Annotated in this window: 33 protein-coding genes (1 of these 33 cut by a window edge); 12 read left to right on the forward strand and 21 right to left on the reverse strand. The window is 72.8% G+C overall.

What is annotated here, in order from left to right:
* The 3 genes from P3T35_RS29490 to P3T35_RS29500 form a co-directional block, all read left to right on the forward strand.
* On the forward strand, positions 1–3,434 hold the 3' portion of the coding sequence (locus P3T35_RS29490) for a hypothetical protein (protein ID WP_101379118.1). The gene continues 1,120 nt to the left of window position 1, outside the view; only the last 3,434 of its 4,554 coding nucleotides appear in the window; its start codon lies beyond the left edge, outside the window; its stop codon occupies positions 3,432–3,434.
* Between the two features lie 128 nt (positions 3,435–3,562).
* On the forward strand, positions 3,563–4,228 hold the full coding sequence (locus P3T35_RS29495) for a TMEM175 family protein (RefSeq protein ID WP_101379117.1): 666 nt from the start codon (positions 3,563–3,565) through the stop codon (positions 4,226–4,228).
* A gap of 56 nt (positions 4,229–4,284) precedes the next feature.
* A complete protein-coding gene (locus P3T35_RS29500) occupies positions 4,285–4,884 on the forward strand; it encodes a cadmium resistance transporter (protein WP_101379116.1) in 600 nt (199 codons plus the stop codon).
* Here P3T35_RS29500 and P3T35_RS29505 read toward each other — a convergent pair.
* The 3 genes from P3T35_RS29505 to P3T35_RS29515 form a co-directional block, all read right to left on the reverse strand.
* Positions 4,874–6,640 carry a DUF1003 domain-containing protein gene (locus tag P3T35_RS29505; RefSeq protein WP_180356332.1) on the reverse strand — a complete coding sequence of 589 codons (1,767 nt, stop codon included), beginning with the start codon at positions 6,638–6,640 and terminating at the stop codon, positions 4,874–4,876. The two genes, P3T35_RS29500 and P3T35_RS29505, sit on opposite strands and share 11 nt — an antisense overlap.
* 196 nt (positions 6,641–6,836) lie before the next feature.
* Positions 6,837–8,030, reverse strand: a complete 1,194-nt coding sequence (locus P3T35_RS29510) for an NAD(P)/FAD-dependent oxidoreductase (protein ID WP_101379114.1) — start codon at positions 8,028–8,030, stop codon at positions 6,837–6,839.
* A gap of 29 nt (positions 8,031–8,059) precedes the next feature.
* Positions 8,060–8,509, reverse strand: a complete 450-nt coding sequence (locus P3T35_RS29515; RefSeq protein WP_101379113.1) for a hypothetical protein — start codon at positions 8,507–8,509, stop codon at positions 8,060–8,062.
* A gap of 104 nt (positions 8,510–8,613) precedes the next feature.
* Between P3T35_RS29515 and P3T35_RS29520 the strand changes: the two genes are divergently transcribed.
* The 3 genes from P3T35_RS29520 (at position 8,614) to P3T35_RS29530 (ending at position 11,743) form a co-directional block, all read left to right on the forward strand.
* The gene (locus P3T35_RS29520) at positions 8,614–9,243 is read left to right on the forward strand and encodes a PadR family transcriptional regulator (RefSeq protein ID WP_101379112.1); all 630 of its coding nucleotides are present in this window, start codon (positions 8,614–8,616) and stop codon (positions 9,241–9,243) included.
* 89 nt (positions 9,244–9,332) lie between these two features.
* The gene (locus P3T35_RS29525; RefSeq protein ID WP_101379111.1) at positions 9,333–10,646 is read left to right on the forward strand and encodes an ATP-binding protein; all 1,314 of its coding nucleotides are present in this window, start codon (positions 9,333–9,335) and stop codon (positions 10,644–10,646) included.
* Positions 10,643–11,743: a tetratricopeptide repeat protein gene (locus P3T35_RS29530; protein WP_280708444.1), complete on the forward strand. Its 1,101-nt coding sequence runs from the start codon at positions 10,643–10,645 to the stop codon at positions 11,741–11,743. The genes P3T35_RS29525 and P3T35_RS29530 overlap by 4 nt, the downstream gene beginning before the upstream one ends.
* A 211-nt stretch (positions 11,744–11,954) precedes the next feature.
* Here the strand turns inward: P3T35_RS29530 and P3T35_RS29535 are convergent, their stop codons facing one another.
* From P3T35_RS29535 to P3T35_RS29550, 4 genes are all read right to left on the reverse strand, one after another.
* Positions 11,955–13,259 carry a M1 family metallopeptidase gene (locus tag P3T35_RS29535; protein WP_101384844.1) on the reverse strand — a complete coding sequence of 435 codons (1,305 nt, stop codon included), beginning with the start codon at positions 13,257–13,259 and terminating at the stop codon, positions 11,955–11,957.
* 20 nt (positions 13,260–13,279) lie between these two features.
* Positions 13,280–17,206 (reverse strand): Pls/PosA family non-ribosomal peptide synthetase, encoded by a 3,927-nt coding sequence (locus P3T35_RS29540; protein ID WP_101379110.1) that lies wholly within the window; start codon positions 17,204–17,206, stop codon positions 13,280–13,282.
* Positions 17,207–17,512: 306 nt separating this feature from the next.
* Positions 17,513–17,905, reverse strand: coding sequence for an SSI family serine proteinase inhibitor (locus tag P3T35_RS29545; RefSeq protein ID WP_180356331.1), 393 nt, complete (start codon positions 17,903–17,905; stop codon positions 17,513–17,515).
* Positions 17,906–17,948: 43 nt separating this feature from the next.
* The gene (locus P3T35_RS29550) at positions 17,949–18,326 is read right to left on the reverse strand and encodes a metalloregulator ArsR/SmtB family transcription factor (RefSeq protein WP_218976634.1); all 378 of its coding nucleotides are present in this window, start codon (positions 18,324–18,326) and stop codon (positions 17,949–17,951) included.
* A gap of 136 nt (positions 18,327–18,462) precedes the next feature.
* Between P3T35_RS29550 and P3T35_RS29555 the strand changes: the two genes are divergently transcribed.
* Positions 18,463–19,569, forward strand: coding sequence for an NADH:flavin oxidoreductase/NADH oxidase (locus tag P3T35_RS29555; RefSeq protein WP_101379108.1), 1,107 nt, complete (start codon positions 18,463–18,465; stop codon positions 19,567–19,569).
* A 235-nt stretch (positions 19,570–19,804) separates the two neighbouring features.
* Here P3T35_RS29555 and P3T35_RS29560 read toward each other — a convergent pair whose 3' ends face one another.
* Together P3T35_RS29560 and P3T35_RS29565 are read right to left on the reverse strand one after the other, a co-directional pair.
* Positions 19,805–20,095 carry a hypothetical protein gene (locus P3T35_RS29560; protein ID WP_143676737.1) on the reverse strand — a complete coding sequence of 97 codons (291 nt, stop codon included), beginning with the start codon at positions 20,093–20,095 and terminating at the stop codon, positions 19,805–19,807.
* A gap of 322 nt (positions 20,096–20,417) precedes the next feature.
* Complete coding sequence (locus P3T35_RS29565) at positions 20,418–21,113, reverse strand: FCD domain-containing protein (protein ID WP_101379106.1); 696 nt, start codon at positions 21,111–21,113, stop codon at positions 20,418–20,420.
* Between the two features lie 270 nt (positions 21,114–21,383).
* On the opposite strand from P3T35_RS29565, the gene P3T35_RS29570 reads away from it, so the two are divergent.
* The 3 genes from P3T35_RS29570 (at position 21,384) to P3T35_RS29580 (ending at position 23,821) form a co-directional block, all read left to right on the forward strand.
* A complete protein-coding gene (locus P3T35_RS29570) occupies positions 21,384–21,887 on the forward strand; it encodes a gluconokinase (protein ID WP_280708464.1) in 504 nt (167 codons plus the stop codon).
* The gene (locus P3T35_RS29575) at positions 21,884–23,275 is read left to right on the forward strand and encodes a gluconate:H+ symporter (RefSeq protein ID WP_101379104.1); all 1,392 of its coding nucleotides are present in this window, start codon (positions 21,884–21,886) and stop codon (positions 23,273–23,275) included. Before P3T35_RS29570 ends, P3T35_RS29575 begins: the two co-directional genes overlap by 4 nt.
* Before the next feature lie 96 nt (positions 23,276–23,371).
* The gene (locus P3T35_RS29580) at positions 23,372–23,821 is read left to right on the forward strand and encodes a nitroreductase family deazaflavin-dependent oxidoreductase (protein WP_101379103.1); all 450 of its coding nucleotides are present in this window, start codon (positions 23,372–23,374) and stop codon (positions 23,819–23,821) included.
* Between the two features lie 42 nt (positions 23,822–23,863).
* Here the strand turns inward: P3T35_RS29580 and P3T35_RS29585 are convergent, their stop codons facing one another.
* The 8 genes from P3T35_RS29585 to mmuM form a co-directional block, all read right to left on the reverse strand.
* Positions 23,864–25,117 carry a cytochrome P450 gene (locus tag P3T35_RS29585; protein WP_101379102.1) on the reverse strand — a complete coding sequence of 418 codons (1,254 nt, stop codon included), beginning with the start codon at positions 25,115–25,117 and terminating at the stop codon, positions 23,864–23,866.
* The gene (locus P3T35_RS29590) at positions 25,110–28,184 is read right to left on the reverse strand and encodes an amino acid adenylation domain-containing protein (protein WP_101379101.1); all 3,075 of its coding nucleotides are present in this window, start codon (positions 28,182–28,184) and stop codon (positions 25,110–25,112) included. The genes P3T35_RS29585 and P3T35_RS29590 overlap by 8 nt, the downstream gene beginning before the upstream one ends.
* A 241-nt stretch (positions 28,185–28,425) precedes the next feature.
* The gene (locus tag P3T35_RS29595; RefSeq protein WP_101379100.1) at positions 28,426–29,016 is read right to left on the reverse strand and encodes a YbhB/YbcL family Raf kinase inhibitor-like protein; all 591 of its coding nucleotides are present in this window, start codon (positions 29,014–29,016) and stop codon (positions 28,426–28,428) included.
* Positions 29,017–29,075: 59 nt separating this feature from the next.
* Positions 29,076–30,671, reverse strand: coding sequence for a glycerol-3-phosphate dehydrogenase/oxidase (locus tag P3T35_RS29600; RefSeq protein WP_101379099.1), 1,596 nt, complete (start codon positions 30,669–30,671; stop codon positions 29,076–29,078).
* Between the two features lie 122 nt (positions 30,672–30,793).
* Entirely contained in the window at positions 30,794–32,311 is a 1,518-nt protein-coding gene (gene glpK / locus P3T35_RS29605; protein WP_101379098.1) for a glycerol kinase GlpK, read from the reverse strand.
* Positions 32,312–32,371: 60 nt separating this feature from the next.
* A complete protein-coding gene (locus tag P3T35_RS29610; RefSeq protein ID WP_323809130.1) occupies positions 32,372–33,091 on the reverse strand; it encodes an MIP/aquaporin family protein in 720 nt (239 codons plus the stop codon).
* Between the two features lie 417 nt (positions 33,092–33,508).
* A complete protein-coding gene (locus tag P3T35_RS29615; protein WP_101379096.1) occupies positions 33,509–34,273 on the reverse strand; it encodes an IclR family transcriptional regulator in 765 nt (254 codons plus the stop codon).
* Positions 34,274–34,421: 148 nt separating this feature from the next.
* Complete coding sequence (gene mmuM / locus P3T35_RS29620; RefSeq protein ID WP_280708454.1) at positions 34,422–35,345, reverse strand: homocysteine S-methyltransferase; 924 nt, start codon at positions 35,343–35,345, stop codon at positions 34,422–34,424.
* Positions 35,346–35,374: 29 nt separating this feature from the next.
* Between mmuM and P3T35_RS29625 the strand changes: the two genes are divergently transcribed.
* The gene (locus P3T35_RS29625; RefSeq protein WP_101379095.1) at positions 35,375–35,938 is read left to right on the forward strand and encodes an NUDIX domain-containing protein; all 564 of its coding nucleotides are present in this window, start codon (positions 35,375–35,377) and stop codon (positions 35,936–35,938) included.
* Here P3T35_RS29625 and P3T35_RS29630 read toward each other — a convergent pair.
* Entirely contained in the window at positions 35,928–36,581 is a 654-nt protein-coding gene (locus P3T35_RS29630) for a TIGR03085 family metal-binding protein (RefSeq protein ID WP_101379094.1), read from the reverse strand. The genes P3T35_RS29625 and P3T35_RS29630 overlap by 11 nt on opposite strands.
* 158 nt (positions 36,582–36,739) lie before the next feature.
* Here P3T35_RS29630 and P3T35_RS29635 point away from each other — a divergent pair, with 158 nt between their 5' ends.
* Positions 36,740–38,806, forward strand: coding sequence for an acetoacetate--CoA ligase (locus P3T35_RS29635; RefSeq protein ID WP_101379093.1), 2,067 nt, complete (start codon positions 36,740–36,742; stop codon positions 38,804–38,806).
* Positions 38,807–38,861: 55 nt separating this feature from the next.
* Here the strand turns inward: P3T35_RS29635 and ptsP are convergent, their stop codons facing one another.
* The 3 genes from ptsP to P3T35_RS29650 form a co-directional block, all read right to left on the reverse strand.
* Positions 38,862–40,532 (reverse strand): phosphoenolpyruvate--protein phosphotransferase, encoded by a 1,671-nt coding sequence (ptsP, locus tag P3T35_RS29640; RefSeq protein WP_101384841.1) that lies wholly within the window; start codon positions 40,530–40,532, stop codon positions 38,862–38,864.
* 92 nt (positions 40,533–40,624) lie between these two features.
* Positions 40,625–41,074 (reverse strand): PTS glucose transporter subunit IIA, encoded by a 450-nt coding sequence (locus P3T35_RS29645; RefSeq protein ID WP_101379092.1) that lies wholly within the window; start codon positions 41,072–41,074, stop codon positions 40,625–40,627.
* 349 nt (positions 41,075–41,423) lie between these two features.
* A partial coding sequence (locus P3T35_RS29650) for a hypothetical protein (RefSeq protein ID WP_280708458.1) occupies positions 41,424–41,629 on the reverse strand: 206 nt, incomplete at its 5' end.

The raw sequence follows: 41,629 nt of genomic DNA on the forward strand, positions 1-41,629 counted from the left end.
CCACCCTCAGCCTGGCCGCCGCCACCACCGAGGCCGCCGCGCTGCGCCGCGAACTGCTCGACGCCCGCACCCTGTACTCCGCCTGGCAGGCCGCCGAGGCGGTGCTGCGCCACCGCGCCGCCGCCGACCGCGCCGCCCGGGTGGCCACCGCGATCCGTGAGGCCGAGCTGGACGCCGCACCGGCGCTCGCTGCCCGCGCCAAGGCGGCCGGCGCCCTGGCCCACGCCCTGGAGGCCGCCGCAGCCACCGCCGAGGAGCGCGCCGAGGCCGAGGAGGCCCGCGCCGCCGACCTCCAGCAGGACGGCGCCCGGACCCAGGCCGACGGCCTGGCCGCCGCCACCGCCGGCCAGAAGGCCCGCTCCGACGCCGACCACCTGCGCCAGCGACTGGCCGAGGTGGAACAGGAGTTGAACGCCGCGGTCGCCGCCGGCTGGATCGACTCGACCGATGACGTTGACCCGGCCCGCGCCGCCCTGCACGCCGCCGACGCCGAGCAGGCTGCCACCGCCGGCCTGGAGCAGTCCCGCGCCGCCGCCGAGCAGGCGGCCGCCCGCACCCGCGAGGCCGCCGCCGCCGAGGGCCGCGCCGAACTCGCCGCCGCCCGCGCCGCCGACGCCCGCTCGGCCGCCCAGCGCGCGCTGGCCGCCGAGCAGCGCACCGCCGTCCAACTCGCCGCCGAACCGCGCCTCGCCGAACTGCTCGGGCTCGCCTCGTACCATGAGGAGGACGAGGAGAACCGCCTCACCCCCGACGTCCTCGACCGGGCCGCCGACGATCTCGCCGAGCTGCTGGACGGCGCGATCTCCAACGCCGAGCGCACCCTGTTCGAGCTGCGCACCGCCGCCGCCGACGACTCCCGGATCCTGGCCGCGCTCGGCGACGGCGGTCTGCTGCCGCCCGGCCCTGACGTGCTGGCCACCGTGGAGTACCTGGGCGAGCACGGCATCCCGGCGCTGCCCGGCTGGCGCTACCTTGCGCAGTCCGTCGACCCGCAGGACCACGACCGGATCCTGGCCGCCCGCCCCGAGCTGGTCGACGGTGTGGTGATCACCGACCCGAACTCGCTGGACCGGGCCCGCGAGGCGCTGCAGTCCGCCGCCCTGCTGCCGCGCTCCACCGTCGCGGTCGGCGCGGCCGCCGCGCTGATCGCCCCGATCACCGACAAGCCGGCCTTCTTCCTGGTGCCGCCGAACCCCGCGATGCACGACGAGAGCGCCGCCGACCAGGAGCGCCGCGAACTGCGCGAGCGGGCCGGTGCCCGCGAGGAGCGGATCCGTACGCTCGCGGCCCGGCTGGGTGGCGATCGCGCGCTGGCCGCCCGGCTCGCCTCCTGGCGCTCCTCCTGCCCGTCCGGCACCCTGGCCGAGCTGGCTGACGCCGCGTCAGAAGCCGCCGAGCAGGCCGAGATCGCCACTGCCCAGCTGGCCTCCGCCCGTGCCGCGCACAGCGAGGCCGAGCAGGAGCGGGCCACTGCCGCCGCGATCCACGAGGAGCGCCGGGAGGCCGCCCAGCAGACCCGCCGCCGCGCCGACGCCCTGGCCGGCCTCGCCTTCCGGCTGCGCGAGCGCCCGGCCTGGCACCGCTCGGTGCGTGAACTCACCGAGGACGCCGCCGAATGCGATCGCCGCCAGGCCGCCTGCGCCGAGCGCGCCCAGGCCTGCGACGAGGACCGCCGGGCCGCCCAGCGCGCCGCCGACGACGCCCGCCGCACCGCCCGCACGCTGCGCGCCGAGCGGGCCGAGCTGTCCGGCACCGAAACGGTCGCCGACGAGCTGCCCACCGCCTCGCTGCCCGCGCTGCGCGAGGCCTACCGGGCCGCCGCCCAGCTCTACGAGAAGGTCGGCGTCGGTGCCGACCTGCGCGCCGAGCAGGCCCGCGCGGAGAGCGACGAGACCGCTGCCCGAGCCGAACTCGACCGGCTCACCAACAAGGTGCGCCTTCGCGCCGAGGAGCTGCTGACCAGCCCCGACGGCGCCGACGGCCCGGCCCGGCAGGCCGCCGCGGCTCGCGCCGAAGAGCTGGTGGCGACCATCGAGACCCGCGCCCAGGCGGCCAGCGAGCTGCTCGGCCGGCTGCGCGGCGAGGTCGAGCGTTCGGCTCCGGCCAGCGGCGAGGCACACACCGAGCTGCCCGAGGAGCTGGTGCCGACCGATCCCGAGCACGCCCAGCAGCTGCTGCGCATCGCCACCGGTGAACTGGCCGAGAAGCGCGACCTGTTGGAGAACGCCCGGATCGAGCACACCGAGTTGCTGCGCACCCTGCAGGCCGCGCAGTCGGCGGCCGCGGACTTCGACGAGGCGGCGGCCCAACTGCGCGACGGTCTGCGCGACCACACCCCGGAGGAGGGCGAGGCGCCCGCCGAGCCCTACCTCGATTCGCTGACCGAGGCCCGCACCACCGCCACCGAGACCCGCCGGGCGCTGCGAGTCGCCGCCGCCGAGCTGTCGGCCGCCGACCTGGCCGTCCGGGACGCCGCCGACGCACTGGTCCGGCATGCCAACGCCGCCCGCTACGAGGCGGTGCGCACCCCGGCCCGCCAGCAGATCCGTGAACTCCCGGCCGCCCTGCTGCCCGAGCACGCGGCCGCCTGGGCCGAGGCCTTCGCGCCCCGACTGCGGGTGCTCACCGATGAGTTGGCCCAGCTGGAGCGCAACCGCGGCTCGATCGTCGACCGGTTGCGCGGGCTGGTGGAGTCCGCGCTCGCCACCCTGCGCGCCGCCCAGCGGCTCTCCCGGCTGCCCGAGGGCCTGGGGGAGTGGTCCGGCCAGGAGTTCCTGCGGATCCGCTTCGAGGACCCGGATCAGACGGTGCTCGCCGAGCGGCTCGGCGAGGTGATCGACGAGGCCACCCGGGCCGCCGTCAAGAAGAACTCCGACCTTCGGCGCGACGGCATGTCGCTGCTGCTGCGCGCGGTGGCGGCGGCGATCGGGCCCAAGGGCGTCAGCGTGGAGATCCTCAAGCCCGACGCCGTGCTGCGCGCCGAGCGGGTGAGCGTGGGGCAGATGTCCGATGTCTTCTCCGGCGGCCAGTTGCTCACCGCCGCCATCGCGCTCTACTGCACCATGGCCGCGCTGCGCGCCAACGACCGCGGCCAGTCGCAGCTGCGGCACGCCGGCACGCTCTTCCTGGACAACCCGATCGGCCGCGCCAACGCCACCTATCTGCTGGAGCTGCAGCGCGCGGTGGCCGATGCGCTCGGCGTCCAACTGATCTACACCACCGGCCTGTTCGACACCACGGCACTGGCCGAGTTCCCGTTGGTGATCCGCCTGCGCAACGACGCCGACCTGCGCGCCGGGTTGAAGTACATCTCGGTCGAGGAGCACCTGCGGCCGGGCCTGCCGCCGGAGCCGGACCCGGACGGCCCGGTGATCCACGGTGAGATCACGGCGACCCGGATGTTCAAGCGCCCGGCGGAGGTTGAGAACGCCTAGCCCGCAGGAGGGGGACGGCTGGCATGCCGGAGGGGGACGTCGGCTCGGCCGACTTCCCCCTTCTCCGTATCATCCTCCCCGTGCGGTGAACGCGATCTTCCGCACCACGCACCGGGGGAGAACCAACCATGTCCACGATCTACCACCGGGTCGCCGGCAGCAGCGTGCACCGGCTGGCCGCGATCAGCGACGGCATCTTCGCGGTGGCGATGACCCTGCTGGTGCTGGACCTGCACGTCCCGGAGCTCGGACGGCTCCGCTCCGGGCGGCCGCTCTGGGCGCCCGGCTCGCTGCACGGTGAGGGCCAACTGCTGCACGCCCTGCTGCCGTTGGCCTCTCGTCTCGGGGTCTACCTGCTGGGCTTCCTGACCCTGGGGATGTTCTGGCTGGGCCAGCAGGCCCAGTTGGACCACTTCGCCCGCAGCGACCGGCAACTCACCTGGCTGCACCTGGCGTTCCTCGGCGGCATCTCGCTGATGCCGTTCTCCACCGCGCTGCTGGCCGAGTACGAGGCCTACCGGGTGGCGCTGCTGGTGTACTGGCTGCACCTGCTGGTGCTCGGACTGCTGCTGCTCGCCAGCCTGCGGTACGCGCGGGATGCCGGGCTGGTGCGGGCCGATGCGCCGGACGGGCTGGTGGAGGCGGCTCGGCGGCGCATCGTGGTGGCACAACTGCTGTACGTGGGAGTGGTGTTGCTCGGAGTGGTGAGCACCTACCTCAGTGTGGCGCTGCTGGTGCTGCTCCAGCTGAACTCGGCGGTGGCCCCGAAGGTCCGTCCGCTGAACCGGTTCTGAACAGCTGTCCGCCACCGATAGCCTGTCCTTGAGCCACTGACGAACGGATCCCCTGGATGGCCGGCATCGCTCGGACCGCTGCCACGGCGGCGGGACTGTTCGCTGGGACCAATGTCGACGACCTCGCCGTCCTGGCGGTGCTCTTCCTTGCCAGCCGGGCCGGCGGGACCATCCGACGCCGACAGATCTGGGTGGGGCAGGCCGCCGGGTTCACGGTCCTGGTGGTGGCCTCGATGGTCGTCGCACTCGGCCTCGCCGCCGTGCCCGGCGGATGGATCGGCCTGCTCGGCCTGATTCCGTTGGCGTTGGGCGTCGTGGGCCTGGTCAGAGCCGCACGAGCCCACCGCGGCGGCGAGCATGTCCCCGTGGTTCCGGCCAGCGGCATGGCGTCGGTGATGGCCCTGACCATGGTCAACGGGGCCGACAATCTGAGCGTCTACCCGCCGGTCTTCCGCACCATCGGCACCGGAGCCGCTCTGGTCACGATCGCGGTGTTCGCCGCCGGAGTGGTGGTGTGGTGCCTGCTGGGCTCCCTGCTCGGCTCCCGCAGGAGCATCGTGAAGATGGTCGAGCGGTGGGGGCACTGGATCGTCCCCGCCGCCTTCGTCGCCATCGGAGTCGTCCTGCTGCTCGGCTCCGGGGTCCTCACCCGTTGAGCTGCCGGTCGAGTAGCGTCGCGGTTCGGACGGCCTCCATGGCTGCGGCCTCGTTGGGCACCCGGGGCCTGGCGCCCAGGCCGAAGAAGCCGCCTTCGTTGTTGGCGTCGGCGACGGTCGTGGCGATCTCCATCAGGAACGCGCGGAAGCCGGTGAGTTCCTCCGGCGCGGTCCGGGCGACGGCGGCGGTGGCCTCGCGGATCGTCTTCAACGCGGGCCCCCGGTACCCGACATAGGTAGTGTCCGGCCGCAGGCCGGTCTCGAAGGTCGACGAACCCGCGAGTTCGCGGATGAACCGCCGGGGATGGCTGACGCTGGCCTCCCGCAGCAGCTTGACCAACGCGGAGAGCTCCTCGGGATCGGCAACGCCCTCGGCGAGTGCCACCAGCACGCCCGCCGCCATCAGGGACGTCCCCAGCGTTCCCCAGTCCTCGGGGGTGAAGTCCAGCTCACCCACCCCGTCAGCGCCCGCTCCGGTCCGCAGCACCTGGAAGCCCACGTCGGCCAGCATGGCGGGAAGTCGCCGCACCATGTCCACGGCCCGCTCCCGCGCCCGATCGGACAGCAACTCCCAAGGCACCAGCCCGTCGCCCAGCGTGTCCCGCTGGCTGGGCAGCTTCGTCACGCCGCGAGCCTTGCGCTCACTCAGCCGGAGCTCGTACTCCCGCCGCGCCAGCAGCCGTGCCTCCTCCTGGTCGAAGTCGACGATCAGCGACGGGTCGTAGGTCGGAACCATCAGGCAACCGATCTCGGCCAGCAGCTCACCGAGCTTGCGCGCCTGCAGACGGTTGGCCTCCTTCAGCTCCTCCGGCAGTTCGTCCCAGGGGCGCAGTGCCGGCCGGCTGCCCTGCTGCTGTCCTTCCGCGACGGCGGCCTCAAGCCTGCTCTGATGGACGGCCCGTGCCAGTTGCCGGGTGACCTGGGTGCTGGTGTAGTCGGCCAGGCTGTCGATGACGCGGTCCTGCGCCACCAGACGCGCCTTCATCCGGCGGCACTCGTGGAGGATCGCCTCGGCATCGAGGAGGGTCTGCTCGGAACGGCGGTCGGCTGCCTTGTTCAGGACGTCCTGCCCGACCATGATCACGATCATGAAGACGAGCTGGGCCAGGGTGGACAGGAAGCTCATGAAAGCGAACGGGTACGGGTCGAACTTCTGCACGCCCAGCTCCGCCATGCCGATCCAGACCAGCTGTGTCACGGCGGCGACGTAGAAGGCCCACATGCTGCCCAGCCGCTGCGTCAGCCAGGCGGCGATCCGGCCGTTGACACCCGTGGTCTGGTCGACGGCCTGCGGTGCCGGCTGCACCCGGTGCCGCTGGATCCACGGGTGCGGGCTCGACTCCAGCAGGCTGACCCCGCGGCCGAGCGCGCGGTCGTGCCGGTCGAGATGCGCCTGCAGGTCCGTGACCCGCTCGAAGATCGCCTCGGCATTCTCGTACGTCTGGACCGCCCGGCGGTCGGCAGCCATGCCCAGCACCCGCTGACCGACCAGGATGACCAGGCAGAGCACCAACTGGACCACGTTGTCCATGAACAGCAGGAACGGGAAGGGATAGGGATCGGCGCCGCGCAGCGGCCCCAAGGTCGCCAGGGTGATCCATCCGGCGAAGACGACCAACGTGATGTAGAGGGCGGGCATCGAGCCCACCACTCGCGTTAACGCGGCCGCTACGGCACCGTTGAGACCGACCCGCTCGTCCGCGCTCGTCACTGGCTGCTGACGCGGTAGGTCGGCCGTCGTACCGGCTGTGCTCATGCTCTGCTCCCCCCACTGGATCCGAAGCCTGCTGACGCAGCCCCGACCATGGTGACACTCACCTGTCATGACCTGTTCCGCATTTCGACCACCGCTCGGCGGTTTGTCGACACGGAGTGGCGGACCGGCCGCGGCCCCCGTTGGTGGGGCGCGGCCACGGTCGCCGTCGCATGCCCGGTGGTGGGGTGAGGTTCCGTCAGGCGGCCGGTGCGGCCCAGTCGATCCGGTGGTGGAGGTGCGCCGAGAACTTCTCCTGGTTCATCAGCTTCATGCCGATCGGCATCAGCGCATCGCGCAGCACCCGCCCGACCGGGCCCGCCGCCTTGTTGCTGTTGGTGCGCTCGGCCTGCTTGATGATCCGCTCGACGCGCGGGCGGCGCAGCGCCTCATAGCGAGCGAGGGCCTCATCCAGCGGCAGGTCCCTTGCGCAGCGCGCCAGTTCGACCGAGCTCTCGATCGCCAGTGAGGCCCCCTGGCCGGAGCTGGAGGAGGGCGCGTGGGCCGCGTCCCCGACCAGCACCATCCGGCCGCGGCTCCAGCGCGGCAGCAGGGGCATGTTCTCCATCGGCCCGGTGATCAGCAGTTCGGCCGGGTCGGTGTGCCGGATCAGCTCCAGCGCCGGGGTGCGGTCCTCGGCGCAGGCCTCGGCCAGCACCTTCAGCCAGCGCTCGGCCCCGTAGGCGACGGCCTCGGCCAGCGTCAGCGGCTCCGGGTGCGGCAGGTTGACGAACCAGACGGCGTTGCCGCCCAGCACCTGCAGGCCGAAGAAGGCCCGCTTGCCGAAGGTCATGAACATCTTCCCGCCGGTGTCCGGCACCGCGCCCGCCAGCGTGCTCACCGAGCCGAAGCCCTGCAGTCCGGCATAGCGCGGCCGCGGGGCGGCCGGGTCGATCAAGTTCCGCACCGTGGACCGGATCCCGTCGGCGCCGACCAGCAACTCGCCGGTGGCGGTGGTGCCGTCGGCGAACTGCGCGGTGACCGCGCCCCTGCCCTCCTGGACCCCGACCAGCCGCTTGCCGTGCTCGATCCGGATGCCGCGGGCGCGGGCCTCGCCGTAGAGCGCCTGGTAGAGGTCGCTGCGCATGACCAGCCGAGTGGGCTCCAGGGTGCCGGGGTTGCCGATCTCGGCGAGCTGCCTGCCGTTCCAGCTCTGCAGCACGATCGACTTCATCGGGTCGCCGAGCCCGCGGACCAGGTCGCCGGCACCGATCGCGTCCAGGGCGGCCAGCCCGTTGGGTGCCAGGCCGAGCGCGGCGCCGACGCCCTCGGCGGTGCCGTCGTACGCCTCGTAGACGGTGGCCTCGATGCCGGCCTGCTGCAGGGCGATCGCGGTGACCGGGCCGGCGACGCCGCCGCCGATGACCAGGGCGGTGTTGATGTGGTCGGACATGTCCGGGTGCTCCTTCTGGGGTAGGTGGGTCAGGCCCGGGTGGGGTCGTCGACGGTGGGGGTGGTGCCGGTGCGGTGGGCCCGGCGGACGTCCTCCAGGTACTCGCGGGAGCACATCGCCGAGAGGATCGCGATGCCGCCGCGGTGGATGCGCACCTCGCTGTTGTCGGCGGTGCCGACCAGCCGGATCCGCGGCCCGGCGAGCTCGCCGGTCGGGCCCTGGCCGTCCTTCACCCGGCCGCGAGCGGGCCAGGCCACGTCCCACTGGTCGATCACGGCGCCCTCGGGCACCAGCAGCTTGACCATGGCGCGCCGCAGGTCGATCCGGATCTCCAGCTCGGCGGGCAGTTCGGGGGAGCGCACGTCGAGCACGACGGCGCCGCTGCGCGCCTTGATCTCGAAGCTGCTGGTGGCGGTCCAGCGGCCGAGGCGCTTGGTGGTGGTGTGGTCGACGTGGATTCGCTCGATGGTGGTGATCACTTCGGAACTCCTCCGGTTCGGGACCGGCTCGCTGCCGGCTCATCCATAGTTGCACTGCAACTAGGGCCAGCGCAACTAGTTCCATCGGTAGTAGTATCCGGATCATGAGTACTGCCCCCCAGGCCCCCAAGAGCTCCCCGATCACGCTCACCGTGCTGTCGCTGCTGCACTTCAAGCCGCTGCACCCGTACGGGATGCAGCGGCTGCTCAAGCAGTGGGGGAAGGACCAGGTGGTCAACGTCGGCCAGCGCACCAGCCTCTACCGCGCCATCGACCGACTGCTGGGCGCCGGCCTGATCGCCGTCCGCGAGACCGAGCGCGACCAGCAGTACCCGGAGCGGACCGTCTACGAGATCACCGACGCCGGCCGCGAGGCCACCCGCAGCTGGTTGCTGGAGATGCTGCGCGAACCCAAGTCGGAGTTCCCGGAGTTCCCGGTCGCCCTCGCCAACCTGATGCTGCTCACCCCCGGCGAGATCGAGCAGGCCCTGACCGCCCGCCTCACCGCAGTGCGCGCCGGCCAGGCCGCCCAGCAGCGCTCACTCGCCGAGACGGCGGCGTTCGGCGTCCCCCGGGTCGCCATGCTGGAGAACGAGTACGCGGTCGCCCTGGCCACGGCCGAGGCCGACTGGCTGGAGTCCGTGATCGCCGACCTCCGTGCGGGCACCCTCACTTGGAGCGCCGAGGAGCTGATCGCCGTCGCCCAGGCCAGCGACGCCCAGGCGCCGCAGTAGGGCCGGGTGCGACAGTTGACGGTGCATCGGCGCAGGTGGGGGAGGGATCCGGTTGGCGTGGGCGAGGGGCCGGTTCATAGGGTTGCGGCATGCTCGACGAACCTTCGACCAATCGCAATGGCCCGGCCGCTGCCGAGTCGCCGCTGATCGCCAGCCTGCGGGCGGCAGTTGCCGCGGCACCCCAGGACATACCCCTGCGCCTGCACCTCGCCGAGCTGCTGCTCGACGGCGGGCACGGGCACGCGGCAGTGGCCGAGGCCGCCCTGGTGCTCAGTCAGGCCCCCGGGGATGCGCAGGCGCGGGCTTTGCTGGTGCGGGCCATGGGCGGCGGACCGGCGGCAGTAGCGCCCGTGGAGCAACAAGCGGATCCCGTTGAGCAGTTGGCCGGGTTCGACTGGGCTGCCGCCGCGCAGGAGATCGGGGACGCCGTGCCGCCGCGGTTCGCGGGGCAGGCTCATGCCAAGGAAGCCCCGGTTGCGGTCGATGGCAGCGGAGACCCGGGGGAGGCGAGCGCCTACGACGTGGACGCCCCCGATGGACCCGGCGCGGTGCGGCTCGCGGATGTCGGCGGAATGCAGGAGGTCAAGGACCGTTTGGAGGCCGCCTTCCTCGCGCCCATGCGCAACCCCGAACTGCGCAAGCTGTACGGCAAGAGCCTGCGCGGCGGGCTGCTCCTCTACGGGCCGCCCGGGTGCGGCAAGACGTTCATCGCCCGCGCCGTCGCCGGCGAACTCGGTGCGAACTTCATCAACGTGTCGATCAACGACGTGCTCGACATGTGGATCGGCAACTCCGAGCGCAACATGCACGAGGTGTTCGAGACCGCCCGCCGGCAGGCGCCCTGCGTCATCTTCCTCGACGAGCTGGACGCACTCGGCGCCAAGCGCAGCCGCACCCAGCACAACGGCATGCGCAACACGGTCAACCAGCTGCTCACCGAGCTGGACGGCGTCAACGACGTCAACGAGGGGGTGTTCGTGCTCGCGGCCACCAACGTCCCCTGGGACGTGGACATCGCGCTGCGCCGCCCCGGCCGGCTCGACCGCACCCTCCTCGTGCTGCCGCCCGACGGCCCGGCCCGGGAGGCGATCCTCCGCTACCACCTGCGCGAACGCCCCATCGAGTCAGTCGACTTGGGCAAGCTGGTGAAGGCCACCGAAGGTTTCTCCGGTGCCGACCTCGCCCATGTCTGCGAGAGCGCGGCCGAGTCGGCGCTGCTCGACTCCGCCCGCACCGGCACCGTCCGTATGATCAACAACAAGGACCTGCTGGGCGCCGCGAAGGCGATCCGGCCGTCCACCGAGCCGTGGTTCGCGGCCGCCCGCAATGTCGCGATGTTCGCCAACGAGGGCGGCACCTATGACGAGTTGCTCGCCTACCTGAAGAAGGCCCGGAAGCTGTGACGACCGCCCACCACCCGCTGGTCGAGCAGGCAGCCGCCCTGATGGCGCTCGACCGCACCGACGAGGCCCGCGCGCTGCTCGCCCGGCGGCTGGCCGACGACCCGAGCGACGTGCGCGCCTGGACGCGCCTCGCCCGCTGCTGCCTGTCGGTCAAGGAGTACGAGGAGGCGCTCGCCGCCACCGGCGAGGCAGTGGCCCTCGCGCCCGAGGACTATGACGCCCACTGCGTCCGGGTCTACGCGCTGCGGCGCCTGGTCCGGCCGGACGAGGCCCTGGCCGAAGCCCAGCAGACCATCCGGATCAACCCGCAGCTCTGGCAGGGCTATGCCGCCCTCTCGGAGGCCCTGACCGCGTTCCGGCCCCGCTGGCCCGAGGCGCTGGAGGCGGCGGCGACCGCCGTGCGGCTCGGCCTGGACGAGGTCGATGCGCACAGCGCGCTGTGGAAGGCCGCCGTGGTCAACGGCCGCTTCGACCTGCGGCAGCGGGCGGTGCTGGAGATCCTGCGCATCGACCCGCAGGATGCCTGGGCGCTCGGCGAGCGGGCCCGCGTGGCCGACGGGGAGGCCGCGAGTCCGCCGCTGACCGGCGCGGGCGCCAAACTGCCGGCCGCCGCCGAGGCGTTCGCCGACGCACTCGCCGCCGCCCCCCAGGCCCCGCAGGCCGACCGGCAGCGCAAGCAGCTGGACGTGGCGGTGTTCCGGATGCTGCGCGGCACCCGCTGGCTGGCGCTGCTCTGCCTGGTGATCGCGGCCCTCGCCGCCCGGGTCTTCCCGACCGGCAGCGACCCCACGGCCCTGCCGGGGCCGCTCGGCACCCGGCTCTACGCGCTCGCCGGGATGGGTGCGGTCTGGGGCTTCGGTGCCTGGCGCCGCTACCGGGGGCTGCGGGCCGGGGTGCGGATGAGCCTGTGGTCGTTGGTCCGGCGGGTGGGATGGGCGCGACTGGTGGTCGCGCAGTCGGCCTGGTGCACGCTCACCGCCGTGGTCATCGACAGCATGCCGTGGTCCGAACGCACCGTCCCGCAGGTGCTGTTCTGGGTGGCGCTGGTGCCGACGCTGCTCACCGTGTGGTTCGAGCGCGCGGCGATCCGCAGCTGACGCGTACGCACCATCCTGCCGTTCGTCCGGCCGACGCCGGCCGGGCAACCGGGGGACCAGTCACGTCCTACCAGCGAGCCGAGAATCAACGGCTGTGTGATTGGGCTAGCCCAATCAAAGCCGACGCCGACTCCTGCGACGACATGGAGAACTGCGGCGTCGCCCCGGGTGACACCTGGCTGAGTCAGCCGCGCGAGCCGGTCAGCCGGGATCAGCCGGGAAAGGCCGGCAACGCGCCCTGGAACAGCCAGGCGTCGAAGAGTCCCGCCAACTCGGCGCCGCCGTACCGCTGGGCATGCGCCAGGAAGTCATCGGTGGTCACCACGCCGTGCCGCCGCGCGGCCGTCCACTCCCGCAGCAGCGCCGCGAACGCCTCGTCCCCGAGGGCCTGGCGCAGCGCGAAGACCGCGAGGCCGCCGCGCTCGTACACCCGGTCGTCGAACATCAGCCGGCGGCCCGGATCGGCCAGCACCAAGTCCTGGGGAAGCTCCGCCAGTTGGGCATAGGCACGAGCCGCGTGCATGCTCGCCGCCGGGCCGCCCGCATGCTCGGCCCAGGCCCACTCGGCGTACTTGGCGAAGCCCTCGTTCAGCCAGATGTACCGCCAGTCGGCCACCGTCACACTGTTGCCGAACCACTGGTGAGCCAGCTCATGCGCCACCAGGCGCTCCCAACCGCGCAGGCCGTCAACGTGGTTGGTGCCGAACACCGCCATGCCCTGGGCCTCCACCGGGACGTCCAGCTCCTCGTCGGCCACCACCACCGTGTAGCCGTCGAAGGGGTACGGGCCGAACAACTCGCTGAAGAACCGCATCATCTGCGGCTGCCGCCCGAAGTCATGCGCGAAGCGGTCCAGCAACGCCGGCGGTACGTATGCGGTTTGCGGCACCTCGCCGGTCAGCAGCACCCGCTCCAGCGGTGCGATCGCCACCCCGACCAGATAGCTCGGGGTCGGCGCCGACTGCTCGTAGACCCAGGTGCTGCTGCTCGCCCGGGTGGTCCGGGAGAGCAGCCGGCCGCCCGTCACCACCGTGTACGGCGACGGCGCGGTCAGGGACAGCAGGTACGACGCCTTGTCCGCCGGGCGGTCGTTGCACGGGTACCAGGAGGGCGCGCCGATCGGCTGGCTGGCCACCAGCGCGCCGTCCGTCAGTTCCTCCCAGCCCAGCCCGCCCCACTGGCTGCGCACCGGCTTCGGATTGCCGCTGTAGTGCACCTCGACGGTGAACGCGGCCCCCGCCGGGATCGGCCGGGGCGCCTTGACCCGCAACTTGCCGCCCCGGTGCGCGTAGTGCGCGGCCTTGCCGTCCAGCAGCACCCGGCCGATCCGGAAGTCGGCCAGATCGAGCGCGACTTCACGCAGCGGCTCCGAACCGGCCAGCGCCAGCAGCCGGGCGGTGCCGCCGAGCCGGTTGGGCCCGGGACGGTAGTCCAGCGTCAGTTCATAGCGGTGCACTCGGTAGCGCGGATCGCCGTGGTCAGGAAAATACACATCCGCCTGCTTGCTGGGGCTCACCGAGCTGTCCACTCCCTGCGTCACGCCTGCCAGGCCTCGATCGGGTTGCCCAACCAGCGGGTGTCCGCCGGGACGGACTCGGCACGCATCACCAGCGAGGCCGGCCCGAGGGTGCTGCGGGCCCCGACGGTGCTGCCGGGCAGCACGATTCCGCCCGGGCCCAGCGTGGCGCCCTCGCGGAGGATCACAGTATCCATGCGCATGATCCGGTCGTGAAAGAGGTGGGTCTGCAGCACGCAGCCCCGGTTGACGGTCACCCCGGTCTCCAGCGTGACCAGGTCGGCCTCCGGCAACCAGTAGCTCTCGCACCAGACGCCCCGCCCGATCCGGGCACCCAGCGCCCGCAGCCAGAGCACCATCAGCGGGGTGCCCGGCACCGCGCCGACCAGCCACGGCACCGCCAGCACCTCCACGAAGGTGTCGGCCAGCTCGTTACGCCACACGAAACCGCTCCACAGCGGGTGCTCCACCGGACGGAACCGGCCGACCAGCAGCCACTTGGCAGCAGCCGAGACCAGCGCGGCCAGCAGCCCGGCCGCCGCCAGCACGAGGCCGCCGAACAGCGCCATGGCCAGCGGATCCCGCAGCAGGCACAGCGTGAAAGCGGTCAGTACGGCCACCGCGGCCGAGCAGAACACCGGCAGCAGCCGGGCCAGTTCGACCAGGCCGCGCGCCCAGAGCAGCCGGGTCGGCGGGTCGTACGTCAGGCCCTTCTCGCCCTTCTCGGCGGCGCGCGGCAGCTTGACCGGCGGCAGGCCCAGGTAGGAGCTCCCCTTCTTGGCCTTCTTGGGGGTGGCCGACAGCACCCCGACCAGGCCGCGATCGGGCACCGCCCGACCCGGCGCGGTCATCCCGGAGTTGCCCAGGAACGCCTTGCGCCCGATCTCGGCGCGGTCGATCCGCAGCCAGCCGCCGCCCAGCTCATAGGGGGCGATCAGGGTGTCGTCGGCCAGGAAGGCGCCGTCGCCGACCGTGGTCAGGCTGGGCAGCGCCAGCACCGTGGAGACCTCGGCGCGCCGCCCGATCTTCATGCCGAGCAGCCGCAGCCAGACCGGGGTGACCAGGCCGGCGTAGAGCGGGAAGAGCCGCTCCCGGGCCTGGTCCATCAGCTGGCTGACCGTCCAGGTCTGCCAAGCGATCCGGCCGTGCAGCGGGTGGTGGCCGGGAACCAGGCCGAGGCTCAGCAGCCGGATCGCGGCGACCAGCAGCCCGGCGTACCCCAGGCCGAAGACCAGCGCGGCCGGCACCACCGCCGGCAGTGCGCCACGCAGTGCGTCACCGAACGCCGCGTCCGCGGGCACGAACAGCCCGGCCAGCAGCAGTGCCGGCACCGCGGCCAGCAGCGGAAGCACCGTCAGCGCCAGGCCGGAGGCGCCGTAGGCCGCCGCCCAGCCGGAGTGGCGCGGCGGGCGCTGCCGGGGCCAGCCGCGCTCGGCCCGGCCCAGTTTGGCGGCCGGTGCGCCGCCCCAGCGCTGGCCGGTCGGCACCTGCCCGGTGACCGAGGAGCCGGGCGCGATCTCGGCCCGCTTGCCGACCCTGGCGCCCGGCAGCAGGGTGCTGCGGGTGCCGACCACGGCGGCCGAACCGACCCTGACCTGGCCGATCTCCAGCCGGTCGCCGTCCAGCCAGTGGCCGGACAGGTCGACCTCGGCCTCCACCGCGCAGCCCCGGCCGAGCCGCAGCATCCCGGTCACCGGCGGCAGCGAGTGCAGATCGACCTCGGGCCCGATCCGGCACCCCAGGGCCTGGCCGTAGCGCACCAGCCAGGAGCCGGACAGCCCGGTGGCGCCGCTCGCCTCGGCCAGCCGCTCGGCCGCCCAGAGCCGCAGGTGCACCGAGCCGCCGCGCGGATGGCTGCCCGGCTGCACCCCGCGCAGCAGCAGCCGGGCACCGCCCGCCGCGATCGCGATCCGGCCCAGCGGACTGAACAGCAGGGCGACCCCCGCACCGACCGGCCACCAGGAGGCGGTCGGCGCCCACGGATAGCCGCCGAGCAGGTGCAGCAGATTGCCCAGCGCCAGCAGCAGCACCGTCCAGCGCAGCCCGGTCAGGGTGAACAGCGGTAGCAGCGCGAGCAGTTGGATCAGTTTGGCGCGGGTCGGCAGCGGGGTGACGGTCCGCTCGGCGCCGTCGGCCTGGGCGGTGCCCTCCAGGTGGCGGGCCAACTTGCGCAGCACCGGCTGCTGGTAGATGTCGAGCACGGCGGCGGCCGGATAGCGGCTGCGCAGCAGGGTGGTGAGCCGGGCGGCCGCCAGGCTGCCGCCGCCGATCGCGAAGAAGTCGTCGCGGGCGCTGGTCACTTGCACGCCGAGGATCTCGCTCCACTGCTCGGCGAGCCAGGCCTCGGTGCCGTAGAGCTGCTCGACCGGGCCGGTGGGCTCGGCGTCGGGCAGCGGCCAGGGCAGGGCGTTGCGGTCCACCTTGCCGGAGGTGCGGGTGGGCAGGTCGTCGACGACGGCGAGCAACGGGACCAGCGCGGCCGGCAGTTCGGCACGGAGCCGGGCCACCGCCTGCTCGCGGTCGAAGCCGTCGGAGGTGACCAGGTAGCCGACCAGCAGCTGGTTGCCGCCGCGCGCGGTGCGGACCGCGGCGGCCGCGCCGGCCACGCCGGGCAGTGCCTGCAACGCGGCGTCCACCTCGCCGAGTTCGATCCGGCGCCCGCCGAGCTTGATCTGCTCGTCGGCCCGGCCGAGGAAGACCAGGCCCTCGGGGTCGGCCCGGACCAGGTCGCCGCTGCGGTAGGCGCGGTCCCAGCCGAGCGCCGCCAGGGGCGCGTACTTCTCGGCGTCCTTGGCCGGGTCCAGGTAGCGGGCCAGGCCGACACCGCCGATCACCAGCTGGCCGCTGCCGCCCAACGGGACCGGCTCGCCGGCCTCGTCCACCACGGCCAGCTCCCAGCCGTCCAGCGGCAGGCCGATCCGCACCGGGCCGTCGCCGCCGAGCAGCGCACCGCAGGCGACCACGGTGGCCTCGGTCGGCCCGTAGGTGTTCCACACCTCGCGGCCCTCGGTGACCAACCGCTCGCTCAGCTCCGGCGGGCAGGCCTCGCCACCGAAGATCAGCAGCCGCACATCACCCAGCGACTCGGCCGGCCAGAGCGCGGCCAGCGTCGGGACGGTGGAGACCACGGTGATCTCCTGCTCCGCCAGCCAGGGGCCCAGGTCCGCGCCGCCGCGCACCTGGGAGCGGGGGACCGGCACCAGGCAGGCGCCGTGCCGCCAGGCCAGCCACATCTCCTCGCAGGAGGCGTCGAAGGCGACCGACAGGCCGGCCATCACCCGGTCGCCCGGGCCGATCGGCTCGTCCTGCAGGAAGAGCGCCGCCTCGGCATCCACGAACGCGGCGGCGCTGCGGTGGCTGACCGCGACGCCCTTGGGCTTGCCGGTGGAGCCGGAGGTGAAGATGATCCAGGCGTCGTCCTCGGGGCGCGGCTCGCCGGCCACTGCACCGGCGGGCTCGGCGGCCTGCGTGCCGTGCGGCGCGGCGGCCGCCGTGCTCCCCGGGGTTGCCGGGGTCAGGACGGTGAGCGCCAACCCGGCGCCCAGCACCGCGCTCACCCCGGCCTCGCCGAACACCAGGTCGGCCCGCTCCTGCGGGTCCTCGGCATCCACCGGTACATAGGCGGCACCGACGGCGAGCACGGCCAGGACCGCGACATAGAGGTCGTTGGTGCCGGACGGCACCCGGATGCCCACCCGGTCCCCGCGCCCCACCCCGGCGGCGGCCAGCCGCCGGCGCAGCGCGGCCACCTCGCCGGTCAGCGCCTGGTAGCTGAGCCGGGTGCGGCCGTCGTCCAGCGCCGGCTCCTGCGGGTGCGCGGCGGCGCTGGCGGCCAGGATCTCCACCAGGGTGCGCGGCGGCGGTGCCGGCCGCGCCGCGAAGATCGCGAGCGGGCCACCGGGCCCGCCCTGCTCACCCCCAGTGGTGACCTGCGTCATGACAGCCATCCGGACCTCGTCCCTCGACCCCCGCCCGGGTCGCCGGTATGCCCCTTCCGACCTGCGGTTCTGCGTCGGATCACGGGCCCTCGGCGGCTCCGGAGCACAACAACCCGACCGATACTAGACCCGCATCATCGGCCACGGTGAGTGTCAACTCGACGCGATCAAGGCAAAACTGATGAATCATCAGCTGTCATCTCGGCGCCATTCGAATGAAACTGACGGATCGTCAGTCCTTTTGACGATCCGTCAGATGGTTTTTTCCGATGTGACCCACTCAACAGCGTGCGGGCGTGTCGTGGTCGGCTTTCGTCAGAACCGGAAGACCGGGTCGGTGCGGGTGTGCAGGCCGCAGGAGTTGGCGAAGGCCTGCCGCCAGTGCACCGTCATGCCGGCCCAGCTGCCGTCGGCGGTGGCGGCGACCGGCGCGTAGAGGTCGTTGCAGAGCACCCCGGTGCGCGCCTTGAGCTGGTCGAGGTTGCCGCCGGCCAGGTCCAGCGCGTCACAGGCGGCCTGGGCCTGCGGATGGCTGCCGTCGGCGGGGTGGCAGAGCAGTTCGGCGGCGCCGATCGGGACACCGGTCTCGGCGGCGACCACCCGGAGGGTGAGGTGCGAGTCGGGGAACGGAGTGGCCCGGGCGGGCGTGGCGGTGAGCAGGGCGAGTGCGACGGCGGCCAGCGCCGCGCGGATGCGCAGGGAGATCACCCGCACAGAGCTACCACCGGCTGGGCCACCACGCCCAAACCCGTCACTCCATCGTGGGCGCGTCGCTCGGCGGATCCATCGGATGGCGCAGTGCCTCGGCGCGCGCCGCAACCAGGACCCGGTCGAGCAGGCCCGGCAGCGTCTGCTCCAGGTCGGCGGTGCGCAGGGTGCTCACCCGCGAGGTGCCGCGCCGGTGCTGGCGGATCACCCCGGCCTCGCGCAGCACTCGGAAGTGGTGCGTGGTGGTCGACTTGCTGACCGGCAGGCTGAAGGCGATGCAGGCCATGTCCTGGTGCCCGTCCGCGAGCTGACGCACGATCTGCAGCCGGACCGGGTCAGCCAGGGCGTGCAGCACGGCGGCCAGGCGGATGTCGTCGGTGGCCGGCTCGGGAAGGCGGGTGGTCGTCGTGGCTTCGGTCACGGGGACAATCGTACGACTTCCTTCGTAGTTCGTCGGTCGTCGTACTTCGAAGGATCTCGTAGTACGATGCCTCTCGTAGCAGCCGGCCGTGTCAGCCGGCGCCTTTCCGTCCGTCGAAGTCCGTCGAGGAGTGCTGATGTCCGCCTTGTTCGAGCCGATCACCCTGCGCGAGCTCACCGTGCCCAACCGGGTCTGGATGGCCCCGATGTGCATGTACTCCGCCGCCACCGAGGGGCCGGAGACCGGTGTGGCCACCGACTTCCACCTGGCTCACCTCGCGGCCCGGGCGGCCGGCGGCACCGGGCTGGTGATCATGGAGGCCACCGCCGTGGCGCCGGAAGGCCGGATCTCCCCGGCCGACCTCGGCCTGTGGAACGAGCGCCAGCAACAGGCGCTGAGCCGGGTGACGGCCGCGATCAGCAGCCACGGCGCGGTGCCCGCGATCCAGTTGGCGCACGCCGGCCGCAAGGCCTCCTCGCGTCGCCCCTGGGAGGGTGGCGCCGGCATCCCGGCCACCGACGGCGGCTGGCAGACCGTCGGCCCGACCGACGCCGCCTTCGGTGACCACCCGGAGCCGGACGCGCTGATGGTCCAGGAGATCCAGCGCATCGTGCGGGCCTTCGGCGCGGCCGCCGAGCGGGCGCTGGCGGCCGGCTTCAAGGCCGTCGAGGTGCACGGAGCGCACGGCTACCTGATCCACTCCTTCCTCTCCCCGCACACCAACCACCGCACCGACGAGTACGGCGGCTCCTGGGAGAACCGGACGCGCTTCGCCCTGGAGGTGGTCGCCGCGATCCGCGCCGTCTGGCCCGCCGAACTGCCGGTCTTCTTCCGCACCTCGGCCACCGACTGGCTGACCGAGAACACCGAGGACGCGCGCGACGGCTGGACCGCCGAGGACACCGTGCGGCTCGCCAAGGAGCTGCAGCAGGCCGGCGTCGACCTGCTGGACGTGTCCACCGGCGGCCTGGTGCCGGACGCCAGGATCCCGGTGGGCCCCGGCTTCCAGGTGCCGTTCGCCAGCGCGGTGCGGGAGGGAGCCGGGCTGCCGGTCGGCACGGTCGGCATGATCACCGAGCCGGCGCAGGCGGAGGCGATCGTCGCCGAGGGGCGCGCGGACGTGGTGCTGCTCGGCCGCGAGCTGCTGCGCACGCCCTACTGGGCGAACCTGGCCGCACGCGAGCTGGGCGCGGAGCGCCGCTGGCCGACGCAGTACGGGTACGCGGTGGGCAGCAACGCCTGACCGGGCGGCTGCTCGGTGTCGTGCGCGTGGGCGAGCGCTTGCTTAGCGCCCCGTGCGTGGGCGGGTGCTTGCTCAGCGCCCTGCGTCTGACCGGGCGCTTGCTCGGCGCCTGAGCAGCCGCCAGCCTCTGGCCAAGCGCTTGCTCTGCGTCTGCCTTGGCGCTTGCCCAGCACGTGAGCAGTCGCCGGCCTCTGGCCAAGCGCTGCTCAGCCTCCTCCGCCCCGGTGCCGTCCCTTCAGCGCCGGGGCGGCCTGCTGCCCGTCAGCGGGGCGTCCCGCCCGGGCCCGCGCCGCTTTTGCGCGGCGACCTGACGCGAGATCACGATCTCCGCCAGGCACCAGAAGATCCCGAACACCCCGACCCCGCTGACCAGTAGCGACAGGGTCAGCGCCTTGCGCGCGTGTGCGTAGGAGGCCAGCGTCGCGTAGGTCAGGCTGACCAGGGTGAAGGCGAGGAAGACCACGGTGCGGACGCTGGCCGCGCGCACCTCGTCCGGCATCCGACGCCTGCGGCGTGCAGCGGCCATCGACGGTACCCCCGGCTGTCGTTCGATCGGGCAGCGGACCCACCGCCCCCCGTTCACTGCCTGCCCGCGCCGCCCCGGCGCAAACAGCACCCCGCCGACCCACGCGCCCCTCTCCGCACGGGGCGCACCCGGCGTCAGCCGAGCCCGGGGGTGCAGCTCCTAGCGCCCCGGCGCAAAGGGCGCGCCACCGACCCACGCGCCCCCGCCGCGTGGTGCGCACCCGGCGTCAGGCTCCTGCAGCGCCCCGGCGTAAACAGCGCGCCACCTCCCCACACGCCCCCCGCCGCCCCTGGCACGCAGTACGCGCAGCTCGCACCCGGTGTCAGCCGAGCTCGGCGTTCAGCTCCTGCAGCGCCCCGGTGACGATGGTGCGCATCGCCCGTTCGGCATCGTCCGCCACGCCCGCGCAGACCGCGTCGGCGACCTCCCGGTGCAGCCGTACCGCGTACTCGCGCGGTTGGTGCGGCATCAGGTTGTGCTCGGTCCGGCCGGTCAGCACCGCGCCCACCGTGTCGCCCAGGTGAGCGAACATCTCGTTGCCGGAGGCGCGCAGCACCAGGGCGTGGAACGCCATGTCGTGGCGGAGGAACGCAGCCAGGTCGGCGGCCCGCGCCGTCATCGTCAACTCCGCTGCCAGTGCGGCCAGTTCGCGGCACTGGTCGGGGGTGGCGTGGTGCGCGGCGAGTGCGGCCGCGGCCGGTTCGACGGCGACTCGCAGCGAGCCGAGCGAGCGCAGCTGGGCGGCCCGGTCGGCGCCGGCGAGCCGCCAGCGGATCACCAGCGGGTCGAACACGTCCCAGGCGTCCTTGGGCTGCACGGTGATCCCGACCCGCCGCTTGGAGCTGACCAGGCGCATCGACTCCAGCACCCGGACCGCGTCGCGCACCACCGTCCGTGAGACCCCGAACCGCGCTTCCAGTTCCTCGATCCGCAATACCGTCCCGGCGGGCAGCTCGCCCGCGGCAATGGCCGGCCCCAGTGCGTCGAGCAGTCTGCCGGGCAGCCCCTGGATCTCCATCCGGCCAGCCTAGAGGGCCCGCTTCGGGTGGCCGGGGGAGGACCTGCCGGATCAGAGCAAATAAGTATGACGATTTGATGTCGCTGCCTTGAATAAGTCATACCTTTGCCGCGATAGTGACTGCACCGCAGTCAGTCAGGAGCACAACTCATGGGTCTCAACGCCGAGAACCACGACGCCGAGAACCACGACACCGGCAACAAGGACGCCGGCAACAAGGACTCCGGCACCCAGCACGCCTCGACCGCCCCGAAGCCGCTGATCGTGGTGATGGGCGTCGCCGGCGTCGGCAAGACCACGGTCGCCGAACTGCTCGCCCAGCGCCTCGGGCTGCCCGAGGCCGAGGCGGACGACTTCCACCCGGCCGCGAACATCGCCAAGATGTCGGCCGGCATCCCGCTGGACGACGACGACCGGCAGCCCTGGCTGCGAGCGATCGCCGGCTGGCTGCACGAGCGCGGTGAAGCCGGCACCGGCGGCGTCGTCACCTGCTCCGCGCTGAAGCGCGGCTACCGCGACATCCTGCGGCAGGGCTGCGCCCGGGCGTTCTTCCTGCACCTGGACAGCAGCCGGCGGCTGGTCGCCGACCGGCTCGCCCACCGCACCGGCCACTTCATGCCGGCCTCGCTGCTCGACTCCCAGTACGCCGTCCTCGAACCGCTGCAGGCGGACGAGTTCGGCGCGGTGCTGGAGGTCGAGCCGGCGGACACCCCCCACGAACTCGTCGAGAAGGCCGTGGCGCTGCTGCGGCCCGTCAATGGAGACCTCGCGTGATCCCGTCCCCCACCCTGCTGGCCGCCGCGCCGGCGCTCGCGCACAGCCACAGCGACAGCCGGCTGGTGCTGGCGGCGCTGCTCGGCATCGGCTCGATCGTGCTGCTGATCACCAAGTTCAAGGTGCACCCGTTCCTGGCGCTGACGCTCGGCTCGATCCTGCTCGCGGCGGTCGCCGGTGCCCCGTTCGACCAGCTGACCAACAGCTTCGCCGTCGGCTTCGGAGCCACCGTGACCAGCGTCGGCCTGCTGATCGGCCTGGGCGCCATGCTCGGCAAGCTGCTGGCCGACTCCGGCGGCGCCAACATCATCGCCGACACCGTGCTCGGCAAGTCGACCAAGCGCACCCTGCCCTGGGCGATGGCGCTGATCGCCGCGCTGCTCGGCCTGCCGCTCTTCTTCGAGATCGGCGTGGTGCTGCTGATCCCGATCGTGCTGACCGTCGCCCGCCGCGGCAACATTCCGGTGCTGCGGGTCGGCATCCCGGCGCTGGCCGGCCTCTCGGTGCTGCACGGCCTGATCCCGCCGCACCCGGGCCCGCTGGTGGCGATATCCGCACTCAAGGCCGACCTCGGCACCACCCTGGCGCTCGGCCTGCTGATCGCCGTGCCCACCCTGGTCATCGCCGGCCCGCTCTACGCCAAGGTCGCCGAGCGCTGGGTCGGCCCGCTGGAGCTGCCCGAGATCGCCGAGGAGCAGCCGGCCGAGCGGCCCGAGCACACCCCCGCGTTCGGCGCGGTGCTGGCCACCATCCTGCTGCCGGTGGTGCTGATGCTGGCCAAGGCGCTGGCCGACGTGGTGATCGACAAGCCCACCGACACCACCCAGCGGGTCATGGACACCATCGGCACGCCGCTTATAGCGCTGCTCGTCGCCGTCCTGGTCGGCATGTTCACCCTGGGCAGGGCGGCCGGCTTCGACCGGAAGCGGATCTCCGCGACGGTGGGCGGTGCGCTCGGCCCGGTCGCCGGCATCGTCTTCATCGTCGGCGCGGGCGGCGGCTTCAAGCAGACCCTGGTGGACGTCGGCGTGGGCGACGTGATCAGCCACTGGGCCGGCAAGATGCACATCTCGGTGCTGCTGCTCGGCTGGCTGATCGCGGTGCTGATCCGCCTGGCCACCGGCTCGGCCACGGTCGCCACCATCACCGCCGCCGGCATCGTCTCCCCGCTGGCGCACAACATGACCGGCACCCACACCGCGCTGCTGGTGCTCGCGGTCGGCGCCGGCTCGCTCTTCTTCTCGCACGTCAACGACGCCGGCTTCTGGTTGGTGAAGGAGTACTTCGGGATGAGCGTGGGGCAGACGATCAAGTCCTGGTCGGTGATGGAGACGGTGATCTCGGTGGTCGCCATCGCCCTCATCCTTCCCCTCAGCCTCGTGGTCTGACGGATCGCCACCTGAGCGGGGCATGATGGTTCCGTAAGGGTCCTCGGGCGGTCGCCCGAGGACCCGGGTTCCGGATCGACGGACGGGAGAACCAGCATGCCCCTCACCGGCGAGTACCAGCCGAGCGCAACCCAGTTCGTGCGTGACCAGGTCGCGTTGTACGAGTCCTCCGGCGGCACCGAGGGCACCACCATGCAGGGCAGGCCCGTGGTGGTGCTGACCACCCTGGGGGCCAAGTCCGGCAAGCTGCGCAAGACTCCGCTGATGCGGGTCGAGCACGACGGCCGGTACGCCGTGGTGGCCTCCCAGGGCGGTGCGCCCACGCACCCGGTCTGGTACCACAACCTGGCCGCCGACCCCCGGGCCGAGCTGCAGGACGGCCCGGTCCGGCAGGACATGACGGCCCGGGAGCTCTCCGGCGAGGAGCGCGACCTGTGGTGGGCCCGGGCCGTCGAGGCCTGGCCGGACTACGCGGAGTACCAGAAGAAGACCGACCGGGTGATCCCGGTCTTCGTGCTGGAGCCGGCCGCCGCGCCGCACGCCTGACCCAAGACCCAGCGAGGGCCCCGCACGCCGCCTGACTGGCCGTCAGGCGGCGTGCAGCCGTACCGGCAGGCTCACATGCGAGTTGATCAGGGTGGTGGCCTTGCGCACCGGCGGGCCGAGCAGCTCGATCCGCTCGACCCGGGCCAGGAGTGCCTCGAAGACCAGCCTGATCTCCAACCGGGCCAGCGGTGCGCCCAGGCAGAAGTGCTTGCCGCTGGTGAAGGCGTAGTGCGGGTTGGGACTGCGGTCGATCCGGAAGGCGTCCGGCTCCGCGAAGACCTCCTCGTCGCGGTTGGCCGAGGTGATCCAGAGGCAGAGCAGATCGCCGGGTTCGAGCGGGGTGCCGCCGACCACCCGCGGCTCCACGACGGTGCGGATGAAGTGCTGCGTCGGCGTCACCCAGCGCAGCACCTCCTCCACTGCGGAGTCCAGCAACTCCGGGCGGCGGCGCAGCAGCTCCCACTGGTCGGGGTGCTCGGCGAACGCGACCAGGCCGCCCGCGGTGGCGTTCTTGGTGGTCTCATTGCCCGCCACCGCCAGATTGAGGCAGTTCAGCAGCACCTCGTCACGGCTCAGCCGCTCGCCGTCCGCCAACTCGGTGTCCAGCAACCGGCGGATCAGGCCCTGCGGTGCCAGCTCGGCATGGTTGAGCAGGCCCGCCAGGTGGATCAGCAGCTGACTGTTGGCGGTCTTGGTGGAGGCCCGCCGGGCGGCCAGCTCGCCGGCCCGCGGGTCGTCCATGGTCAGTGAGCCGGCGATGGCCCGGCTCGCCCGGTCGGCCAGCCGGTCCCACTCCCGCTCCGGGAGTCCGAGCAGCAACCCGGTGGCGGCGGCGGGCAGCCTGGCGGCGACCGCCGCGACGAAGTCGCACTCGCCGGCCCGCACCGCGTGCTCGACCCACTCGGCCACCAGTTCCTGGAGGGTCCCGTTCACCGTCTTCGCCACCGACTTGTTCAGGCCGCCGCTCAGCAGTCGGCGCAGCCGGGTGTGGCCGGGCGGGTCGGAGATCTCGATCATCTTGCCGGCCGCCGGGTCGCGGCTGCCGAGCGCCGAGTCCAGGGTCATGCCCGACTCGCAGCTGAAACCGGTGGCGTCCCGGAACACCGCGTCCAGGTCGCGGTAGCGGGTGGCCGACCAGAAGCCCGGCGCGTCCGCGCGCTCCTGGCGGTGCAGACCGCCCCGGCGGCGCAGCTCGGCGAACGCGGCGTACGGCGGGGCGGGGTCGAAGGAGCGCGGGTCGGTCAGGTCCGGGATCGCGGCCAAGGTGTCGGTTGCGGCGGGCAGGACGTCAGTCACGGCGGGCACCTCCGGTGGTGGCGGGCGGCGCCGGGATGAACCCGGACGCGTGGAAGTACGCGATGTAGTGGTCCAGCAGCTCCCGGTCGACCGGCGGGCAGTCGATCCCGGTTCCGGCCAGTTCCCGGTCCACCCGGGCGCGGTCCAGCTGCGGTGAGACGCTCTGCGCGGCCAGCTCCTGCACGGTGATTCCACCGGGGGTGACCCGCTTGGTGAAGAGCCGGGTGAGCGGGGTGAACGGGTGGTCGGGCCGGTCGGCGAGGTGTGCCAGCAGCGCCTCGATCCACTCGTCGTACCCGATGGTGCGGATCTCGTGGCCGTGCGCGCGCAGCCGGTCCACCAGATCGGCCAGCACCCCTTCGCGGGGGTTGACCAGGTGGTAGGTCTGGCCTTCGGCGGGGGAGTGCAGGGCCAAGTGCACGATGGCGGCGGCCACATGGTCGACCGGCAGCAGATTGAGCGCCAGGTCGAGGTCCGGGGCCAGGCCCAGTTCGGCGATCACCCGGAACAGCGCGCAGAGCGCGGCACCGCTGTTCCAGACGTGCCCGGTGGTGTCGCCGGATATCTCGTAGGGCCGGTGCACCGCCACCGGCAGACCGCCCCGCCCCGCGCTGCGGACCACCTCCTCGGCCACCCACTTGCTCTCCGGGTAGCCCATGGCGAGCAGTTCGACGTGGTCCAGCGGGGTGTCCTCGGTGACCCGGCGCACCCCGGCCGCGCCCATGCCGTGCACCACCGCCAGCGTGGAGACGTGGTGCACCGGCACCGCCCGCCCGGCGGCCAGCCGCAGCACCTCCTGGGTGCCGTACACATTGGCGGACCGCAGCTTCTCGTACGGGTAGAGGAAGTTGACCTCGGCCCCGCAGTGGTGGATCACATCGGTGGTGGCGGCCAGCTCGGCCCAGTCGGAGTCGCTCAGGCCCAGGCGGGGGTGGGCCAGATCGCCGAGCACCGGGCGGACCCGGTCGGCGGGCAGCGGATGGCGGGCGCCGTAGCGCTCCTGGGCCTGGGCGAGCCGGCGGCGGGCGTGTTCGGCGTCGTCGGCCCGGACCAGGGTGTGCACCACGGCGTCGGTGCGCTGCAGCAGTTCGCGCAGCAGGTAGGCGCCGAGGAAACCGGTCGCACCGGTGAGCAGCACGGTGCGCGGAGCCCGCCAGTCGGGGCGCGGCTCGGCAGTGGCCACCACCGGAACGTCCCACACCAGGTCGGGCCGCCAGCGGTCGAGTCGCAGCCCGTCGGCGTCGGCGTCCGGGGCGGCATCGAGCACCCGTTCCACCACGGCGGTGAACGCGCGCAGCGTCGGCTCGGCCAGCAACTCGGTCACCAGCAGGTCGCCCAGGCCGTCGTCGATCTCCAGGGTGCTCTGCACCTCGGCCACCAGTTGCACGGCGGCCAGCGAGTTGCCGCCGGACTGGAAGAAGTCGTCCTCCGGTTCGGCCTGCCCGTCGGGCAGCACCGAGGCCCAGATCCGCGCCACGGTCCCAGCGGGGGAGTCCGCACCGGCCCGCGCCGCCGGGACGGCCACCGCGGCGGGCAGCGCCGCCCGGTCCAGCTTGCCGCTCGGTGTGAGCGGCAGCCGGTCCAGCACGGTCACGGCCGCGGGCACCATGTAGCCGGGCAGCCGCTCGCGCAGGAAAGCACGCAACTCGGCTGCGCTGGGCGCCGGTTCGGGCCCGTCCCCGGTGGCCACGTAGGCGGCCAGGTAGCGGCTGAGCGCGTCCTCGTGCGGCAGCACAACGGCGTCACTGACCGCCGGATGGCCGGCCAGCGCGGCGCGGACCTCCGCCAGTTCGATCCGGTGGCCGCGCACCTTCACCTGCTCGTCGCGGCGCCCGCAGAACTCCAGGGTGCCGTCCGGCCGGTGCCGGCCGTAATCCCCGGTGCGGTAGACCCGGACCGACGATCCATCGGCTCCCAGGGCCAGTTCGACGAACCGCTCGGCGCCGGCCCCAGGCGCGTTCAGGTAGCCGTTCGCCAGAGCGCCGCCGCTCAGGCAGAGTTCGCCCTGCTCGCCGGGCGCGGCCAACGAGCCGTCCTCGCGCAGCAGATGGCAGCCGGTGTCGGCGATCGGCCGCCCGATCGGCACGCTGACCGCGTCGGCCGGCACGTCGGTGATCTCGTGTGCGAGCGCCACGCAGCCGGCCTCGGTGGGGCCGTAGGCGTTCACCAGGTGCTGCGGACGGCCGAGTTCGAGCACCCGGCGGGCGGCCTCCGGCTGCAGCGCCTCGCCGCCGGTGACCACGTAGCGCAGGCCGGCGAACATCTGCGGCCGCTCCCGCGCCATCAGATGGAAGAGGCTGGTGGTGAGGAAGAGCACGGTGATCCGCTGCTCTTCGATGAACCGGGCCAACGCCGGTGCTGAGAGCAGGACTTCGGTGGCAGCCGGTACCAGGCAGGCGCCGTTCAGCAGGGTCGGCCACAGCTCCAGCACGGCCGCGTCGAAGGAGAGCGTCGAGCCGTGCAGCACCCGGTCCTCGGCGCCGATCGCCAGGAAGCCGTTGTCGATCGCCAGTCGGGCCACGCCGCGCTGGGGCACCGGCACCGCCTTGGGGCGGCCGGTCGTGCCGGAGGTGAACATCACATAGGCGGGAGCCGCGGGCTCGGGTGCCGGTAGCGGGCCCGGTGCGCTGCCCGCGGCCAGCACCTGCTCGAACTCCCAGGCCGGCAGCTCACCGTGCTCGATCCCGGCACTGCCCGGCAGTCGTACCACGGCCACCGCGCGGCCGTCGCCCAGCATCATGCGGCGGCGCTCGGCCGGCAGCGACGCGTCCAGCGGTAGGTATCCGGCGCCGGCCAGCACGGTGCCGACCAGGGCGGTGCAGGCGTCGGCCCCGCGTTGGCCGGCGATCCCGACCACCGACCCGGGGGCCACCCCGAGACGGCCCAGGCCCCGGGCGAACCGCTCGGCCGCGGCCCGCAGTTCGGCATAGCTCATGGCTCCGGTGGCGGTGACCACGGCCGGCCGCTCTGCGTGGCGCTCGGCCTGCCGGGTGAACAACTCGGCCAGTGGGCGCCGATAGTGCTCAGCTGCCGCTCCCCGGGCGGGCAGGACACTCTCGATGGTCATCGGCGTGCTCTCTTTCGTCTCCCTGGAATGGCAGCGAGTCTAGGCAGAGGAAAGATGTTGATGAACCGTCAAATAATAGTGCTCACAGGGAGGTTGAGCTGCACCTGGAATCTCCGGGGCGGCTGGTCCGGGGTCGTCGGGGAGTGGTCACAGTGGCACTTTCGTGGCGGTACTGTGTCGAAGCAGTGAACATGACAGCGGCGGGCCCGATCGGGCCCGCCGCTGTCATGCCGGTGCGTGCTTACTTGTTCTCGTACTCCGCGATGACCGTGCCGCGGGCCACGGCCTGGAAGCCGATGGTGGCGCCGATCGCCGCCGCCGAGGTGTCCGAGTCCAGGCCCAGCTTCTCGACGCCCAGCGCGGTCACCGAGAAGACATAGCGGTGCGGACCGTGCCCGGCCGGCGGCGCGGCACCGCCGAAGTTCTTGGTGCCGTAGTCGTTGCGGCCCTGGACCGCCCCGGCGGGCAGGCCCGCGAAGTCGCCACTGCCGGCGCCGGTGGGCAGCGAGGTCACGGTCGCCGGGATGTCGAAGACGATCCAGTGCCACCAGCCGCTACCGGTCGGCGCGTCCGGGTCGAAGCAGGTGACGGCGAAGCTCTTGGTCTCGGCCGGGAAGCCCGACCAGCTCAGCTGCGGCGAGAGGTCGCCGCCCGCCAGCACCTGGGCCTCGCCCAGCGTGCCGCCGTCGGTCACGTCGGTGCTGGTCACGGTGAGGTCGGGCACCTGGCGCTGGAAGTCGTGCGGGAGCGGTGGCCTGGTCACGGCGGGGACGCCTCCTGGGAGCGGGCTGGAAACTGACGTTGCGCCAGAGCCTAGACGAACAGGGCCCATGAGAACGGGCGGCCACCCCCATCCCAGGGTGACCGCCCGTCCCGGCGAGTGCCTTGGCGTCAGCCGTGCGAACGGCCCTTCAAGAACTCGTCGACCTCGGCCCGGACCTCGGGCGTGTCCAGGCCGCGCACCGTCATGGTGGTGCGGCGGCGCAGCACGTCGTCCGTGGTGTAGGCCCACTCGTTGTCGGCCGCGAAGGCGACCTGCGCCCACACGTCCGGGCCGTCCGGGTGGATCGGCTCGCCCAGCGCCGGGTCCTCGGCGATCAGGCGGGCGATGTCGAAGGAGAGGGTGCCGTAGTGGCTGGCCAGGTGCTTGGCCACCAGCGGCTCCATCCGCGAGCCGGGCTCACGGTCGATCAGCAGGCGGTGCGCCACCGCGTTCGGCGCGCCGACGCCCGGCAGCGGCACGGTCGCGGCGATCGGGGAGATGTCCTCGCCGATCCCGGTGCCGCGCACGTGCGCCAGCTTCTCCAGGACCGTCCGGCCGATGTGGCGGTAGGTGGTCCACTTGCCGCCGGCCACCGAGAGCATGCCGCCCTTGCCCTCGGTCACCACGGTCTCGCGCTTGGCGGCGGCGGTGTCACCCGGGCCGCCGGGCAGCACCCGCAGGCCGGCGAAGGAGTAGGTGATCAGGTCGCGGTCCAGGTGCTCGTCACGGATCGCGTGGCCGGCCTCGCCCATGATCTGGTCGATATCGGCCTGGGTGGCCCGGACGTCCTTCGGGTCGCCCGTGTACTCCTCGTCGGTGGTGCCGAGCAGGACGTGGTCCTCCCACGGAATCGCGAACGACACCCGGTACTTGTCGATCGGGATGGTCAGCGCGGCCCGCCACGGGCTGCGGCGCTTGACCACCACGTGGGCGCCCTTGGAGAGGCGGATCGACGGCGCGGCGCCGGCGTCCTCCATCTGCCGCAGGTGGTCCACCCACGGGCCGGTGGCGTTCAGCACCAGGCGGGCGTTGACGCCGAACTCGGTGCCGTCCAGCCGGTCCTTCAGGTCGGCGCCGGTCACCCGGCCGCCGGTGAACCGGAGCCCGGTCACCTCGGCGTGGTTGAGCACCACGGCGCCCGCGTCGACGGCCGCGCGCACGGTCATCACGGCGACCCGGGAGTCGTTCATCTGGTGGTCGCCGTAGACCGCGACCGAGCGCAGGCCCTCGGTGCGCAGCGCCGGCACCTGCTGGGCGGCGTGCGTGGCGGTGGAGACCCGGCCCATGCCGTCACGGAACGCGGAGAGCGCGGAGTAGAGGAAGACACCGGCGCCGAGCTTGGGGGCGCTGTGCGGGCCGCCCTTGTAGACCGGAACGAAGAAGGTCAGCGGGTTGACCAGGTGCGGCGCCACATCGGTGGCGAGCGCCCGGCGCTCCTTGTGGTTCTCCGCGACCAGCTTGACCGCGCCGGTCTGCAGGTAGCGCAGACCGCCGTGGACCAGCTTGGAGGAGGCGCTGGAGGTGGCGCCCGCGAAGTCGCCCGCGTCCACCATGGCGACCTTCAGGCCGGCCTGGGAGGCGGTCCAGGCGACCGCGGTGCCGAGGATGCCGCCGCCGATCACCAGCAGGTCGTAGGTCGCCTTGCCCAGCAGCTCACGGGTCTCGGCGCGGGAAGCGGTGCGGCCGGGGGTGCGCTCGGCGCCCAGGGTCGGGATGGTAGCCATGATGTGTGTTTCCGGGTCGCGGTGCGGGCGACGCCGGGTCTCCTCTCGAATTTCGGTACGGCCGCCGGGGCGGCCAGGCAATGCGCCGGCCGGGGCTGTCCGCACCCCGGCCGGCCGTCGGCTCAGCTCTCCTGCTGCTCCTCCTCCACCCAACCCATGGTGCGCTCCACGGCCTTGAGCCACTTCTTGTACTCGCGCTCCCGAGTGGCCTCGTCCATCCGCGGCGTCCACTCGGCGGCGCGGTGCCAGTTGGCCCGCAGGGTGTCCAGGTCCGGCCAGAAGCCGACCGCGAGGCCGGCCGCGTAGGCGGCGCCCAGAGCGGTGGTCTCGGCCACGTAGGGCCGCTCCACCGGGACGTTCAGGACATCGGCGATGTTCTGCATCAGCAGGTTGTTGGAGGTCATGCCGCCGTCCACCTTGAGGGCGGTCAGCTCGACACCGGAGTCCTTCTCCATGGCGTCGACCACCTCGCGGGTCTGCCAGGCGGTGGCCTCCAGGACGGCGCGGGCCAGGTGGCCCTTCGTCACGTACCGGGTCAGACCGGCGATCACACCGCGGGCGTCGGAGCGCCAGTACGGGGCGAACAGGCCGGAGAAGGCCGGCACGAAGTAGGCACCGCCGTTGTCCTCGACGGTGTTGGCGAGGGTCTCGATCTCGGCGGCGGTCGAGATGATGCCGAGCTGGTCGCGCAGCCACTGCACCAGCGAGCCGGTGACCGCGATCGAGCCCTCCAGGGCGTAGACCGGCTTCTGCTCGCCGATCCGGTAGCCGACGGTGGTCAGCAGGCCGTGGTACGAGTTGACGACCTTCTCACCGGTGTTCAGCAGCAGGAAGGTGCCGGTGCCGTAGGTCGACTTGGCCTCGCCCTCGTTGAAGCAGGTCTGGCCGAACAGGGCCGCCTGCTGGTCGCCGAGCGCCGAGGCGACCGGCACGCCCTCCAGGTCGCCGACCGCGTGGCCGTAGACCTCGGCGGAGGAGCGGATCTCGGGCAGCACCGTCAGCGGGACGCCCATCGACTCGGCGATCTTGTCGTCCCAGGCCAGGGTGTGCAGGTTCATCAGCATGGTGCGGCTGGCGTTGGTCACGTCCGTGACGTGCTTGCCGCCGTTGACACCGCCGGTGAGGTTCCAGATGACCCAGGTGTCCATGGTGCCGAAGAGGATGTCGCCCGCCTCGGCGCGCTCGCGCAGGCCCTCGACATTGTCCAGCAGCCAGCGGATCTTCGGGCCGGCGAAGTAGCTGGCCAGCGGCAGGCCGGTCTCGCGGCGGAACCGGTCCTGGCCGACGTTGCGGCCCAGCTCGCGGCAGAGCGCCTCGGTGCGGGTGTCCTGCCAGACCAGCGCGTTGTACACCGGCTCACCGGTGTTCTTGTCCCACAGCACGGTGGTCTCGCGCTGGTTGGTGATGCCGATCGCGCGGATGTCGTCCTTGGTCAGGCCGGCCTTCTCCAGGGCGCCGCGGACCACGGACTGGACGCGGGTCCAGATCTCGGCGGCGTCGTGCTCGACGTAGCCGGGCTGGGGGAAGATCTGGCGGTGCTCCTGCTGGTCGACGGAGACGATCCGGCCGTCGGCACCGAAGATGATGCAGCGGCTCGAGGTGGTGCCCTGGTCGATCGCGGCAATGTAGTTGGCGGTCATGAAGTGATCCTCGGCTCTGAGGTGGGGGAGGGAAAAGAGGGCGGGCCGGCTCGGCGAGTTCTAGAACAGGGCCTTGTCGAGGAGGCCGGCGAGCAGGCCGCCGATGGCGGGGCCGGCCACCGGGATCCAGGCGTAGCTCCAGTCCGAGGTGCCCTTGTTCGGGATCGGCAGCAGCGAGTGGACGATGCGCGGGCCGAGGTCACGGGCCGGGTTGATGGCGTAGCCGGTCGGGCCGCCGAGGGAGAGGCCGATGCCGACCACGGTGAGGGCGGTGATCAGGATGCCCATGCCGCTGAGCTCCTTGCCGAGGGTCAGCCCGGAGGTCAGGATCAGCATGCAGAGCACCATGGTGCCGATGATCTCGGTGAGCAGGTTCTGGATCGGGTTCCGGATCTCGGGGCCGGTCGAGAAGATGCCGAGGGTGGGCTCCTCGTTGGCCTGGAACTGGCCGAGGTAGACCACCCACACCAGGAAGGCACCGATGATCGCGCCGAGCAGCTGGGAGCCGATGTAGAGCGGCACGTGGCTCCAGTCGCCGCTCTTGACGGCGAGGGCCAGGGTGACGGCCGGGTTGAGGTGGGCACCCGACTTGGCCGCGGACATGTACGCGGCCACCAGCACCGCGAAGCCCCAGCCGAAGGTGATCGCCAGCCAGCCGGCGTTCTGGGCCTTGGACTTCTTGAGCGTGACGGCGGCGCAGACGCCGCCGCCGAGGAGTATCAGCGCGGCCGTGCCGAGCGTTTCGCCGACGAAGATGTCGCCGTTCGAGAAGGCGGACACAAAGACTCCTTTGTCCATATGGCCGTTTGCCTGGTGGGTGTGGTGCCCGTGGCAGGAGGCGGGTGGGGGAGGACCGGCCGGTTGGGGGGACAGTGGCCGGTGTGAGCAGGCGTTCCCGTCCCTGGGAGGCGTCCCTGCGGCGGCGAGGACGACCGGTGAGCGACGGAATCACCCGGTTGGGCTCTTCCGACGGCCACTGTTCGACATTGTCGACCGCTATGCGGGAGTTTTCACCCTGGAAGGTGCCCACGTCAAGGCCGGTGACCTCCCTGTGACCCTCCCCTCGCCGGGCCCTGGGGGACGGTTGGCGAGGCCGGCAAGCGGGAGGGCGAAAACAGGGACAAAACACCGGATGGCGGACAGCACTGCTGCCCACCATCCGGCATGCCCCTCGCGGGGCCAGAAGCAGTCGTGGAGTCAGAAGCGGTTGGCGCCCAGATCCCGGGAGATCGCCCGGGCTGCGTCACGTACCGAGGCGACCAACTCCGGCCGCACGAAACCGTTCTCACAGACCCGCTCCACCGCGCCGTTGACGCAGACCGCGCCGACCGGGTTGCGGCGGCGGTCCTGGATCAGCGCGCCGATCGAGGCCACCCCCTCCCAGGTCTCCTCGATGGCGTCCGCCCAGCCGCGCTCACGGATCAGCGCGCACTCGGCGTCGACGTCCTCGACATCGGTCAGGGTGCGCGGCGTGAAGGCCTCCAGCGGGCCGTCGCCCAACTCGCCGCGGGCCACCGGGTCGTAGGCCAGCAGCACCTTGCCCAGCGCGGTGCTGTGCAGCGGCTGCATCGAGCCGACCTCCAGCACCTGGCGGGTGTCGTCGGGCCGGAAGACGTGGTGCACGATCAGCACCCCGTGCTGGTGCAGCACCCCCAGGTAGACCGTCTCGCCGGCCGCCCGGGCCAGGTCGTCCGCCCAGACCAGGGCGCGGGCCCGCAGCTCGTGGACGTCCAGGTAGCTCTGGCCCAGTCGCAGCAGCTCGGCGCCCAGCTGGTACTTGCCGCTCTCCGGGTCCTGCTCGACGAAGCCCTCCAACTGCAGGGTGCGCAGGATGCCGTGTGCGGTGCCCTTGGCCAGGTCGAGCGAGGTGGCCACCTCGGAGAGGCCGAGGCGGCGCTCACCGCCGGCCAGCAGGCGCATGATCGCGGCGGCCCGGGAGAGCGACTGGATCGGGCCGGGCATGAGGGACCTCCACTGACAAGACTGGCACGCATTCGACAATGTCGCACGGTTCGTGGTCATGTCGACTACGGGGATATCGTCCCGAGTCTGCCAGGCGCGGTGGTGAAGATGCACGTCGCCCACCCGTTCTCGGCCGTTCCGCCACCGGCTACCCGCCCGTAGCGCGATACTCCGCCACCACCGCCGCCAGCTCGGCGATCTGCTCCGGACCCACCCGGCAGCAGCCCCCGACCAGCCGCGCCCCGTCCGCCAGCCAGCCGGCCGCGAACCGCGCCGGCCCCTCGGCGGCGCCCCGCCAGCCGTCCGCCTCCCACCGCTCCCCGCTGTTGGGGTACGCCACCACCGGCTTGCCGGTCACCGCCGCCGCCACCCGCACCGCCCCGGTCACCTCCCACGGCGCACAGCAGTTCACCCCGACCGCGACCACCTCCGGCACCTCGGCCGCCAGCGCGAACGCCTCCGCCAGCGGCTGCCCGGCCCGGGTCCGCCCACCGGCCACCGTGTAGCTGAGCCAGGCCGGCACCCCGAGACCCCTGACGGCCCGCAGCAGCGCCCGGGCCTCCAGCGCGTCCGGCACCGTCTCCAGCGCCAGCACATCCGGGCCGGCCGCCGCCAGCACCTCCAACCGCGGCCGGTGGAACCGCTCCAGCTCGTCCACGGTCAGCCCGTACCGCCCCCGGTACTCCGAGCCGTCCGCCAGCACCGCGCCGTACGGCCCCACCGAGGCCGCCACCCACGGCGCGCCCTCCCCCAGCCTTCGGCCGGGGGGACCTCCAGATGCCCGCGCCAGTGCCACGCTCGACGCCAGCAGCCGCGCCGCTTCCGCTCGCCCGATCCCGCGCCGGGCGAACCCCTCGAAGCTCGCCTGGTAGCCGGCCGTGATCAGCACCTGCGCCCCGGCCGCCAGATACGCGCGGTGCGCCGCGGTGACCGCCTCCGGCGCGTCCGCCAGCAGCCGCGCCGACCACAGCTCGTCCGCCAGATCGTGCCCGGCCGCCGCCAGCTGGTTGGACAGCCCGCCGTCCAGCACCAGCGGCCCAGCCGCCAGCGCCGCCGCAAAGCCCTCGGCCAAGGCCGTCACCTCCTACTACCATCCACCCCATGACCACTGACCAGGCTGCCACCCGACCCGCGACCTTCGGCCCGGGCAGGCACTGCCACTGGTGCGGCACCGCCTACCTGGCCGATACCCACGGCTGGCCGCGCACCTGCCCCGGCTGCGGCGAGATCAGCTACCGCAACCCGCTCCCGGTCACCGTCGCCCTGCTCCCGGTCAACCGCCCCGACGGCGGTCAGAGCCTGGTGGTCATCCGCCGCACCATCGAGCCCGGCTACGGCGAGCTCGCCCTCCCCGGCGGCTACGTCGACTACGGGGAGAGCTGGCAGCAGGCCGCCGTCCGCGAACTGCGCGAGGAGACCGGCATCCTCGCCGACGCCGCGCAGGTCACCCTGGTCGACACCGCCTCCGACAGCCGCGGCGGCTTCCTCTGCCTGTTCGCCCTGCTCCCCGCCCAGGACCTCGCCGCCCTGCCCCCGTCCGTCCCCACCGACGAGACCGAGGGCTGGCAGCTCATCGACGCCCCGGTCCCGCTTGCCTTCCCCTTCCACACCAAGGTCTCCACCGCCTGGTTCGCGGGGGAGTACGACCGGTACCTCAAGGGCTGACCGCGGGCAGCCCCACCGTCCCGCGCAGCAGCGCGACTTCGTCCTGCGGTCCGCTCACCGCCACCCGCGCCCGCGCACCCCGCCCGAATGCGAACAGCAGCAGCTCGCCCGGCTCGCCCACCACCCGCACCGTGCCCACCAGCTTCTGGCCGGCCACCACGTTCCGCCCGTCCGGCAGTGACAGCACCAGCCGCACCGGGGTGCGCCGGTTCAGCTCCATGCGGACCGTCAACCTCAGCCGCTGCCACAGCAGTTCACCCAGCGCAGGGTCGAGTGGCAGCGGCTCCGCCGGTGCGCCGGAAGCCCGCCGCACGTCCTCCGCGTGCACGAAGTACTCCACCACGTTCGCCGCCTCGTCCGCCCCCGGCAGCGCGAACGCCGACCAGCGCGGCGGGCCCTCGCGGAACCGGCGCAGCAACTCCTCGTACGGCAGCGCCGCGTACCGCGCCTGCACCCGCTCGGTGTGCCCCGCCAGCGCCGGCAGCACGATCCCCGCCGCCGCGTCCGGACGGGCCTCGCGCATCACCAGGTGCGCCGCCAGGTCGCGGGTCAGCCAGCCGCCGCAGAGCGTGGGGGAGTCGGGGCCGGCCGCTGTCAGCAACTCCGCGAGCCGGGCCCGCTGCCCCTGAGCGTGATTCGACATGTTGTCAGAGTAATGAAGATCACCATGGTGTGCGCCCGGCGATATGGAGTGATCCACCACAATCGCCGACGGGCCGTCGGCACCCCCTTGGCGAGCCGACGATCACATGGCATGGTCTGCACCGTCAGCACGCAGCGTCGCGGGCCGCGCCACGAGCGATGTTCCCGCGCACCCTCCGGCCGGGAGACCACACCGTGAGCACCGCACCCAACGGCACCGACCCCACCGAACCGCTCTGGCGCCCGGATCCCGCCCAGGCCGCCGCCACCCGGCTGGTCGCCTTCCAGCAGTGGGCCGCTACCACCCACGGTGCCCCGGCCGCGCCGCTGGCCCCCGCCCCGGACGACGCCACCGCCGCCACCCGGTACGCCGACCTGCACGCCTGGTCCACCGAGGACCTGGAGCGCTTCTGGACCGCCGTCACCGAGTACTTCGACGTCCGGCTCAGCACCCCGCCCACCGCTGTGCTCCCCGACGCCACCATGCCAGGCGCCCACTGGTTCCCCGGCGCCCGCCTCAACTACGCCGAGCACGCGCTGCGCTTCGGCGAGGACCCAGCCCATGCCCACCGGCCCGCCATCCTGCACCTGGACGAGACCCGCGCCGAGCCGCTCGCCGTCAGCTGGGCCGAACTGCGGCGCCAGACCGCCGCCTTGGCCGCCACCCTGCGTGCCCAGGGCGTCGAGCCCGGCGACCGGGTGGCCGGCTACCTGCCGAACATCCCGCAGGCCGTGGTCGCCCTGCTGGCCACCGCCTCGATCGGCGCCGTCTGGACCTCCTGCGCCCCCGACTTCGGCGCCCGCAGCGTGCTCGACCGCTTTCAGCAGCTCGCGCCCGTCGCCCTGCTCGCCGTCGACGGCTACCACTACGGCGGCAAGAACCACGACCGCGGCGCCGTGGTCGCCGAACTGCGCCGCGAACTCCCCTCCGTCCGCACCTTCATCCACGTTCCGCTGCTGGGCACCGACGCGCCCGAAGGCGCCGTCGAATGGCAGGAGGCCACCGCGGGCGACGCCGAGCCGGAGTTCGCCCAGGTGCCGTTCGAGCAGCCGCTCTGGGTGCTGTACTCCTCCGGCACCACCGGCCTGCCCAAGGCCATCGTGCAGAGCCAGGGCGGCATCCTGGTCGAGCACCTCAAGCAGGCGGCGCTCCACCTCGACCTCGGCCCCGAGGACCGGTTCTTCTGGTACACCTCGACCGGCTGGATGATGTGGAACTTCCTGCTCGCCGGCCTGCTGGTCGGGTCCACCATCGTCACCTACGACGGCAGCCCCGGGCACCCCACCACCGGCGCGCTCTGGGAGGTGGCCGCCCGCACCGGTGCCACCGTGCTCGGCACCTCCGCCGCCTATGTGATCGCCAGCCGCAAGGCCGAGCTGCACCCCGGCCGCGACCTCGACCTGAGCGCGGTCCGCTGCATCGGCACCACCGGCTCCCCGCTGCCGCCGGACGGCTTCCGCTGGGTCTACGACGAGGTCAAGCCGGACGTCTGGCTCGCCTCGGTCAGCGGCGGCACCGACGTCTGCAGCTGCTTCGTCGGCGGCGTCCCCACCCTCCCGGTCTACCTCGGCGAGATCCAGGCCCCCTGCCTGGGCGCGGCCGTCGAGTCCTGGGACGCGGCCGGCAAGCCGCACACCGACGAGGTCGGCGAACTGGTCGTCACCAAGCCGCTGCCCTCGATGCCCACCGGCTTCTGGAACGACCCCAACGGCAGCCGCTACCACGACAGTTACTTCGACACCTACCCCGGAATCTGGCGGCACGGCGACTGGATCACCGTCACCTCCCGGGGCACCGTGGTGATCCACGGCCGCTCCGACTCCACCCTCAACCGCCAGGGCGTGCGGATGGGCTCCTCCGACATCTACGAGGTGGTGGAGCGCCTGCCCGAGATCGCCGAATCCCTGGTCATCGGCCTGGAGGAGGAGAACGGCGGCTACTGGATGCCGCTCTTCGTGGTGCTGGCGCCCGGCGCCGTGCTCGACGACGACCTGCGCGGCCGGATCCGCACCGCCCTGCGCGAGCAGCTCTCCCCGCGCCATGTGCCCGACGAGGTGATCGCCGTCGACGGCCTGCCGCACACCCTCACCGGCAAGCGGATCGAGGTGCCGGTCAAGCGCCTGCTCAGCGGCACCCCGCTGGCCAAGGCCGTCAACCCCGGCTCCGTCGACAACCTCGACCACCTGCGCTTCTTCGAGCAGCTCGGGCAGCAGCGCCACTCCTGACAACGGGTGAGGGCCCCGCCGCGGTTCGCCGCGACCGGGCCCTCACCCGTTCAGCTCACTCGCCCGACAGCACCTGCTGCGCGGCCGCCCGCGCACCCTCGGCACTGTCCGCCGCCCGGGCCGCCTCGGCAGCCCGCCGGCACTGGTCCAGCGTGAACTTCGCCAGCATGCTGCGCACGTACGGGATCGACGCGGACCCCATCGACAGACTGGTCACGCCCAGTCCGGTCAGTACACAGGCCAGCAGCGGATCGGACGCCGCCTCACCGCACACCCCGCAGCTCTTGCCGGCCGCGCGGGCGGCCTCCGCCGCGGCCGCCACCAGGTCGAGCAGAGCCGGCTGCCACGGGTCCTGCAGCCGGGCCAGCGCACCCACCTGGCGGTCCGCCGCGAAGGTGTACTGGGCGAGGTCGTTGGTGCCCAGCGAGAGGAACTCGACTTCCGCCAGGATCGACCGGGCCCGCAGCGCGGCCGACGGGATCTCCACCATCGCGCCGAACTTCGCGTGCAGCCCAGCCTCCCGGCAGGCATCGGCGAACGCGCGGGCATCCGTCCGGTCCGCCACCATCGGCGCCATCACCTCAAGGTGCACCGGCAGCCCCTCGGCGGCCCGGGCCAGGGCGCGCAGCTGGGTCGCCAGCACCTCGGGGTGATCGAGGAGGGCACGCAGGCCGCGCACGCCCAGCGCGGGGTTCGGCTCGTCGGCCGGGGTCAGGAAGTCCAGCGGCTTGTCCGCGCCGGCGTCCAGCACCCGCACCACCACGCGGCCTTCCGGGAACGCCTCCAGCACCTGGCGGTAGGCGGCCGTCTGGGTGTCCTCGCTCGGCGCCTTCGCCGAGTCGTCCAGGAAGAGGAACTCGGTGCGGAACAGCCCGACGCCCTCGGCACCCGCGGCCACCGCCGCCGGCACGTCCGCCGGGCCGCCGACGTTGGCCAGCAGCGGCACCAGGTGGCCGTCCGAGGTGCGGCCCGGACCGGACGAGCCCGCCAGCGCCGCCTTGCGCTCGGCCGCCACCCGGCGCAGCTCCTGCTGCTGCTCGGCGCTCGGCTCGACCAGCACCTCACCGCTGCTGCCGTCCACCGCCACCGTGGTGCCCTCCGCCAGCTCGGTCGCCCCGGGCAGCGCGACGACGGCCGGCACACCCATGGCCCGGGCCAGGATCGCCGAGTGGCTGGTCGGCCCGCCTTCCTCGGTGACGAAGCCGAGCACCAGCGCCGGGTCGAGCAGCGCGGTGTCGGCGGGCGCCAGGTCGCGGGCCAGCAGCACATACGGCTCGTCGCTGTCCGGCACGCCCGGCATCGGCACACCCATCAGCCGGGCCACGATCCGGTTGCGCACGTCGTCCAGGTCGGCGACCCGGCCGGCCAGGTACTCGCCGGCCGAGGCCAGCAGCGCCCGGTAGGCGGCGAAGGCGTCGTAGACGGCGCGCTCGGCACTGCTGCCCACCGCGATCCGGCGCGCCACATCGGCGGCCAGCTCCGGGTCCTGGGCCATCAGCGCCTGGGCCTCCAGCACCGCCTGGGCCTCGCCGCCGGCCAGGTTGCCCCGGGCGATCAGGTCGGCGGCCACCGCGTCGACGGCCTGCTGGGCGCGGGCCCGCTCGCGCTCGGCCTCCTCGGCGGGGATCTGAGTGGCCGTCGGCTCCAGCACGGCCGTGCCCATGTGGCGCACCTGGCCGATCGCGACCCCGTGGCTGACACCCACGCCGCGCAGCGTCTTCTGCATGTCCTTCATTCCTCTCCACCCGGCACTGCTGCCCCGCCCAACCGAAACACGGCAGGCGGGGCACTGTCCGGCCAATTGCTCGGTCGGGGTTGTCAGTTCCAGGTGAAGAGCTCGCCGCCGCTGGCCACCTCGCCGGTCTCCGCGACTGCGCTGAGCGCCTCGGCGGAGGCCTCCAGGGCCACGATCGGGGAAATCGGCGACTTGCCCTTGGCCTCCACCTCGGCCGGGTTCCACCTGACCACCGGTTGACCGCGCTTCACCTGGTCGCCCTTGCTGACCAGCAGTTCGAAGCCCTCGCCGTTGAGCTGCACGGTGTCGATGCCGAGGTGGGTCAGCACGCCGCGCCCGTCGGCGTCCATCACCACGAACGCGTGCGGGTGCATGGAGACGACCAGACCGTCCACCGGGGCGACCGCCGTGGTGGGTTCGCGCACCGGGTCGATGGCGGTGCCGGGTCCGACCATGGCGCCGGAGAAGACGGGGTCGGGCACGTTGGCGAGTCCAACGGCGCGGCCGGTGAGCGGCGACGTCACAGTGGTCATGGTGGAGCCTCCCAGGTGCGGGGTACAGCGTGCGGCCGCTAGCAGCGGCTGGGGGTATGCCGATTGAAGCCTAAATCACGCCAAGTTCGGACATATGGTCATGGAACGGGCCATGGGCCGACTCGATCGAGGCGCCCGCCCGCGATCACTCCACGACGGTCGACGCTCCGATCCCGGGCCGGTCAGGGCCCCGAGCGACTCAAGTGGTCTAGTCCTCTTGCTCGACGCGCCGCACTCTACGGCATCCGAGTGAGCTCGACGATCGCCCCGGCGCGTCGGACCGCGCGGTGCTGGCGGCCCGGCCGCCGGGTGCGCACGATGCTCGATTAGGCACTCCGGCGCGGAGCGGCTATCGTTGCTCGGGTCGCCGCGAGGCGAAGGTGAATCCAGCGACGCGGCTGAGTGAATGTCCGGTGAAATCGGATCGAATCTCATCTGATAAGCTCGAAACACGAAAGAGCGAAGCGCCCGGAGGGGCCACGGAAGTGGCTGCGAAGGAAGCGTCCGTTCCTTGAGAACTCAACAGCGTGCCAAAAGTCAACGCCAGATATGTTG

Origin of the sequence: Kitasatospora sp. GP30, from assembly GCF_029892145.1 — a bacterium.
In the GTDB taxonomy this organism is placed as follows: Bacteria; Actinomycetota; Actinomycetes; order Streptomycetales; family Streptomycetaceae; genus Kitasatospora; species Kitasatospora acidiphila.

Coding starts and splice junctions, on each gene's coding strand:
- P3T35_RS29540 (WP_101379110.1), bottom strand. CDS start 17,206: ATGGCTGTCATGACGCAGGTCACCACTGGGGGTGAGCAGGGCGGGCCC.
- P3T35_RS29570 (WP_280708464.1), top strand. CDS start 21,384: ATGGGCGTCGCCGGCGTCGGCAAGACCACGGTCGCCGAACTGCTCGCC.
- P3T35_RS29525 (WP_101379111.1), top strand. CDS start 9,333: ATGCTCGACGAACCTTCGACCAATCGCAATGGCCCGGCCGCTGCCGAG.
- P3T35_RS29630 (WP_101379094.1), bottom strand. CDS start 36,581: ATGTCGAATCACGCTCAGGGGCAGCGGGCCCGGCTCGCGGAGTTGCTG.
- P3T35_RS29595 (WP_101379100.1), bottom strand. CDS start 29,016: ATGGGCCCTGTTCGTCTAGGCTCTGGCGCAACGTCAGTTTCCAGCCCG.
- P3T35_RS29635 (WP_101379093.1), top strand. CDS start 36,740: ATGTTCCCGCGCACCCTCCGGCCGGGAGACCACACCGTGAGCACCGCA.
- P3T35_RS29590 (WP_101379101.1), bottom strand. CDS start 28,184: ATGACCATCGAGAGTGTCCTGCCCGCCCGGGGAGCGGCAGCTGAGCAC.
- P3T35_RS29510 (WP_101379114.1), bottom strand. CDS start 8,030: ATGTCCGACCACATCAACACCGCCCTGGTCATCGGCGGCGGCGTCGCC.
- P3T35_RS29580 (WP_101379103.1), top strand. CDS start 23,372: ATGCCCCTCACCGGCGAGTACCAGCCGAGCGCAACCCAGTTCGTGCGT.
- P3T35_RS29600 (WP_101379099.1), bottom strand. CDS start 30,671: ATGGCTACCATCCCGACCCTGGGCGCCGAGCGCACCCCCGGCCGCACC.
- P3T35_RS29560 (WP_143676737.1), bottom strand. CDS start 20,095: ATGGCCGCTGCACGCCGCAGGCGTCGGATGCCGGACGAGGTGCGCGCG.
- P3T35_RS29495 (WP_101379117.1), top strand. CDS start 3,563: ATGTCCACGATCTACCACCGGGTCGCCGGCAGCAGCGTGCACCGGCTG.
- P3T35_RS29615 (WP_101379096.1), bottom strand. CDS start 34,273: ATGCCCGGCCCGATCCAGTCGCTCTCCCGGGCCGCCGCGATCATGCGC.
- glpK (WP_101379098.1), bottom strand. CDS start 32,311: ATGACCGCCAACTACATTGCCGCGATCGACCAGGGCACCACCTCGAGC.
- P3T35_RS29555 (WP_101379108.1), top strand. CDS start 18,463: ATGTCCGCCTTGTTCGAGCCGATCACCCTGCGCGAGCTCACCGTGCCC.
- P3T35_RS29625 (WP_101379095.1), top strand. CDS start 35,375: ATGACCACTGACCAGGCTGCCACCCGACCCGCGACCTTCGGCCCGGGC.
- P3T35_RS29645 (WP_101379092.1), bottom strand. CDS start 41,074: ATGACCACTGTGACGTCGCCGCTCACCGGCCGCGCCGTTGGACTCGCC.
- ptsP (WP_101384841.1), bottom strand. CDS start 40,532: ATGCAGAAGACGCTGCGCGGCGTGGGTGTCAGCCACGGGGTCGCGATC.
- P3T35_RS29520 (WP_101379112.1), top strand. CDS start 8,614: ATGAGTACTGCCCCCCAGGCCCCCAAGAGCTCCCCGATCACGCTCACC.
- P3T35_RS29500 (WP_101379116.1), top strand. CDS start 4,285: ATGGCCGGCATCGCTCGGACCGCTGCCACGGCGGCGGGACTGTTCGCT.
- P3T35_RS29565 (WP_101379106.1), bottom strand. CDS start 21,113: ATGGAGATCCAGGGGCTGCCCGGCAGACTGCTCGACGCACTGGGGCCG.
- P3T35_RS29505 (WP_180356332.1), bottom strand. CDS start 6,640: ATGAGCACAGCCGGTACGACGGCCGACCTACCGCGTCAGCAGCCAGTG.